The 55,381-nt window shown below is 64.6% G+C and carries 55 protein-coding genes, 1 tRNA gene and 1 pseudogene (1 of these 57 only partly in view); 21 read left to right on the plus strand and 36 right to left on the minus strand.

The genetic code is table 11. From position 1 onward, the window contains the following. The first annotated feature begins 32 nt into the window (after positions 1-32). Both C1I89_RS14220 and C1I89_RS14225 read left to right on the plus strand, forming a co-directional pair. Positions 33-467, plus strand: a complete 435-nt coding sequence (locus C1I89_RS14220) for a cupin domain-containing protein (protein ID WP_102773410.1) — start codon at positions 33-35, stop codon at positions 465-467. Between the two features lie 142 nt (positions 468-609). Beyond that, a complete protein-coding gene (locus C1I89_RS14225) occupies positions 610-1,614 on the plus strand; it encodes a LysR family transcriptional regulator (RefSeq protein WP_102773411.1) in 1,005 nt (334 codons plus the stop codon). A 3-nt stretch (positions 1,615-1,617) separates the two neighbouring features. Here the strand turns inward: C1I89_RS14225 and C1I89_RS14230 are convergent, their stop codons facing one another. The 4 genes from C1I89_RS14230 to C1I89_RS14245 form a co-directional block, all read right to left on the minus strand. Continuing rightward, complete coding sequence (locus tag C1I89_RS14230; RefSeq protein WP_102773412.1) at positions 1,618-2,112, minus strand: Ohr family peroxiredoxin; 495 nt, start codon at positions 2,110-2,112, stop codon at positions 1,618-1,620. 20 nt (positions 2,113-2,132) lie between these two features. Further along, positions 2,133-2,888 carry an SDR family oxidoreductase gene (locus C1I89_RS14235; protein ID WP_102773413.1) on the minus strand — a complete coding sequence of 252 codons (756 nt, stop codon included), beginning with the start codon at positions 2,886-2,888 and terminating at the stop codon, positions 2,133-2,135. Positions 2,889-2,897: 9 nt separating this feature from the next. After that, positions 2,898-3,377 (minus strand): carboxymuconolactone decarboxylase family protein, encoded by a 480-nt coding sequence (locus C1I89_RS14240; protein ID WP_102773414.1) that lies wholly within the window; start codon positions 3,375-3,377, stop codon positions 2,898-2,900. Between the two features lie 197 nt (positions 3,378-3,574). Further along, positions 3,575-4,021, minus strand: coding sequence for a DoxX family protein (locus C1I89_RS14245; RefSeq protein WP_102773415.1), 447 nt, complete (start codon positions 4,019-4,021; stop codon positions 3,575-3,577). Between the two features lie 85 nt (positions 4,022-4,106). On the opposite strand from C1I89_RS14245, the gene soxR reads away from it, so the two are divergent. Next, a complete protein-coding gene (gene soxR, locus C1I89_RS14250) occupies positions 4,107-4,568 on the plus strand; it encodes a redox-sensitive transcriptional activator SoxR (RefSeq protein WP_102773416.1) in 462 nt (153 codons plus the stop codon). Positions 4,569-4,957: 389 nt separating this feature from the next. Here soxR and C1I89_RS14255 read toward each other — a convergent pair whose 3' ends face one another. The 11 genes from C1I89_RS14255 to C1I89_RS14305 form a co-directional block, all read right to left on the minus strand. Continuing rightward, a complete protein-coding gene (locus tag C1I89_RS14255; RefSeq protein WP_102773540.1) occupies positions 4,958-8,761 on the minus strand; it encodes an SIR2 family protein in 3,804 nt (1,267 codons plus the stop codon). 247 nt (positions 8,762-9,008) lie between these two features. Further along, positions 9,009-9,242, minus strand: a complete 234-nt coding sequence (locus C1I89_RS14260) for an antitoxin VbhA family protein (RefSeq protein WP_050807714.1) — start codon at positions 9,240-9,242, stop codon at positions 9,009-9,011. Between the two features lie 651 nt (positions 9,243-9,893). Then, positions 9,894-10,946, minus strand: coding sequence for a type IV secretion system protein (locus tag C1I89_RS14265; protein WP_006385710.1), 1,053 nt, complete (start codon positions 10,944-10,946; stop codon positions 9,894-9,896). Between the two features lies 1 nt (position 10,947). Beyond that, positions 10,948-11,208 (minus strand): EexN family lipoprotein, encoded by a 261-nt coding sequence (locus tag C1I89_RS14270; protein ID WP_006385711.1) that lies wholly within the window; start codon positions 11,206-11,208, stop codon positions 10,948-10,950. Beyond that, entirely contained in the window at positions 11,205-11,651 is a 447-nt protein-coding gene (locus C1I89_RS14275; protein WP_006385712.1) for a hypothetical protein, read from the minus strand. The genes C1I89_RS14270 and C1I89_RS14275 overlap by 4 nt, the downstream gene beginning before the upstream one ends. Positions 11,652-11,661: 10 nt before the next feature. Further along, positions 11,662-12,387 carry a P-type DNA transfer protein VirB5 gene (virB5, locus tag C1I89_RS14280; RefSeq protein WP_006385713.1) on the minus strand — a complete coding sequence of 242 codons (726 nt, stop codon included), beginning with the start codon at positions 12,385-12,387 and terminating at the stop codon, positions 11,662-11,664. A gap of 256 nt (positions 12,388-12,643) precedes the next feature. Next, complete coding sequence (locus C1I89_RS14285; protein WP_231838575.1) at positions 12,644-12,901, minus strand: hypothetical protein; 258 nt, start codon at positions 12,899-12,901, stop codon at positions 12,644-12,646. A 25-nt stretch (positions 12,902-12,926) separates the two neighbouring features. Further along, complete coding sequence (locus tag C1I89_RS14290) at positions 12,927-13,922, minus strand: relaxase/mobilization nuclease domain-containing protein (protein ID WP_006385715.1); 996 nt, start codon at positions 13,920-13,922, stop codon at positions 12,927-12,929. Next, the gene (locus tag C1I89_RS14295; protein ID WP_033457332.1) at positions 13,919-14,458 is read right to left on the minus strand and encodes a plasmid mobilization relaxosome protein MobC; all 540 of its coding nucleotides are present in this window, start codon (positions 14,456-14,458) and stop codon (positions 13,919-13,921) included. The genes C1I89_RS14290 and C1I89_RS14295 overlap by 4 nt, the downstream gene beginning before the upstream one ends. Beyond that, positions 14,455-15,465: a hypothetical protein gene (locus C1I89_RS14300; RefSeq protein WP_102773417.1), complete on the minus strand. Its 1,011-nt coding sequence runs from the start codon at positions 15,463-15,465 to the stop codon at positions 14,455-14,457. Before C1I89_RS14300 ends, C1I89_RS14295 begins: the two co-directional genes overlap by 4 nt. Further along, a complete protein-coding gene (locus tag C1I89_RS14305; protein WP_006385718.1) occupies positions 15,462-15,689 on the minus strand; it encodes a hypothetical protein in 228 nt (75 codons plus the stop codon). Before C1I89_RS14305 ends, C1I89_RS14300 begins: the two co-directional genes overlap by 4 nt. A gap of 465 nt (positions 15,690-16,154) precedes the next feature. Here C1I89_RS14305 and C1I89_RS14310 point away from each other — a divergent pair, with 465 nt between their 5' ends. The 3 genes from C1I89_RS14310 to C1I89_RS34090 all read left to right on the plus strand — a co-directional run bounded on the left by C1I89_RS14310 (position 16,155) and on the right by C1I89_RS34090 (position 18,534). Further along, positions 16,155-16,859 carry a metallophosphoesterase gene (locus tag C1I89_RS14310; protein ID WP_035182024.1) on the plus strand — a complete coding sequence of 235 codons (705 nt, stop codon included), beginning with the start codon at positions 16,155-16,157 and terminating at the stop codon, positions 16,857-16,859. Between the two features lie 411 nt (positions 16,860-17,270). After that, positions 17,271-17,570, plus strand: coding sequence for a hypothetical protein (locus tag C1I89_RS14315; RefSeq protein ID WP_080564224.1), 300 nt, complete (start codon positions 17,271-17,273; stop codon positions 17,568-17,570). A gap of 97 nt (positions 17,571-17,667) precedes the next feature. Further along, complete coding sequence (locus tag C1I89_RS34090) at positions 17,668-18,534, plus strand: hypothetical protein (RefSeq protein WP_130357495.1); 867 nt, start codon at positions 17,668-17,670, stop codon at positions 18,532-18,534. 195 nt (positions 18,535-18,729) lie between these two features. Here the strand turns inward: C1I89_RS34090 and C1I89_RS34495 are convergent, their stop codons facing one another. The 4 genes from C1I89_RS34495 to C1I89_RS14335 all read right to left on the minus strand — a co-directional run bounded on the left by C1I89_RS34495 (position 18,730) and on the right by C1I89_RS14335 (position 22,277). Then, on the minus strand, positions 18,730-19,356 hold the full coding sequence (locus C1I89_RS34495; protein WP_173000023.1) for a hypothetical protein: 627 nt from the start codon (positions 19,354-19,356) through the stop codon (positions 18,730-18,732). 61 nt (positions 19,357-19,417) lie between these two features. Continuing rightward, on the minus strand, positions 19,418-20,545 hold the full coding sequence (locus tag C1I89_RS14325) for a site-specific integrase (protein WP_102773418.1): 1,128 nt from the start codon (positions 20,543-20,545) through the stop codon (positions 19,418-19,420). A 134-nt stretch (positions 20,546-20,679) separates the two neighbouring features. Continuing rightward, positions 20,680-20,764 (minus strand) — tRNA-Leu (locus C1I89_RS14330). A 115-nt stretch (positions 20,765-20,879) separates the two neighbouring features. Then, the gene (locus tag C1I89_RS14335) at positions 20,880-22,277 is read right to left on the minus strand and encodes a uracil-xanthine permease family protein (protein WP_102773419.1); all 1,398 of its coding nucleotides are present in this window, start codon (positions 22,275-22,277) and stop codon (positions 20,880-20,882) included. Positions 22,278-22,482: 205 nt separating this feature from the next. On the opposite strand from C1I89_RS14335, the gene htpG reads away from it, so the two are divergent. The 3 genes from htpG (at position 22,483) to C1I89_RS14350 (ending at position 26,119) form a co-directional block, all read left to right on the plus strand. Next, positions 22,483-24,381, plus strand: a complete 1,899-nt coding sequence (htpG, locus tag C1I89_RS14340; RefSeq protein ID WP_102773420.1) for a molecular chaperone HtpG — start codon at positions 22,483-22,485, stop codon at positions 24,379-24,381. Positions 24,382-24,581: 200 nt separating this feature from the next. Beyond that, positions 24,582-24,851 (plus strand): helix-turn-helix domain-containing protein, encoded by a 270-nt coding sequence (locus C1I89_RS14345; RefSeq protein WP_102773421.1) that lies wholly within the window; start codon positions 24,582-24,584, stop codon positions 24,849-24,851. Further along, entirely contained in the window at positions 24,848-26,119 is a 1,272-nt protein-coding gene (locus C1I89_RS14350) for a type II toxin-antitoxin system HipA family toxin (RefSeq protein ID WP_102773422.1), read from the plus strand. Before C1I89_RS14345 ends, C1I89_RS14350 begins: the two co-directional genes overlap by 4 nt. Positions 26,120-26,125: 6 nt before the next feature. On the opposite strand, the gene C1I89_RS14355 is transcribed toward C1I89_RS14350, so the two are convergent. The 5 genes from C1I89_RS14355 to C1I89_RS14375 form a co-directional block, all read right to left on the minus strand. Then, complete coding sequence (locus C1I89_RS14355; protein ID WP_102773423.1) at positions 26,126-28,237, minus strand: acetate--CoA ligase family protein; 2,112 nt, start codon at positions 28,235-28,237, stop codon at positions 26,126-26,128. Positions 28,238-28,253: 16 nt separating this feature from the next. After that, positions 28,254-29,249, minus strand: coding sequence for an acrylyl-CoA reductase family protein (locus C1I89_RS14360; protein WP_102773424.1), 996 nt, complete (start codon positions 29,247-29,249; stop codon positions 28,254-28,256). A gap of 21 nt (positions 29,250-29,270) precedes the next feature. Further along, positions 29,271-30,440 carry an acyl-CoA dehydrogenase family protein gene (locus tag C1I89_RS14365; RefSeq protein ID WP_102773425.1) on the minus strand — a complete coding sequence of 390 codons (1,170 nt, stop codon included), beginning with the start codon at positions 30,438-30,440 and terminating at the stop codon, positions 29,271-29,273. 18 nt (positions 30,441-30,458) lie between these two features. Further along, the gene (locus C1I89_RS14370) at positions 30,459-31,442 is read right to left on the minus strand and encodes a Bug family tripartite tricarboxylate transporter substrate binding protein (protein WP_102773426.1); all 984 of its coding nucleotides are present in this window, start codon (positions 31,440-31,442) and stop codon (positions 30,459-30,461) included. A gap of 64 nt (positions 31,443-31,506) precedes the next feature. Further along, on the minus strand, positions 31,507-32,673 hold the full coding sequence (locus C1I89_RS14375) for an acyl-CoA dehydrogenase family protein (protein ID WP_102773427.1): 1,167 nt from the start codon (positions 32,671-32,673) through the stop codon (positions 31,507-31,509). 169 nt (positions 32,674-32,842) lie between these two features. On the opposite strand from C1I89_RS14375, the gene C1I89_RS14380 reads away from it, so the two are divergent. The 3 genes from C1I89_RS14380 (at position 32,843) to C1I89_RS14390 (ending at position 35,762) form a co-directional block, all read left to right on the plus strand. Continuing rightward, positions 32,843-33,640, plus strand: coding sequence for an IclR family transcriptional regulator (locus C1I89_RS14380; RefSeq protein WP_102773428.1), 798 nt, complete (start codon positions 32,843-32,845; stop codon positions 33,638-33,640). Beyond that, a complete protein-coding gene (locus tag C1I89_RS14385) occupies positions 33,630-34,403 on the plus strand; it encodes an IclR family transcriptional regulator (protein WP_102773429.1) in 774 nt (257 codons plus the stop codon). Before C1I89_RS14380 ends, C1I89_RS14385 begins: the two co-directional genes overlap by 11 nt. A 162-nt stretch (positions 34,404-34,565) precedes the next feature. Further along, on the plus strand, positions 34,566-35,762 hold the full coding sequence (locus tag C1I89_RS14390; protein WP_102773430.1) for an MFS transporter: 1,197 nt from the start codon (positions 34,566-34,568) through the stop codon (positions 35,760-35,762). Positions 35,763-35,766: 4 nt separating this feature from the next. Here the strand turns inward: C1I89_RS14390 and C1I89_RS14395 are convergent, their stop codons facing one another. Genes C1I89_RS14395 through C1I89_RS14410 form a run of 4 tightly spaced genes read right to left on the minus strand, consistent with a single transcriptional unit; the run spans position 35,767 to position 39,908 of the window. Then, positions 35,767-37,068: an MFS transporter gene (locus C1I89_RS14395; protein WP_102773431.1), complete on the minus strand. Its 1,302-nt coding sequence runs from the start codon at positions 37,066-37,068 to the stop codon at positions 35,767-35,769. A 27-nt stretch (positions 37,069-37,095) separates the two neighbouring features. Further along, positions 37,096-38,244 (minus strand): galactonate dehydratase, encoded by a 1,149-nt coding sequence (gene dgoD / locus C1I89_RS14400; RefSeq protein WP_102773432.1) that lies wholly within the window; start codon positions 38,242-38,244, stop codon positions 37,096-37,098. After that, complete coding sequence (locus C1I89_RS14405) at positions 38,241-38,894, minus strand: 2-dehydro-3-deoxy-6-phosphogalactonate aldolase (protein ID WP_102773433.1); 654 nt, start codon at positions 38,892-38,894, stop codon at positions 38,241-38,243. The genes dgoD and C1I89_RS14405 overlap by 4 nt, the downstream gene beginning before the upstream one ends. A gap of 9 nt (positions 38,895-38,903) precedes the next feature. Next, a complete protein-coding gene (locus tag C1I89_RS14410; RefSeq protein WP_102773434.1) occupies positions 38,904-39,908 on the minus strand; it encodes a 2-dehydro-3-deoxygalactonokinase in 1,005 nt (334 codons plus the stop codon). Between the two features lie 257 nt (positions 39,909-40,165). Between C1I89_RS14410 and C1I89_RS14415 the strand changes: the two genes are divergently transcribed. Next, positions 40,166-40,984, plus strand: coding sequence for an IclR family transcriptional regulator (locus C1I89_RS14415; RefSeq protein WP_102773435.1), 819 nt, complete (start codon positions 40,166-40,168; stop codon positions 40,982-40,984). Between the two features lie 12 nt (positions 40,985-40,996). On the opposite strand, the gene C1I89_RS14420 is transcribed toward C1I89_RS14415, so the two are convergent. Continuing rightward, positions 40,997-41,935 carry a LysR family transcriptional regulator gene (locus C1I89_RS14420; RefSeq protein WP_102773436.1) on the minus strand — a complete coding sequence of 313 codons (939 nt, stop codon included), beginning with the start codon at positions 41,933-41,935 and terminating at the stop codon, positions 40,997-40,999. 92 nt (positions 41,936-42,027) lie between these two features. Between C1I89_RS14420 and C1I89_RS14425 the strand changes: the two genes are divergently transcribed. The 7 genes and pseudogenes from C1I89_RS14425 (at position 42,028) to C1I89_RS14460 (ending at position 49,806) form a co-directional block, all read left to right on the plus strand. Next, positions 42,028-43,503, plus strand: a complete 1,476-nt coding sequence (locus C1I89_RS14425) for an aldehyde dehydrogenase (RefSeq protein ID WP_102773437.1) — start codon at positions 42,028-42,030, stop codon at positions 43,501-43,503. A gap of 5 nt (positions 43,504-43,508) precedes the next feature. Next, the gene (locus tag C1I89_RS14430; protein ID WP_102773438.1) at positions 43,509-44,549 is read left to right on the plus strand and encodes an NAD-dependent epimerase/dehydratase family protein; all 1,041 of its coding nucleotides are present in this window, start codon (positions 43,509-43,511) and stop codon (positions 44,547-44,549) included. A gap of 83 nt (positions 44,550-44,632) precedes the next feature. Continuing rightward, the gene (locus C1I89_RS14435) at positions 44,633-45,607 is read left to right on the plus strand and encodes a tripartite tricarboxylate transporter substrate binding protein (RefSeq protein ID WP_102773439.1); all 975 of its coding nucleotides are present in this window, start codon (positions 44,633-44,635) and stop codon (positions 45,605-45,607) included. Between the two features lie 28 nt (positions 45,608-45,635). Then, positions 45,636-46,313: an RraA family protein gene (locus C1I89_RS14440; protein ID WP_102773440.1), complete on the plus strand. Its 678-nt coding sequence runs from the start codon at positions 45,636-45,638 to the stop codon at positions 46,311-46,313. Beyond that, a complete protein-coding gene (locus C1I89_RS14445; RefSeq protein ID WP_102773441.1) occupies positions 46,310-47,275 on the plus strand; it encodes a 2-hydroxyacid dehydrogenase in 966 nt (321 codons plus the stop codon). Before C1I89_RS14440 ends, C1I89_RS14445 begins: the two co-directional genes overlap by 4 nt. After that, positions 47,272-48,814, plus strand: a pseudogene (locus C1I89_RS35220) (FAD-binding oxidoreductase). Before C1I89_RS14445 ends, C1I89_RS35220 begins: the two are co-directional and overlap by 4 nt. A gap of 32 nt (positions 48,815-48,846) precedes the next feature. Continuing rightward, positions 48,847-49,806, plus strand: a complete 960-nt coding sequence (locus C1I89_RS14460) for a tripartite tricarboxylate transporter substrate binding protein (RefSeq protein ID WP_102773442.1) — start codon at positions 48,847-48,849, stop codon at positions 49,804-49,806. Between the two features lie 22 nt (positions 49,807-49,828). Here C1I89_RS14460 and C1I89_RS14465 read toward each other — a convergent pair whose 3' ends face one another. Genes C1I89_RS14465 through C1I89_RS14475 form a run of 4 tightly spaced genes read right to left on the minus strand, consistent with a single transcriptional unit; the run spans position 49,829 to position 52,191 of the window. Next, a complete protein-coding gene (locus tag C1I89_RS14465; protein ID WP_102773443.1) occupies positions 49,829-50,449 on the minus strand; it encodes a glutathione S-transferase family protein in 621 nt (206 codons plus the stop codon). A gap of 17 nt (positions 50,450-50,466) precedes the next feature. After that, positions 50,467-51,045: a 1,6-anhydro-N-acetylmuramyl-L-alanine amidase AmpD gene (gene ampD, locus C1I89_RS14470; protein ID WP_102773444.1), complete on the minus strand. Its 579-nt coding sequence runs from the start codon at positions 51,043-51,045 to the stop codon at positions 50,467-50,469. Positions 51,046-51,089: 44 nt separating this feature from the next. Further along, positions 51,090-51,347: a PP0621 family protein gene (locus tag C1I89_RS34500; protein ID WP_111825931.1), complete on the minus strand. Its 258-nt coding sequence runs from the start codon at positions 51,345-51,347 to the stop codon at positions 51,090-51,092. Between the two features lies 1 nt (position 51,348). Then, positions 51,349-52,191: a cytochrome C assembly family protein gene (locus C1I89_RS14475; RefSeq protein ID WP_102773445.1), complete on the minus strand. Its 843-nt coding sequence runs from the start codon at positions 52,189-52,191 to the stop codon at positions 51,349-51,351. Positions 52,192-52,322: 131 nt separating this feature from the next. Here C1I89_RS14475 and ffh point away from each other — a divergent pair, with 131 nt between their 5' ends. After that, the gene (gene ffh / locus C1I89_RS14480) at positions 52,323-53,729 is read left to right on the plus strand and encodes a signal recognition particle protein (RefSeq protein WP_102773446.1); all 1,407 of its coding nucleotides are present in this window, start codon (positions 52,323-52,325) and stop codon (positions 53,727-53,729) included. A gap of 362 nt (positions 53,730-54,091) precedes the next feature. On the opposite strand, the gene lysM is transcribed toward ffh, so the two are convergent. From lysM to pip, 3 genes are all read right to left on the minus strand, one after another. Then, on the minus strand, positions 54,092-54,538 hold the full coding sequence (gene lysM, locus C1I89_RS14485; protein WP_102773447.1) for a peptidoglycan-binding protein LysM: 447 nt from the start codon (positions 54,536-54,538) through the stop codon (positions 54,092-54,094). A gap of 260 nt (positions 54,539-54,798) precedes the next feature. Then, entirely contained in the window at positions 54,799-54,999 is a 201-nt protein-coding gene (thiS, locus tag C1I89_RS14490) for a sulfur carrier protein ThiS (protein ID WP_102773448.1), read from the minus strand. 19 nt (positions 55,000-55,018) lie between these two features. After that, positions 55,019-55,381, minus strand: the final stretch of a protein-coding gene (gene pip, locus C1I89_RS14495) for a prolyl aminopeptidase (RefSeq protein ID WP_102773449.1). It continues 576 nt past the right edge of the window; 363 of the gene's 939 nt are visible here — the last part of the coding sequence; its start codon lies off the right edge, out of view — the gene reads right to left on this strand; the stop codon is at positions 55,019-55,021.

The raw sequence follows: 55,381 nt of genomic DNA on the forward strand, positions 1-55,381 counted from the left end.
TGGGCCAGTCTCCATTCCGACCAGGACAGGCCATGTCGACACTCACCAAACTCGCTTTGCCCTTGATCGCCGCCGGCGCGCTGCTGGGCCGGCCCGCCTATGCGGCTTCGCACCATGCCACGCCCGCCGGCAAGCCGGCCGACCCCGTCGTCACCGAACTGATGAGCAAGGACCTGCCGGACATTCCCGGCAAGAATGCCCTGATGCTTCTCGTCGACTACCCGCCTGGCGCGGCCGACCCCTTGCATCGCCACGACGCCTCGGCCTTCGTGTACGTGCTCGAAGGCAGCGTCGTCATGCAGGTCAAGGGCGGCAAGGAAGTGACCCTGACCCCGGGGCAGACCTTCTACGAAGGGCCTGACGACATCCACACCGTGGGCCGCAACGCCAGCCAGACCGAGCCCGCCAGGTTCGTGGTCGTGCTGATCAAGAACAAGGGCGCGCCTGCCCTGATCCCCATCGAATAAGGGACGGCGATAACCCCCATCCCGGCCAGTCCCCGGCGTCATGTGCCGGGGGCTGGCCGGTTTTTTTTTCGGGTTCGCGTCACAAAATCCGGGAGTCCAACGTCTTAGGAGCTAGGAACAACCCACTCGCGGCGCCGCCACCATGCCTACTCCCATTCCCGCTCCCCCGGTTTCCCCTCGCGCAAACGGTCCCGATTCCCTGGCCGATAGTTTCGCGACCAGCTACGCAGGCGTCGTGGCCTTCATGGCCGTCGCCGCCGAAGGCAATTTCGCCAAGGCCGGCGACAGGCTCGGCATCGGCCGCTCGGCGGTCAGCCGCAGCGTGCAGAAGCTCGAAGACCAGCTCGGCACCCGGCTCTTCGTGCGCACCACGCGCAGCACTTCGCTGACCGTGGAAGGCAAGCGCTTCTATGACCAGTGCCATCCCGGCGTCGCACGCATCATCCAGGCCCTGGACGACATGCGCGACCTGCGTGTAGGCCCGCCCACCGGCCAGTTGCGCGTCTGCTCCACCGTGGGCTTCGGCCGCAAGGTCGTCGCCCCGCTGCTGAGAGACTTCCGCCAGGCCAACCCCAACATATCCGTGGAGCTGCTGCTGGATGACGGCCCGACCGACTTCACCACGGACCGTGTCGATGTGTCGTTCCGCAACGGCCGCATGGAAGACAGCCAGGTGATCGCCAAGAAAGTGATTCCGATGCAGATGATGCTGTGCGCCTCGCCCGCCTATGCCGCCAGATACGGGCTGCCGGACAGCGTGGAAGCGCTCCCGGACCACGGCTGCGTCAATTTCCTGCTGGCGTCGGGCCGCGTATACGAATGGGAATTCAAGGTCGGCGGCCAGCTGCGCAAGTTCGCGCCGCCCGCCATGCTCACCTTCAACGATGCCGATCTCGTCCTGCAGGCAGTGCTCGACGGCCACGGCCTGGCCCAGATGGCCGGCTACCAGGTATGCGAACATCTGCGCGCCGGCACCCTGGTCCAGTGCCTGCCGCAATACGCGCCCGACGACCGGGGGCACTACCTGTGCTTTCTCAGCCGCCAGCATCTGCCGGCGCGCATGCGGGTGTTCATCGACTTCATGACCGAACGCATACGCGCGCTCGACCTGCAAACCATCGACAGCCTGCTGTTGAAACAGGCCTGACCGCTATTGGCTCAGCGCCACGACGCTGGCGATTCCGCCCTGCGCCATCTTGGCATAAGGACACAGGCGCTCCGTATTGCGCACCAGCTCCTGCGCAACCGGCGTAGGCACGCCCGGCAGGTGGATGTTGATATCCGCGGACAGCGCGAACAAGCCGTCCACCGGGTCGCGCCCGAACGAGACCGTGGCCGTCACCGACGCGTCCGGGATGGCTACGCCGGCGCGCTCCGCCAGCATGCTGAGCGCGCCGTGGAAGCACGCGGCATAGCCGGCGGCGAACAACTGCTCCGGATTCGTGCCCCCGCCCGTGCCGCCCAGCTCCACCGGCAGGCGCAGCTCCACGATCAGCTCGCCGTCGTCCGAAATCGCCATGCCCGAGGCCCGGCCGTGCGCCGCCTCCCCGCCGCGCACCGTCACGCTGGTCGTGTACAGAGGCTGGAAATCCGCGCCCCGGTACTTCACGAGGAGACTTGGGGGAGGCGGCCGCAGCTTGCCCATAAAGGTCCTTGCGCCCGCCGCTACCTGCCTGCGCCCGCACGGCTGAACCAGGTTTCGAAATCGATCCTGCCCAGCCGCGGTCCGGGTCCCGGCACCAGCGTATCGTCATCCAGCAGCGCGCCAAAATACCGCGCGTCGGCGTCCGCCTGCACGCTGCGCGTGTCGCCCGTTCTGGCCATGTAGCGCTGCGCCAGCTCGGCCAGGCGCACCCGCTCCGGTCCGGCGATCTCCACGATGCCGTTCACCGGCGGCGCCAGCGTGGCGTCGGCCATGGCCAGCGCCACGTCATCGGACGCGATGGGTTGCACGAAGGCCGGCGACAGCCGCACCGTCGAGCCCTCCGTGCCCGACTGCACAATACCGCCCAGGAACTCGAAGAACTGGGTGCTGTGCACGATGGTGTAGGGAATACCGGCCGCCGCGATCAGCGCTTCCTGCGCGATCTTGCCGCGGAAATAACCGCTTTCCGCCAGGCGCTGCGTGCCCACCACCGACAGCGCGACGTGGTGCCGCACGCCGGCCCGGGCCTCCGCCGCCATCAGGTTGCGCCCCGAGGCCTGGAAAAACTCCAGCACGGCGCGGTCTTCGAACGACGGCGAATTCGCAACGTCGACCACCGTATCCACGTCCGCCAGCGCCGCGTCCAGGCCTTCGCCCGTAACCGTGTTGACGCCGGTCGCGGGCGACGCGGCAATCGCCTCGTGCCCGCGCTCGTCGAGCAGTTTCACGAGCTTGGAACCGATCAGGCCCGTCCCGCCAATAACCAGGATCTTCATGATGACTCCTCAGTTGAACCTGGCCTTGTCCAGGCCGTATGCCTTGTCCGCCGAACCGGGCACCGTCCGGAAACCCACATTCAGGCGGTTCCAGCCGTTGATCGCCATGACCGCGAAGCTCAGGTCGGAGATCTCCTTTTCAGACAACTGCGTGCGTACGCGCTCGTACACCTCGTCGGGCACTCCATGGGCGCCCAGCATCGTCAGCGCCTCGGTCCAGGCCAGGCAGGCACGCTCGCGCGGCGAAAACTCGGTGGATTCCCGCCAGATCGCCACATGGTGCAGCCGCAACTCGCGCTCGCCGCGAATCTTGGCCTCTTTCACGTGCATATCCAGGCAGAACGCGCAGCCGTTGATCTGCGAGGCGCGGATCTCCACCAGGGACAGGATCGATTGCTCGATCGCGCCGGATTTCAAGAGCAGGCCGAACTCGACGAACTTCTTGAACAACTCGGGCGATTGCGCATAGGCATTCAGACGTTGACTCATGGTGATTCCCTCGATTGGTTGACTACGGACGCATCGTAGGGCGGGGAGGGAGGGGGCAGAAGGCCTGGGTGGGGGATCATCGTGTTGCCTTGATGGCAACAATCCTGGCGGGGGCGGACATGCCCCGCGCCCAGCCGACCGTGGCGGCCAATGCTGTAGTTGCAACCAGAATCGCCCGCCTTCTGGCTGCCTCTGCTTCAACGCGACGTCGCACCGTAATAGAGTTCCAGCGCCGTATGCAGGCGCCTGCGGGAGCGGCTGGCGATCGCAGCCGCCAGCAACCCTCCGGCAAGCGATATGTGCTCAAAGGCCCAGTACATGGCTTGCGTCGCCGCGGGCTCCTCGAGGGCCCAAAAGCGATGTACGACCAGAATGGTGAGCAGGAGAAACACGATCAGCGCCCCGGCTCCCAGCCATAGCGCACGGTCGATCAACAGTAGTACCGAGCCGCCCAGCAACACCGAGATGGTCGCTATGTTGAACAGCCAATCCGGCTGCAACCCGGCCGCGCGCATCTCAGCTTGCCCCCCTTGGAAATCAAGCAACTTGCTTAACCCGGATGAAATGAATACTGCCGCCAGCAGAATGCGCGCGAAGATCCACAGCCAGCGGCTGTCCAATATTTTGAAAATAAAGAGTTGCATGCGTGTTCACTGCAGAAGAATCGGATGAGCTTGCCAGGATGGGCGACGCGGACTATAAAACCTCAAGCAAACTTGAGGTCAAGCCGTGAACGTAAAGAAACCGATCGATTTTTCTCGCTTACTCACGGTCGGGGAGGTGGCCCATCGTGCCGGCGTGCCGGTTTCCACGATTCATTTCTATGAGACGAAAGGGCTGATCATAAGCACGCGCAACGCCGGCAACCAGCGTCGCTTCGCTTCAGTCGTATTGCGCCATATCGCAGTGATCAAGGTGGCTCAACGCACGGGCATTCCACTGGAGGAAATCAAGGAGGCCCTTGGTCGCTTCCCGGCGGGAAGCAAGCTCACTGCTGAGCAATGGCGGGAGTTGTCCTCGCACTGGCACGCGAGTCTGGACGAACGCATCAAGAAGCTGACGCGGCTTCGTGACGAACTGGATAGCTGTATCGGCTGCGGTTGCCTGTCGCTGGAAGAATGTCCCTTGCGTAATCCTCAGGATGCACTGGGGGCGGAAGGTCCGGGACCTCGCATTCTGGAACGGCCGTGACCGTCTTGCCTCTCATTGGTCGTCGATGAATCGGCGAGGCATGTTGTCAGGGCTTTCACCGTTTGGCATTGCGCCAGGGACGAAAAAAAACCGCAGAGTGTTGACTTCTGCGGGGATTGGAGCCTAACTCGGACTACTTCAGACTGTATTTTGGTGGTGGGGGCGGAATGGGACCGGCACGCCTTGCGGCGGGGGATTTTGAGTCGGTGATTTACAGTGTCTCTACAGGGAAATGGGGCGAATTCTAGCGTAGATTGAAATAGGTAAAACCAGTTTCAAATCAGTAGGTTAGCGTATTTTAGCTGGATTGGTGAAAACTGGTCACTGTACCTTTAGTGTACCGAATGAAGTGCGATCAAGGGGGGATAACAGCCAAAAAGCGTCGTTGGCTAGCTCCGCTCAATCAGGTCAATGAGCCGCAGATACCTACGATCACTCCTAAGTTTGGGGTCCACTTCTGCAATCAGGGAGACTACCTTTGGGAGTTCGTAGGGCAAACGAGTTAATGTACGCGGCGTCACTGTATCTATGAGATCAAGAGTGTCCTCAGGAAATTTTGCCGTTATCGGCGTTTCGCCATTTAATTCACGAGCAAAACGATAGAGTGGATTACTGCTGCTCTCAATGGGTACAAGGAATTGTTTTACAGCATAATAAACGACCGGAAAGTAATCACCGGTATCATCCAAAAGCCCGATCCAAGCGTTTACTGAGGAAGACGTACGATAGACTCGCTCTCGTGGCCAGACACTCTGTAAAAAAGGCACCACTAATTTCTTCCACCCATTCTCATTTTTCTGACCGACTTTACCCAGCCAAAAAATAAGGCTATTGCGCACCTCATCCGGCATGAGACGCAATGCTGCACGCATTTCACGGTTGGTAAGCCCTTCGGGCGTGCCTTGTCTGAATATGCACGTCCATCCTAGCCACTGCGCCGCGGTTCGTGCATAGTCTGTATCCCAAGCCTGTTGGTTAATCCAGGGAAATAGTTCGAGCAGCAACGGTTTTATAATCCGTACCAATGGCCTCGATGGTACATTTTGCGCACTTAGAAATCCGTTCCAAGCAGGCTCTGCCATATGATGATCGAACGCTAGCATTGGTACAAACTGCTTCTCAGTCCAGTTCGGGTCTACATACATTAGCCAGTTGAGCTTGCTCGTTGTAATAGATACGGCGTGGTCAGTACCCTCTCCTGGTGCAGACAATAAGCGTCCTATACGTTCCTTAATATGCTCAGGTATCAGTGATCCCGCTTCCTGCGTCTCGCCAGGAACCGCCTGAAAAAGTGCTTCCGTACACATCCCAATTGGGCCATTGATAGCGTAGTCATAGGTGCGTCGAGACCGTTCGACAACTTGTCCACCTTGATGTATTTGACCTAGACCACTCTCCGTACTTTTTTCTCCACCATCTAGCAATCCATCCATAACGTGGTCAAAGACCGCCCAGCCAAGCTCGTGATCAAAATCAAGAAGGTCGGTTAGTTTTTTTTCTATCCATCGGGCAAGTGTGTGTCTTAACTCGTGGACTACAGGCCGAGGCAATTTCGTAAGCCGCTTTAAGAACACTCTTTTGAGTCGAGGTGAAATCTGATCCGGCATTTCATTAATGATTGCAGACCAGAACGGCTCTGGATAGTCGCCTTTTTTTCCTGCTGAGGTCAGGCCCGCCAGTGCTTTACGAGGATTGGTTTTGACCAAGCCAGTAAACGGGCGTTTTTCTGTAAAACTGCGAAACTCACGTTCCAAATCATTTCTAGCCCTGGGAACAATTTCATTGGCTGGCAGACTTAATAGAGCATCGGGCGCCTCATCAGTGCCTACCCACCCCGTATAAGAGCCATGTAACTTAACGATTGAAGCAGCCCAGCCATCGTTCCAATTCTCAATGCCGGAGATTATTTGGGATAATCTCCGACTTTGTTCCGGACAGAGTTCGCAACCCTGAAGTTCTAGGTAGCGTCCATATGTCGATGCGTACCTTGCGCGAATAGCCTCATACTCGTCCTCAGACCAATGAGTGAGTTGGTCGGGACCATTTAGTATTCTCTCCAATAAAAGCTGTCTGTTGCCCGTCGTGAATTCTGTCCAACGGTCGCTCATTAAGAACAACAGCTCGCGAACGTTGTTGCTATCCCAAAATGCTTCTTGATCGAAGTTTAAAATGTGGCAGGCAGCTTCATTAGCGTCAAACAACGAAATTTTGGCTAAAGCGTATATTTTAAATTTTCGAAAGAAGAATCGATCGTCGACGGGCCACGTTAAAGCATGGCCACGGGCGATAGAGGGAGATTGATCCGCTAATCTATCAAATAGATGCAGAAAGAGTTCCGCCGTGCTTGTGGCGTCCGAATGATAGTTTTCTCCGTCAACTTCGCGATTGGGATAGCAGGTAGGGCACTTAAAATACTTGTTCTCTATATCACCAAGCAATCCCGATGCGACTACGAATTGGTCCTGTAAAATGCCAAAGACTTGTGGTAATACCTCGTCCGGTACTTCCAGGTTTTCGTTATGTCGTTCTAGAAACTTGATTTCGAATTTTCCCAGGTGGCCTAAGCTGAGCGAGTCCCAGTCTTTTTCTGGTGGTCGTACGGACGCGATTCCGTATGGGGATGTAACCCTCAATCTTGGATTGCAAATGCGACGAAAGTCACGAAGGACGCTGCTGGTCCATCCCTCTCTCGCGATACGTTTCTTTATGGCGAACCAACGCCCATCCCAGGCCTGATTTCGATGGTCTCTATGGTGTTCGAGTATTAATCCCCAGGAATGCCTAGCCCGTTTATGAAGATCGGTCCTCTGCTCGATCTGCCACTCAATTTGTTGTAAAAGGCTGGGATGAAGGCCATTCTGCCGTGCTGCCCACCATGCCAATGTTGGACTCTCAATTGACTTGCCGATCCAAGCTGATAAATATAAAAGCCTCGGCGGTACAAATTCATACCCTCCGGTTTGGCGTTCTGTAAGACGATGAGATGTCGGAGGGTTGTCGTCACCGTAGCGCCACATTAGAAGGTTTTCATTGCTGACACCACGTCTGTAGTCGTCGTCAGTAATGTGCCGCAGATCGTCGTCCAATCCATAGGCAAGCATAGGATAAAAGGTTTCAGCATTTTCACCATACCCTTTACTCTCCTTAGCTGAACGAACGTTCGCATCCATGACACATATCCATTCTGGGTGTGCAGGAGGAGCCATTTCGGAGAATAGCTTGGCGCCTTGCACAGATCGCAATACATGGGCGACCTGCCCCCGCTCGTGGCTTAGAAGGCTTTTGGGATCTCGTCTCGCCGTCTGAATGACGGAGGCTCGCCAATTTCTAGGGTTGTCAGCACGTTCCGCCCAGGCTGCCATTGTTTGCCAAAAATGGTCATGATCGGCATAAGCGATGGCCGAAACACCACGGTCACGCCACTTCGCCTCGACGTCCTCCGGTCGACCTATATCAAAAGCAAATAACCGCGATCGGTCATACTGGCCGTCATGGTTCAAGCCTTGTAGGAGGTACTTAATCGGTGGATCCTCGGCCTGATAGCCGACTAAAACTACTGTGTATCGATCTAAGAGGTTTCTGATGAAGTTTGTGGCCCAAGCTTCGGACAGATATGCTCGTCCAAAATCGGCACTGCTTAGAACATAAGGATGTTGTTGCTCATCGGCGCCGGCCAGCCGTCCATGTAAGTACGTAATCCCTTCGATAGATGCTCCGAACGCTAAATCGGGAAACGCAGGCGGGATGTGAACAGTCAGTTCGTCGTTTAGCTCGAACAGCGTGTCAAAATTGGTGGTAACGACCTGTGGAATGCCATTGAGGCTAGATGATATACGCTTAATAAGACTGTGGTGGTATCCAATGCCGGTAGTAGTGGCAGACGGTGCGGTAAGTCGTTGCATGACCAGCGCGTTAACTTCAGTCTTCCCATATTCCTGATGAAGCAAATTAAAAACTTGGTCCAAAGGGATGGTTGGTCCGCTAGGGTCATCGAGCCATGGTTGAAAAGCTCGCATGACTCCCGAGTCTTTTGGTGGATCAAAAAACTCAATTATGTGTTGTGTGAGACCTATAAAGCTCGGCATTCCTGATGGAATAGATACCCCGGCGCCACAGAGAAAAACAACTCGGCCTTCATCACGACGATCAAGAAGACCATCGGGGATCGGGGGGCCGTCAGCATGAAACCTCATGTCCTCATATCCTTCTAAAGCGCTCTGTGTGTATCTACCGCTTAATTGCCATATCTTCCGCTTTCCGCTTGCAACCTCTTTTGATGAAGCGACTAGCTTCGGACTGGTTATCTCGAAATGCTTCCGACCGGTTCTGCAACTGCTTATCCCGGATAAATTGAACATTCGAGTGGGCCTAGACGCACCTGTGCGACAAAAACCGGCGACAGCCTATCCTGCACTAGTCCCCAAATCCTAAATTTCTTCGTCATGACGAAGACTTTGGGAGTGCTAATGCGTCAGCGCGCGGCTGCACAAACTCTTGCAGGCTCATCTGACCATCGACGAAACGCTGAGCGTGGGCCTCATCTGCTTCACTGAGCGAGAAACCTTCTAGACCGACGGAGGCCCGCGCATAGTTAACTGCCGATTGCCGGCGGCTGCGTTCGGTATCCGATATGGTTTTGTGGGGCTGTTGCCTGCATTTACCCTTGCCAGCCATGGTGTCTCCTTGCCGTAGGTAACTCGATCTTACAAGAAGTATGGGTAATTTGGTTTAGGTACACGTAGCCACAGAGGTGGTGCGCTGAAATTGTCTTGTTTTACCTGCTATGGACGCCAGTATCGGCTGCGTACTAGCCGTAGTTTCCAAAGAGGCTTTTGCCTCTCTGGACTCTCCACCCTCGCCGGCGGGAGCCTCGGGAGCAGGGGTTGCGGGCCCTTGGCCCGGAACTCCTGCCCCCGGGCATAGCGTGGGGCGCTTCCGCCGCGTCAAGGGGCCGTGTCCTCGCCCTGTGGGCTGCGGGCCGCACCAACCCCTTGACCCGTCATCCGCTTGACAGCACCGCTACTGACGCCGTTTGGCCGGAAGAGGCGTCAAGGGCGGGACCGGAAGCCGCAGCCCGAAGCGCAGCGCAGGGAACGGGTGAGGATCCCGGGCGAAGCCTTCACCCTTGATGCCTCTGGAAGCCATGCAGCCTGTCGGCGGGGGAGGAACAAGGCGAAGCCGCTGGGCCTGCCCCCGCGGCCAGTCCGGCAAGAACGGACGCGGGATGCAACCGAAGGGGTTGCCCAAGCGTAGCGCGGAGATATGTGCGCCCATGAATCAAAAGGCCTCGCTGATGACGAGGCCTATGCGGACCCAACATGCACATCACTTACCGTTGACGGAGCCGCCCGTTGCCGATCCCCAGTTCTTGCCCATGTTCTGCAAGACGTGTTGCCGATAGGCTGGATTCCACATGGTGTTGCCTGCGATCATGTGGTTGGTTCGGCCAGCAGTAACCATCATGCCCGACTGCATATCGCGGCGAGTCGTCTTAGGATTCACCACGTTGCCAATACCCTGCGCCATGCTCCTGAATGTCACAGCGTCAAAGGCGATGCCGCCAGCCAGTCTCGCCCCTAGGCCACTCGTTTTTCTTTGCGCGAAGAAGATGATCAAGGCAAGAACGATGATCTGCACAAACGAATTGATGGGATTGTCCGTGGTCGTACTTATTACCCTGTCGAACAGCGCCTTGAATAGCGCCACACCGACAGACACGACAACCATTGTGATGGCAATTTCAAGGATGTAGGCCAGCGCCTGCTCAAACCATTTGTCGAACCATTTCGCGGTGACTGGAAACATTAGCGCCGCGATAAATAGTGGTCCGAGACCAAGCATTATTCCGAGACCGAGCTTTGCCATGATGATGGTCGCGGCCGCAGGCAAATGAATAAGAAACACGGCAATGGCCATCATGAGTGCATTCAGGGCATCCCAGAACATATGACCTAGTTCGTAGAACTCGCGCTTTGCGACTTTGCCTAGCATGTCGTAAGCCACGTTAAGCCCTTTGTCCGCCGAGTTATCCAGCACCTGATAGATGCTTGTCGCTTGAGCGTTAGACGTGGACATGATGTCGGCGAGACCTGTCTCCAGGCCTTGAATGGCCGACACAACAGTGGCGGTGTAAGAATCAGCTGTCATGCAGAATGCCGTGATGATGAGGATCTTCATGCACTGCTTGATGAAGGTCTGAAAGGGAGCTTCAACCGCGCCCGCGCTGATGGCGTAGCCAGTCAAGGTGATGTACAGCGTGACGCCGGTCAGCATCAGCATTTGAAAGCCGAGGATGACGTTCGAAGCGGTTTCCGATACGAAGGTGTTCAGCATCGCATCGACGCTGCTGCCTATCCACTGGAATAAGGCGAATCCCATGTTATTGACCTCCCTTGAGCGGATTGATCGGTGTCAGGTCGACATAGCCTCGCTTGTCGACGGCCAGATGGTTTGCCGCTGTTTTGGCGTTGATGCAGTTGGCGGACGCGGCGAGCTCGCCAGGACTGGCTTCGCATTTCGCGATCATCGCGTTGCGTTCGGGGGCATGCGCCTTGTACCAATCGACGGTTTGAACGGCGGTGTTGTCGCCGCAAGCTGCGAGCGTGAGTGTGATGAAGAAAGGGAAGAGGATGCTTTTCATTTGTGTGCCTCGCGTGCGTTGATGATGTCGAGTGCGTGGGCCACTTCGGTGGCCTCAATGATCCGTAACGCTGCGAGGGTTCGCACGACACTTTCGCGCATGCCGCCCCATGTCGGCTGTGTGAAGCGATTCGGCGCATTTGTCCAAACGATGCCGATGCACGCAATGGATGTGACGGCAGACAGGATGATGTTCATCCAAGGCGGCAACGGTTCTTCATCAATGAACGGCAGTGTGAATCCAAACCAGCCCATAGCAGCGTAGTAGGCCGTGAAAGCAGCCATACCGATAGCCACGACATCCAGGCTTCTCATCAGCGGCGCACGCCGCAAAAGCTCTCGGTAATACTCGGGACTCAGGCGGCGAGCGCAAGCCCAGAAGCGATAGATGGCAAGGCATAGCGTTACCACTGGAACCAGTGTGATTGCGTAGAACGGAGCCATGATGTTCTCCTTAGCGTGCAAGCGGGTTGAAGACTTGAAGAGTGGGGTAGCCCCGTTGATCAACAATCTTTGCGTTGATCTCCTTCCGCCGTTGCTGCTGTAGGCGGTCTTCGGCTGCCGCGACCATCTGGTACATCTGTAGCTTGGTCTGCTCGTTCTGAATCATGGCCTGCTCGGCTGCGATGCGGCCTTGAAGTTCAGCAATGGCTTTCGGGTCCTGCGTTTGGTTGATCTGCTGCATCAACTGGTCGATTTGACTGAGGCGGTTTTTCGCCGCGTCGTAGGCATCGAGCGCAAAGGCTTTGTCTTGCGCGCCTTTGACGGCTTGCGCTTCGCAGTTGGTGCGCTGCTCTGTCGAGGCAAAGCCGGTGCATGCGTCATAAACCTTGTTGTTGTCGTAGATGGCTTCAGCGCGCCCGCTCAGGCCGGCATAGCCGCCTGATTTCACGCTGTCATAGACGTCTTGCCAGTCTTGCGGCAGGTAGTCACGCAGCTGCGGGTTGTTGAACAGTTCGCCCATGCCGCGCGCGCCAGTGACCGCAGCGTATTGCTGCTTCATCTGGTCGATCTGGCTGACCATCTGGTCGTACTGCATCTTCCACTTCGCCATCGTTTCGATCTGGTTTTCCGCGCTCTTGGCGATGGAAGCGCCATCTGTCACGGGGATTTGTGCGAAGGCGGCCGACGACGCGGCAATGCCGACGGCCAGAATGCAAGAGGCTGATAGTTTCTTCATGTTCGCCACTCCTGAGAGGTTGAGGGCGAACGTAGGACCGTGCTGTCCGGTCTGTCGGTCTGTTCAGGGACCGCGCCCAGTACGACAAAGCGTTCTTGGGGCGACTAAGCGGCCGATCTGCTCTCGGCGGTCGGAACCCTTCTTTTCGGGTCGGCACCCGGTACGCTAGGCGTCCTTGGGGCGGTGCAACGTTCGTTGTGGTTAAAGGTACAACCGAAGTTGATTGTACTTAGGGTAAATGCAAAGTAGTTTCCGACTACGGCGACCACGCGCGACGGTCAATGATGATGCGGTCCGATAGATACGAGATGTTCGCCAGTTCCGCCAAGGCCATTTCTACGGTTCGGAACCGGTACGGTCGACCCTTGTCGTCCATGACGCGGTGCTCTGTAGTGCCGTCCTGCACGGCCAAGGCAAAGCCCTTCCAGTAGTGCGCATACAGAATGACCTGTACATCACCGGTGCGCGCTGGATCATCACAGTAGTCTTGCAGCGCGTCGTAGCGTAAAGCCATCTTATGGTCCTTCTTGCGCAATCAATCAACGGCTCAGGTCGCCTTTGCCTGGATGGTTGGTCTTGTCCTGTTGCTGGACATCCTTGATCACTTCTGTGCTGCGCTGGCTACGCTGTGGGACCTGTAGCGTCCTGTCCTGCGAGGGATCAAGGAACCGAACAATTTCCAGGGCAAGCGATTTGTCCTCCATGCCACCAGCGGCCAAGGCTTTCGCAATGTGCCCGTAGCCATTCCTGATGGTACGTGAAACGCCGGAAAGCTTGCGTTGTTCCCGCTCGGCCGCCTTAGTGCTCTTGCCGCGCTTGGCGGCATGTCGCGTCGCCTGCTTGACCGTAGTGTGCGTGTTAGACCGTGCCCTACGCGGTGTGGCATTGGCCTCGATGCCTTGTTCACGCAGCGCCTCGGCGAAGCGTTCCCTCCATCGTTGCAGGTCCGCCTTTCGTGGGTTGAGCCGGCTACCGTCGAGACCGAGCGCCTTAACGCAAAGGTGGCCGTGGGGATGGGCTTCGTCGTCATGGATGGCGAAGACATACGCGTGGTTGGCGCCGAACTCCGTTTTCGCGAATGCACGGATAGCGTCATTCACTGCGCGTCGATCGGTGCCGGGTGGCATGGACAGCACGATATTGAACGTTTCACGGCGCGAGCCGTTATCAGGCAACCCGTACTGGCCGCTTTTCCATTCGTCGCGCACGTCCTGCACGGCCTCACGGCCAAGGATGACTTCACCGTCTTCATTCTCCAACGCTACCAGGCCGTTGCGCGATATGTAGTCGAGGTGCGCTTTCACCTGCGCGATGCCTTTGCCACCGCCGGAGATTTTCACCATGACTTCGGGCGCTTTGCGAGTGGTCAGCATCAACTTGTCGCGTACCCGGGCGCTGCCGGTCAATAGCAGAGGCGTAGAGGGCGGCGAAGTACGTGATCGCGTCACCGTGCGCTTAATGCCTTGGCTGGTCACGGGCTTGGTATAGATGCGTTCGCCCCAGTCCTTCAAAATTCCATCGATGACCAGACTCATTCCAGCCTCCAGCGGTCAATGTTGGCGCGCATGATGTCTGCCACCCGCGCGGTGTGGGTTTTGATATGACGGGTCAGTGTGTCGATACGCTCAGCGGTTACCACCGTCTCCAGCGCGCGTCCTGCGTTCATATGCCGGGCGATCTGGTTCAGGTTGCGACCGATTGCCAGCAGCCGTGAATTCGATTCGCCCAGCGTCCGTAGCTCTGTCATGCCGAACTGCGGTTCGCCGCTGAGATTGGCCCGTATCAGGTGGATGACCCAGCGATTGGCTGACATGCCCTGCTGCAAGGCTAGTGCTTCGATACGGGCATATTCCGTCTCGGTCAGGCGGAGTTCCAAGCGGCGACGCGAAGTATCGGGCTGCTCGTGTTTTGATGGAGTGGGCGAAGCGTCCGTTGCCGAACCGTTGAGAAGGCGGACAATGATCTGCCGCAGGCCGTCGCTGGGCGTGCTGCCTTGTCGAAGACAAAGTGCCTGCCAACGCTGCTTCAGATCACCATCCAGGCGGATGCTGAGTGTGGTCTTGCGCGTCATTTCGGCATCCTCGTATGCAGCTCCAGTTGGGCTTTGATTTCTTGAAGCCGGGCTTGGGATTCAGCTTTGCTGAGTGATGCTGATTCCGAAGCGCGCGACATATCTTGGGTCGCTGCCAGGCGTTCTCTTCTGGTCGCTATCGGGATGCCAGCAGACGGCACGAATCCCCCTGTGCGGTGGCGTTCAAGGATTCCTTTGAAATAGGCGACCTTCGTCTTTCTGATGGTTCCGGGTGTCTTGATGGCCCCGTCCAGTTCGTCAAGCAATGCTTGCGCATCAGCTGATTGGACGTCGGTAAGCAAGTTTTGGATCGACAGTTTCTCAGCGGGGACCAGCGCGGTAGGGTACTGAAGATCGTCGTCGGTTCTCGTTGTAGTAGTAGGGTTATAGATAGGGTTAGTGTTAGTAGTAGTGTTACCCGGCCCCCTGCCCATACCCTGGTGATAGGCTGTCGCTGGGGTATGCCCGTTGCTAATCGATTGATTTCTATGGATGTCTTTTGCTTCGGCCGGAATGGACGTCCGGCCGTCGTCTGGGCCCGCATAGGGTGTCGATAGCCTATATGGACCGTATCCAAGGGCTTTGGCTACCGTATTGCGCAGCGGATCCTCGGTAGGCAGTCGATCGATAAAGTCATTCACGTAAGCGTCACGCCAGCCTTGGGGTAGTGCCGCTATTTGCTCGAGTGTCTTTTTCCTAAGGGTTGTTGCCACTGCCATCTTGGCGGAATTGTGGTCCCACCAATCTTTGATCCAAATGTAATTCGCCTGCGGGTCAAAATCCAAGATGCCAGCATCGATGAGACGACGCATCACTGGCATTAGTTGTGAATCGGGGTCCCAGCCCATTTCTGAGGCTGCAACGCGAATGACGATTTCGTAGGCGCCGATGACATTGCTGAATGGCGATGTCAGGAAATAGAACAGCGCATAGCGGTCTTCGACCGTGCAGCCTGACAGGCGATTTGAGCGCCATATCTGGTCGTTGATGGTTCTTTGCCGACTCATGCGCGCGGCCCCCGCGTAGCGACCTCTGCGGGCGTGATTTCATCGTCTGCCGGCTGTTCCAGATTCAGGGCTTCTGTGACCTGCATCGTCCGAAAATAAACGCGGCGGCCGACCCGCAGCATGGCCGGTTTCAGCTTGCGTGAAAAGTCGGTATCGGTATAAAGCGCCATGCGGACGCCATCCGGAGATCGGCCTAGCAAGGTGGCAACGTCAACGATGCTCATCAACGGCCCAAACCGTCCCAACAAATATTCTCCAGTAGTCATTCCTATGCCTCACAAGTTCACCGTAGGTAATGCCAGTCTTTACCGTGAAGGCATGGTTGTCAAACTTAAGTCATTGATTTTAAAGACCAAAATAGGGTGTCTATGAAAACCAAGATTAGGCATCGCCAAATGCCAAGATATGGCACATTGGTTTTTTTGCGATGAAGCGATCAAGCAAAATAAATCTAGAAATCATGGGCTTAGGCGCGGTCAGAGATGTGCTCTGATTTCCGCGTCTGAAGCGTCGGTGGACAGGGAAAAATTTTGTGGAAAATTACCAACGATGTGAGCATGCTCACGCTGTTGGCTCGCATTCGAAGTGATGGCACTAGGATCAGCGGATTACGTGTCACGCGGTCGTGAAGAGCCAAGTATCATGGGACATGCATGACAAGTCGTTAGGGAGCTATATGGAACCTTGGAATGACGTCCGGTAATGTCCGAGTCCGGCGCTTTCAATTGAATGCCAGCGGCCGTGATTTTGCGGTGGGTGACATCCACGGTCATTTTGGTCGCCTTGAGGTCGCGCTGGCTGCCGTAAGGTTCTCGCCAGAAAAGGACCGATTGTTTTCCGTGGGGGACCTTGTGGACCGAGGTCCTGAGTCAGCCGATGTTCTGAAATGGTTGGAGCGCCCGTGGTTTCACGCGATCTGTGGGAATCACGACCTGATGACGTGGCGACGGGCGATGGGCAATCCGATTCCGGACGTCGATCATCGCGTGCACGGCGGCGGATGGTTGGATGCCTGTGCCGGCGATGTTCGTGAACGCATTGCGGCCTGCTTGAGTGCCTTGCCGCTGGCTATCGAGGTGGAAACGCCGAGTGGTGTAGTGGGTATGGTTCACGCCGACTTCCCCTATGACGATTGGCAGGCCATTCATGGCGCTACTTTCAGCCCGGAGGATGAGGATGCCTGCCTATGGTCCGTAGACCGCTATCGAATGCAGTATTCCCAGCCTGTCCGCAATGTACGTGCGGTAGTCCATGGACATATGACGCTACGCAAGCCTGCACAGCTTGGCAACGTTTACTACATCGATACAGGTGGATGGCAGGATGCGGGGCGGTTCACGTTGCTGGATTTGCACACGCTTAAGTGGTGGCCACGCCACTCGGTCGCCGCGTAGGTGGGGCTGATTCGCTCAGGAAGACATAAGACCGAGTTCGGCCAAGAGCGGACAGTCCTGGCATCCGTAGATCTTGAGGTTTTAAGAGACAGTGGAAGATTTTTCGCGGAGGCTGTGACAGTAGAGTCGTCCGGCTCATAACCGCATATCCTGGTGCAAGTCCGGGCACGCTCCGCACCTTCTCAACCCTTAGCTTTTTCGGTCTGTTTCATTCGCTTCGCGCAAAGGTTTTGGCTTGAAGCGTCGCGGCTTTCTCAAGCATAGCGCCTACAGCTATCATTCAGTTTCGTTCCGCCGGGTTGAAGGTCTCAACACCTAACCCGGCGGTCAAGCGGACTTGCTACGCAAGCCGCATACCTTGTGCGTTAGGTTTACCCCAGTGCAAGTGGGTTTCAATAAAAGGAAAAATCAATGGCTTACGGAGTCGTTTGCACTTTTGACCTGAAAAATGCATCCAGCACGGACTATCAAAATGCATATTCTGATCTTGAGGCGCTCGGCCTCAAGCGCGCACAGGCAAATAGCAGTGGAGGTGAAACTGTTATTCCTACAACAACGGTTCTTGGCTCATACAACGGCGAGAGCGCAGCATCTGTTCGAGACCATGTTCGCACAAAGGTGCAGGCCGCTTTCAAGGCTCGCGGCTTGCGCTCTGAGATTTTCGTTGTTGTGGGAGGGCAAGACTGGACTTGGGGATCCACAACATCCTGAAGACTAGAAAATGCACGTTCACCGCATTTACCTCACCATTAGCTCAAGCCGAGCGCCTTCGGCGGCGGCTTGGCTTGTTCGTCAGGTTGCATAGAAAGTGATCGAAATCCTCAAAAGTTTGGATTCACGGGAACTCGCAACAGCGATTTGGCTCGGTATTTTTATTGTTTGGTGCCTGACAAAGCCAGGCGTACGCAAGAGCTTCGGAAGCGTACTTTCGGCGGCGACTGCTCGCCCAATCGTAATAGCTTTCTTTCTCGCAATAGCATATCTGGTGGCCGTGACGGTAATATTGCGTCACTTTGATTTGTGGACGCTCAAGCAATTCAAGATCACGGCACTATGGCTCGTTGTCGCCGGTATTCCGGCTCTCGCGGACACCCCTGAAATCAGCAGAAATCCAAGTTTGCTTAAAACCGCTGTTGCGAAGAACTTCAAGTTGTCTCTGCTTCTAGATTTCTTTATCAATCTTTTCAAGCTTCCACTGCTTGGCGAGCTCATCTTTGTTCCATTTACAGCGCTGCTTGGCGGCTTGCTGGCCGTAGCACAAAGCGATGATAAATATGCCCCCGCCCACAAATTTCTCAACGGAGTTTTGATTGTCATGGGCCTAGGATTTCTGGTATTTGAAAGCTATAAGGTTCTAACAAGTTTTGACACAATCGCCCATCTAGATACGTTGCGTGATTTCATACTACCGGTCATCTACAACATTGCATTCATTCCTCTTCTCTGGGCAATGAGTATCTACGTAGCATATGAGTCTGTGTTCGTTCGGCTGAGATTCGTCATCAAAGATCAAACGCTGCATTCCTACGCAAGGCGCAAGCTAATCACTGGCTTCCGCACCGACATTGGTGCATTAAACGCATGGTTCAAGGAAGCCTGGTCGGGCGCATTTACTTCCCGCAGCGACGTAGCTCAATCAATCGCAGCTATCGAAAGGTCACGAGATGCAGCCTAACAATTTATTCAAGCCGAACCCGCTTCGCGGGTCGGCTTAATTAAGGTGTTATGTGCTTATTTCCATATAAATCATTCGCTGACCAGTTTGGGTGGTTCCGCGCCCCCCAACCGCCTCGCAGATTGGCGTAGCCCCAAAGAGAAGGCCCTTCACTCAAGGTGAAAGGCCTTTCGTTTTACAGCTGGCTCAGGGTTATTATCCGCGCTTGAACAGGCGCTCGTGCATCCATCCATCGTTGGTCAGGATGACAGCCGCTTTACCCTGTATATCTCCCTGGGTCTGTTCCGCAAAATTCTTGTAATTGGCACGCATGCCTTCCGATTTGGCCCAGTCATCTGCACCTTCTACCTTGTAGCGGTAGTTCACCTGCGACAGCTTTACGCCCATCATGTCGCTGGGTTCAGTGAAGTTGCTCACTTCCACAACGGTGTACTTTCCGGTGCAGAAGGCATCTTGTCCAGCCATCGTGTTGGCACCATTGGCGACGAGGAACTTCTTGCCGGTGTCGGTGACTTGGTATTCGGTGGCCGGCTCCATCTTGTTGCCGAATATGGCTTTGACTTCGGTGTCTCGCTTCGTCAGCAGCCCGGCATCGACTAGCGCGTCGGCGCGCTTCTTGCTCTGACCGCCCAGCATGTCTTGATTCGCCAGGGTGAACGGCAAGCCCTTTGCGGGAATCGCAGCGCACAGGCCCTTCTGAGTATCCAGGTATGCCTGTATGGCCTTGCTGAAGTTGCTCTTGTTGGCGTCCTTGGCGCTGCCGCACGCGGCAAGGGTAAGGGCAAGGCTGCTGATGGCGACGATCTTGATAGCGGTATGCAAAACTAGCTTCCTCCGTAGGTTAAGACAATCGGTTATTCATTATGGCAACGCGATGGGGCGATTATGCGTTGTTCTCTGTTTGGGAGTCGGCCTCACTCCGTTGTTTAGAAGTGGACGGCGCGCGACGCGCGAGGCGGTCCAGCTTCTGCACCAGATCTTCGGCCCGCAGGTGCGTATAGCGCTTGAGCATCTGCATCGACTTGTGGCCGCTGATGGCCGACACCTCCTGATCGCTCAAGCCGGCTTCCACGAACCGGCTGACAGCCTCGTGTCGCAGGTCGTGAAAGCGGAAGTCTTCAAGGCCCGCTGCTCGCTTGGCATCGGTCCATGCTTTGTCGAACAGGTAGGGGCGTCGTATGCCATCCCGGCCAGGTTCGCCGAAGAACACCAGTTCGGTTTCGGCTGGGCGCACGGGGTTGGCAAGGGCCTCGGTGAACACGCGCGTTGCCTCGGCAGTCAGAGGAACGGTGCGGGGAGAAGAGTTCTTGGTGTGCTCCAGCCGCACGACGCGCCGCTCGATGTCCACTTGCCGAATACGCAGCGTCGCAATCTCGGACAGCCGCATGCCGGTTTGAACGGCAATGCGGACGATCCATCCGAACATCGGGTTCGAGTGCTTATCGACTGCTTGTAGCAGGCGGGTCTGTTCTTCGGGAGTCAATCGCCGGTTGCGGCCCGAGCCTGGGGCAGGGCGGCGAATGTTGGACACGGGATTGAAGGGCAGACCGATGCCCCACTCCTTGATCGCGACGGTGAACAGGTGGCCCAGCAGTGCCAGTTCCAAGCGTACCGTGTTGTTACTGCGAGGTCGTAGTTTGCCCTTCTCGTCCGGGTCGCCGGCCAGTCGCATGTCACGGAACTGCGCCACGATCTCGGCGTTCAGGGCGGCCAGCGAGTACTTGCCAAGATGCCGGATGATGACCTGTGCTTTCTTGTGTTCGCCGGCTTGGGTCGAGGCTCGCTTGGTGGGCGTGACTTCCTTGAGGTAGCGGGTCAGCGCCGCTTCGACGGTCATGCGCTCGGCCGGTGCTCGCTGGATGTATACGCCGCGCACCATTTCGTCTTCGGTACGGCGCGCCCAGTCTTCGGCGTCGCGCTTGGTACGGAACGTCTTGGCCGTGGCCGGCCAGCCGGTCTTACGAATGAGGGCTTTCCAAGTGCCCGAGGAAGTCTTAACAATCGTAGCCATGAGTACTCCGTATGGGGCTAGCGCCGCATCACTGTACCGAAACTGTACCTGACCACAATTTTAGGAAAATCCCCCGGTGCGGGGCTTGTACTGCGAAATCTTCTAATGGCTTGAATTAGCAGAAGATTTGGGGATGGTGCCCGGGGCCGGAATCGAACCGGCACGCCTTGCGGCGGGGGATTTTGAGTCCCCTGCGTCTACCAATTTCACCACCCGGGCTAGGAGGTCGCGCACGCGTACTGATGACGGTCGCGGGAGATGCGAAGACGGCGATTATATGCGGTCTGGGGGAAATTGTCAGGCAAGGGGCCGAGCCCCTTGCCTGGCGGGGCGCTTACGCCGGCTTCTTTTCGGGCAGGAACCAGTTCATGACCAGGGCGCAGATGCCGCCGGTGGCGACGCCGGATTCGAGGATGTTTTTCACGGCGTGGGGCAGGTGCGAGAGGATCTCGGGCACTTGCGAGACGCCCAGGCCCAGCGCCAGGGAGACGGCGATGATGAGCAGGGCGCGGCGGTCGAGCTGGATGCCGGCCAGGATGTTGATGCCGGAGGCGGCGACGGCGCCGAACATGACCATGGCGGCACCGCCCAGCACGGGTTCGGGCACGGCTTGCAGGATGCCGGCGACGGCGGGGAAGAGGCCCAGCAGGATCAGCATGCCGGCGATCCAGACGCCGACGTGGCGGCTGGCGATGCCGGTGAGCTGGATGACGCCGTTGTTCTGCGCGAAGACGGAGCTGGGGAAGGTGTTGAATATGCCGGCCAGCAGGGAGTTGGCGCCGTTGACCAGCACGCCGCCCTTGATGCGCTGCATCCACAGCGGGCCTTCGACGGGCTGCTTGGAGACCTTGCTGGTGGCGGTGACGTCGCCGATGGCTTCCAGCGAGGTGACCAGGTAGATGATGAGCATGGGCACGAACAGCGGCCACGAGAAGCCCAGGCCGAAGTGCAGCGGGGTGGGGATCTGGAACAGGGCGGCTTCGCGCGCGCCGGTGAAGTCCAGGCGGCCCATGTAGGCGGCGGCGAGGTAGCCGACGGCCAGGGCCAGCACCAGGGCGGTGCTGCGGACCCAGACGACGGGCACGCGGTTGAGCAGGACGATGGTGCCCAGGACCAGGCCGGACAGGGTGAGGTTTTCGGCGCTGGCGAAGGTGCCGTTGGACATGGCGCTGTAGCCGCCGCCCATGCTGATGAGGCCGACCTTGATGAGGGTCAGGCCGATGAGCAGCACGACGATGCCGGTGACCAGCGGGGTGATGAGACGCTTGACGAAGGGCAGGATGCGGCTGATGCCCATTTCGACGAAGGAGCCGGCGATGACGACGCCGAAGATGGCGGCCATGACGGCTTCGACCGGGGTGCCTTGCTTGACCATGACCGAGCCGCCGGCGATCAGCGGGCCGACGAAGTTGAAGCTGGTGCCCTGCACGATGAGCAGGCCGGCGCCCAGCGGGCCGAACCGGCGGCACTGGACGTAGGTGGCGATGCCGGAGATCACCAGCGACATGGACACGATCAGGGTGGTGTCGCGGCTGGGGACGTCCAGGGCCTGGCAGATCAGCAGGCCGGGGGTGACGATGGGGACCAGGATGGCGAGCAGGTGCTGCAGGGCCGCGAGAAAGGCGATGGGCGGCGCGGGGCGGTCGTCGGGGCCGTAGACCAGGTCGTGGCTGGGTTCGTCGGCGTCGGAGGCGCCGTGGGATACGGGCTGGGCAAGGGAGGCGGATTGCATGGCGGAGGGCCGGCCGGGGCGGGATGCGGGAAGAAAGTGCGGGATTTTAGCGGGTAAGGACCCGCGGCGCCCCTGGGGCGGGCGCCCGGGTCTTGAAAAAGCGACATAGACCTTCATATAGGCAGGGTTTCCCGGCGACCGCGCGGGCGCGAGCCCCGGTGACGGGATTATTTGTCCCTAATATTTTTGACCTTTACGTAAAACCATGAGCCAAACCGCCACGTCTTCCGCGTCCGAAACCCTGGGGTTCCAGGCCGAGGTGAAGCAGCTGCTGCACCTGATGATCCATTCGCTGTACAGCAACAAGGAAATTTTCCTGCGCGAGCTGGTGTCGAACGCATCGGACGCCTGCGACAAGCTGCGCTTCGAGGCCATCGACCGTCCCGAGCTGCTCGAAGGAGACGGCGAGCTGGCGATCACGGTGGCCTACGACAAGGCGGCCCGCACGATCACGATTTCGGACAACGGCATCGGCCTGTCGCGTGAAGAGGCGGTGGCCAATCTGGGCACGATCGCGCGCTCGGGCACGCGCGAGTTCTTCTCGCAGCTGACGGGCGACAAGCAGAAGGATGCGCAGCTGATCGGCCAGTTCGGCGTGGGCTTTTATTCTTCGTTCATCGTGGCCGACAAGGTGACGGTGCTGAGCCGCCGCGCCGGCGGCACGGAAGCGATCCAGTGGGAATCGGACGGCCAGGGCGAGTTCACGATCGCCGCGGCCGAGAAGGCCACGCGCGGCACCGACGTGACGCTGCACCTGCGCGCCGACGAGGACGAGCTGCTCAACGGCTGGAAGCTGCGCGAGATCCTGCGCCGCTATTCCGATCACATCTCGCTGCCCATCCGCATGGCCAAGGAAGAGTGGGACCAGGAGAAGGGCGAGCAGGTCAAGACGGAAGCGCTGGAGACGGTGAACCAGGCCAATGCGCTGTGGGCCCGCAGCAAGTCCGAGGTGACGGACGAGCAGTACCGCGAGTTCTACAAGACAGTGTCGCACGACTACGACGATCCGCTGGCCTGGACGCACAACCGCGTGGAAGGCCGCAGCGAATACACGCAGTTGCTGTACGTGCCCAAGCACGCGCCGATGGACCTGTGGGACCGCGACGGCCGCCGCGGCGTGAAGCTGTACGTCAAGCGCGTGTTCATCATGGACGACGCCGACCAGCTGCTGCCGTCCTATCTGCGCTTCGTGCGCGGGGTGATCGATTCGGCGGACCTGCCGCTGAACGTGTCGCGCGAGATCCTGCAGGAAAGCCGCGACGTGCGCGCGATCCGCGAGGGCTCGGCCAAGCGCGTGCTGTCTCTGCTGGAGGATATGGCCGAGAACAAGAAGGAAGACTACGCGACGTTCTGGTCTGAGTTCGGCCAGGTGCTGAAGGAAGGCGCGGGCGAGGACCACGCCAACCTGGAGCGCATCGCCAAGCTGATGCGCTTCGCGTCCACGCATACCGGCGACCAGGCGCAGACCGTGTCCTTCGCCGACTACGTGTCGCGCATGAAGGAAGGCCAGGACAAGATCTACTACGTGACGGCCGATACGTTCGCCGCCGCCAGCAACAGCCCGCACCTGGAGATCTTCCGCAAGAAGGGCATCGAGGTGCTGCTGCTGTCGGATCGCGTGGACGAGTGGATGCTGTCCTACCTGCGCGAGTTCGACGGCAAGTCGCTGGTGTCGGTGGCCAAGGGCGGCCTGGACCTGGCCGAGCTGGCCGACGAGGAAGAAAAGAAGCACCAGGCCGAAGTGGCCGAGGACTTCAAGCCGCTGGTCGAGCGCCTGCAGAAGACGCTGGAAGACCAGGTCAAGGAAGTGCGCGTGACGCTGCGCCTGGTGGATTCGCCGGCTTGCGTGGTGGTGGGCCAGAACGAACTGAGCCCGCACCTGCTGCGCATGCTGAAGGCGGCCGGCCAGGAAGCGCCCAACGTCAAGCCGGTGCTGGAGATCAACCCCGAGCATCCGCTGCTGGCGCGCATCCGCGCGGCCGAAGATGGCGAGTTCGACCAGTGGGCCCGGCTGCTGCTGGACCAGGCCCTGCTGGCCGAAGGCGCGCAGATCGCCGACCCGGCGGCTTTCGTGAAGCGTTTGAACGCGCTGCTGCTGAAGTAAGCGGCTGGCGGGTTTGATGGAAGAGGGCGTCCTTGGGACGCCCTTTTTTCATACGCCTTTCCTATGGAAACGAATTACCGCTCGGTAATTTTGCCGATCCAATAGGCAATAGTCCTGGATTTATTCCCGATCGGTAATTTTATGGCCCTGGCTGCGCCCGGTTTTCCTTAGAATTACCGTACGGTAATTCGGAGGCGTTCATGAATACAGAGACTATTCCCCCGCCCCTGGCCGGCGAGGCCGGGGTGCCGATACGCACGTCGGCCGAACTGGGCGAACTGGTCAAGGTCGTCAGGCGTTCGCAGGGTTTGCTCCAGGCGGACCTGGCGGGCTTGTCCGGCACAGGCAACCGCTATGTCGTGGACCTGGAGCGCGGCAAGCCGACGCTGCAATTGCAGAAGGTGCTGGACGTGTTGGATCTGCTGGGCCTGGAGGTCCGGCTGTCGGCCAAGCGCCCGAACGTGCCATGAACGCCGCCGACGCCTTGGATGTCTATCGGGCCGATCAATTGGTTGGCCGGTTGTTCGATGAGCGGCCGTTGCGCTTCGTCTACGACGAGGCCTGGCTGGGCCGGCCGGACGCGTGCGCGATTTCGCCGACGTTGCCGTTGACCGCACAGGGGCAGGCAGGCGAGGCCGTGCATGCCTTTTTCGAGAACCTGCTGCCCGAGGGGCAGGTGCGTGAGTTTCTGCAAGTCAGCCGTCATTCCACAACGGTGTTCGGTCTGCTGCGCAGTGTCGGCGGCGATACCGCCAGCGGTTTGACCTTGCTGCCGCGCGGCGAGCGGCCGGCGCCGGCGCGATACCGCAGCGTCACGTGGCGGGAGCTCGGCGCCCGTTTGCAGGACATGGCGCTGCCCGCGCTGATTGCCGAGAACGAAGGCGGTGCGCGGATTTCGCTCGCCGGTGCGCAGGACAAGCTGCTGGTGCACATCCAGCCGGACGGCTCGCTCGGAATTCCCGAGGGCGCGGCGCCGTCTTCGCACATTCTCAAGCCGGATATCCGCGGCTTTGGCAAGGTATGGGGATCGGCGTTGAATGAAACCCTGGTGATGCAATTGGCTCATCGGTTGGGCCTGGGCGCAGCGCCGGCCACCTATCAACCCGACACGCGCGCTTGCCTGGTCGCCCGCTATGACCGCGAGCCGGATGGCAAGGGCGGCCTGCGCCGTCTGCATCAATTGGATCTTTGCCAGCTTGCCGGCACGCCGTCGGACGTGAAGTACGAGTCCGACGGCGGACCCACGCTGGCGCAGTGCCGGGCGCTGCTCGGGGCGATGGGGGTGGGCGCGGCAGACCTGAAGCGCTTGCTGCAATGGGTGTTCTTCAATCTGTACGTCGGCAACAACGATAGCCACGCCAAGAACCTGTCGGTGCTGCAGACGCCCATGGGCGGCTACCGGCTGGCGCCGTTCTACGACCTGATGTGCACCGCCATCTATCCCGGGTTGTCGCGTCGTTTCGCGTTTGCGATCGGCGGCGAGAGAAGGCCGGGCGCTATTGCCGCCGGCCATTTGCAGGGCATGGCGCGAGAGCTGGGCTTCGCGCCGCGCTATGTCATGGCGGTCGGGCAGGCGCTGGTCGGCGAACTGCCCGGCGCGCTGCAACAGGTGCAGGCCGGGTTGCTCGCGCAGACCACGGCCGCAGCAGAGCGCACGCTGCTCGAGCGTCTTGGGCGCTGGATCAGGTCCAACGCTCGCCGGCACGCGCATCGCTGGGGCATGGCCGTGCAGGGCTGAGCGGTTTCAGCGGTTCAATCCTGCCCGCATCACCACCGCATCCAACGCCAGCGCGCCCTGGCCCGCCGGCAGCGCAAGCAGCGGATTGATCTCCACCGAACTGAAGTCGTCCCGCCGCGCGTGGGCGAAGCGCGACAGGGCCGCCAGTGCGTCGGCCAGCGCGTCGACGTCGCAGGGCGGGGTGCCGCGCGCGCCTTGCAGCAGGGCGTAGCCCTTGATTTCGCGGATCATGGCCAGGGCTTCGTCGCGGCCGAAGGGGGCCAGGCGGAAGCTGACGTCCTTGAGGACTTCGACGAAGACGCCGCCCAGGCCGAACATGACCACCGGGCCGAACACCGGATCGCAGTGCACGCCGGCGATGCATTCCACGCCCTTGGGCGCCATGGGCGCGACCAGCACGCCGTCGATGCGCGCCTCGGGCGCGTGGCGGCGCACCGCGTCCAGGATGTCGGCGTGGGCGCGGCGCAGGGCGTCTTCGCCAGCGACGTTGAGCTTTACGCCGCCCACGTCGCTTTTGTGCACGATGTCGGGCGATACGATTTTCAGGGCCACGGGGCCGTCCAGTTCGGCCGCGGCGCGCACGGCCGCGTCGGCGTCGGTGGCCAGGATGCAGGGCGTGGCGGGCAGGCCGGCCCGGCGTAGCAGGTCCATGGCCTGGACTTCGTTGTAGGCGTCGAGCAGCGGGGGCGGGTCGTCCGAGGATGCGGCGGGTTCGGCGGCCGCGTCGGCGTGATCGGCCAGTTGGGCCACCGTGCCCAGGGTGCGGATGGCGGCGCTGGGGTCGGGGAACACCAGGCAGCCCAGGCGTTCGAGCTGGCGGCGGCGCTCGGGCGTGAAGAGCGCGCTGATGGCCAGCGGCACGCCGGGATGGCGGGCCTGCATTTCGCGGGCGAAATTTTCGAAGGTGGGCCAGAGAGCTTCGGAGGAGCCGGCGGCGGCCAGGAATACGGCCAGCGCGTCGTAGCGGCCGTCGGCCAGGATGTCGTCGGCGGTGGCCAGCAGCAGGCCCGGTTCGGAGATCGCCTGGCCGGTGACGTCGACGGGGTTGCGGGCGCTGGCGAAGGGCACTTGCGCGAGCAGCCGGGCCTGGGCCGCGGCGGCGGGCTCGGGCAGCGCGAGGCCGGCGTCCTGGGCTTCGTCGGCCATCAGCGCGCCCACGCCGCCGGAGATGGTGAAGATGCCCAGGCGCCTGCCGGCGGGCGGACGCGGCCAGGTGTCGAGGGCGTAGCCCAGGTTGAAGAATTCTTCGATGGTGCGCGCGCGCAGGGCGCCGTATTGGCGGAACAGCGCGTCGTAGACGGCGTCGTCGCCGGCCAGCGCGGCGGTGTGCGAGGCGGCGGCCTGCGCGCCGGCCTGGGTGCGGCCGATCTTGGTGACCACCACGGGCTTGCCGGCCGCGCGCGCCGCGGCCAGGGCGCGGCGCAGCTTGGCGCCGTCGCGGCAGCCTTCCATGTAGGCCATGATGACGCGGGTGTCGGCGTCGTGGGCCAGCCATTCGATGCAGTCGGCGACGTCGATGTCGGCTTCGTTGCCGGTGCTGATCCAGTGCGACAGGCCCAGGCCGCGTTCGCGCGCCATGCTGTAGGCATAGGCGCCGAAGGCGCCGCTCTGCGACACCATGGCGATGCCGCCGGCGGGCACCGCGCCGTTGGCGGGCGCGGGCGAGAAGGTGGCGTAGACCTTGCGCCGCACGTTCATGAAGCCCAGGCAGTTGGGGCCCAGCAGCCGGATGCCGCGTTCGCGCGCGATGCCGCAAAGGCGTTGCTGCTGTTCGGCTCCGGCCGCGCCGGTTTCGGCGTAGCCGGAGGTGAAGATCACGGCGGCGCCGAGCTGGCCGGGGCGGGCGCTTTGCAGCGCCTGCGCCGCGTGGGCCGCGGGCACGGCCAGGATGGCCAGGTCGACGTCCTGGTCCAGCGCGTTCAGCGAGGGCGCCGCGGCCAGGCCCTGGATGGTGTCGGCGCGCGGGTTGACGGGGATGATGCGGCCTTCGTAGCCGTGCTGGCGCAGCAGCGTGACCGGCATGGCGCCGATCTTGCCCGGCGTGGCCGAGGCGCCCACGATGGCGATGCTGCGCGGGTCGAAGAGGCGGGACAGGGTGGGGTCGGGAAGCTGGATCATGATGCGGGCAGTGGGTTCAGGAAAAGCGCGCCACGCTGCGGCCGATGCTGCCGCGTTCGAGCATGGCGGCTAGCGCCTGCGGCAGTTCGCGCGGTTCGATGACGCGGGCGATCAGGTCCAGGCGCGCCGGGCGGTACTCGGTGGCGAGCTTGTTCCAGACCTGGCTGCGCAGCGGCATGGGGCTGTTGGCGTTGATGCCCAGCAGCTTGACACCGCGCAGGATGAAGGGGATGACGGAGGTCGGCAGCTCCGCGCCGCCGGCGTTGCCGAAGGCGGCGGCCACGCCGTCCGGCCGGGTGCTGGCCAGCGCGTGGGCCAGCACGCTGCCGCCGACGGAATCGACGACGCCGGCCCAGCGCGCGCTCATCAGGGGCTTGATGGCGGCCGCCGGGTCGGGCGGCGCGATCACTTCCTGCGCGCCGAGCGAGCGCAGGTAGGCGGCGGCGTCGGGCTTGCCGGACATGGCGCACACGCGGTAGCCGCGCTGGCTGAGGATGTCGATGGCCACGCCGGCGACGCCGCCGGTGGCGCCGGTCACCAGCACTTCGCCCTGGTCGGGCGTCAGCCCGCAATGTTCCATCCAGTGCAGCGAGAGCGCGGCGGTATAGCCGGCCGCGCCCAGCACCGCCGCGTCGCGCAGGCTGATGCCGGCGGGCAGGGGCAGCACCCACTCGTGGGGCACGCGCGCGTATTCGGCGTAGCCGCCGTCGCAGTCCACGCCGATGCCGAAGCCGTGCACCACGACTTCCTGGCCGGGCGCCAGCGCCGGGGCGGCCGAATGCACCACGATGCCCGAGAGGTCGATGCCGCCGATGCGCGGATACTGGCGGATGATGTTGCCGCGCCCGGCCTGGGCCAGCGCGTCCTTGTAGTTCAGGCCCGCGTAGGCCACTTTGATGAGCGTGTCGCCGGCGGAAAGCGCGTCCGCCGACAGCGTCTCGAAGCGGCCCTCGGGCGGCGCGCCGTCCGTGCCGGCATGCAGTCGGTAGGCCTGGAAACTCGGGTTATCCATCGTGCTCTCCTTGGTTCGGGTTCAGGCGCGCGCCAGCAGCCGGCGCGCCAGGGTGGCGCGGTGCAGCTCGTTGGCGCCGTCGTAGATGCGGAAAGGGCGCATTTCCTGCCAGACCATGGCCACCGGCGTGTCCTCGGACAGCCCCGAGGCCCCCATCATCTGCACGGCGCGGTCGGCCACGCGGTTGACGGCCTCGGATACGAAGACCTTGGTCATGGCGCTATGCTGCTTGACCGACAGGCCGGCGTCCATGCGGGCGGCGCAATCCCCGGTCATGAGGCGGCTGGCGTGCAGGTCGATGTGCGAATCGGCGACCATGGCCTGGATCTGCTGCAGGTCGGCCAGGCGCGAGCCGAAGGAGTCGCGCCGCGCCACGTACGCCTGCGCGGTTTCCAGCGCGCGCCGGGCGCGGCCGATGTAGCGCATGCAGTGCGACAGCCGGGCGGGTTCGAGGCGCAGCTGCGCGTATTCCAGGCCGCGGCCGGGTTCGCCCAGCACCGCGTCGTCGCCGACTTCGCAGCCGGTCAGCGCGATCTCGGCGTGGCCGCCGATCTGGTAGCCGGTGACCATGCCGATGTCGCGCACGACGCGGTAGCCCGGCGTGTCCGCCGACACCAGGAACAGGGTCGCGCCTTCTTCGGCGCGCGCCAGCACCAGCGCGAAGTCCGCGCCCACGCCGCCGCTGATGAATTGCTTGTGGCCGTTCAGTACCCAGCGGCCGGCGCGCCGCTCGGCGCGCGTCTGCAGCATGGAAGGGTCGGAGCCGGCGCCGGGCGCGGGCTCGGTCATGGCGAAGCAGGCGCGCTGTTCGCCGCGCACCAGCGGCGCCAGGAAGCGTTCCTGCTGGGTCGGGTCGCCCAGGCGCAGCAGCGTCAGCATGTTGGGCTGGTCGGGCGCGGCGCAGTTCAGCGCGGCCGGTCCCAGGAAGCTGCGTCCGGCCTCCTCCAGCAGGCGGGCCAGGGCGCGCCAGCCCAGGCCCAGCCCGCCCCATTCGGCGGGCAGCTGCGGCGCATAGAGGCCGGCCTCGCGGGCGCGGACGCGCAGTTCCGCGACGCGGCGGTCCAGCGCCGTCACGTCGCGCGCGATGGCGGGCGATTCGGCGGGTATCGCGATGTCGTCCACGAAGCGGCGCATGCGGTCGCAGAGGTCCTGCACGGCCTGTTCGTCATGGTTCTCCTGCTGGGCATGCATGGCGGTCTTCCTTGCGGCTTACTGGATGCGGGTGCCGGTGGACTGCACCAGCTTGCCCCACCAGGCGGTTTCATCGGCGATCTGCTTGGCGAACTCGGCGGGGGTGCTGCCCAGCGGTTCGGCGCCCAGTTCCTGGAAGCGCGCGCGCAGCGTGGGATCCTGCAGCGCCTTGACGACGGCGGCGTGCAGGCGTTCGATCACGGCCGGGTCGGTGCCGGCCGGCGCCATCAGGCCCTTCCAGGCCATCACCACGAAACCCTTCTGGCCGGCTTCGTCGAAGGTGGGGATGTCGGGCGCGGCGGTGGCGCGCTGGTCGCTAGGCACGGCCAGCGCGCGCAGGCTGCCGGCCTTGACCTGCGGCAGCAGCGCCGGCATGTTGTCGATCATGAAGTCGATGTGTCCGGCCACCAGGTCGGTGATGGCGGGGCCGGTGCCCTTGTAGGGCACGTGCACCGCCTGCAGGCCGGCCTGCTGCTTGAGCAGTTCGCCGGCAAGCTGCGCCGGCGAGCCGTTGCCGGGCGAGCCGAAGGACAGCTTGCCGGGGTTGCTGCGCGCGTACTGCAGGAACTCCTGCAGGTTCTTGGCCGGCAGCGATTTGTTCACCACCATCAGGTTGTGTTCGCGCTCCAGGCAGCTGATGGGCGCCAGGTCCTTGGCCGGGTTGAACGGCATGTTGGCGTACAGGCTGGGGTTGATGACGGTGGGGCCGGCGGCGGCCAGCAGCAGCGTGTAGCCGTCGGGGGCGGCCCGGGCGACGTAGTCGCCGCCGATGTTGCCGCCGGCGCCCGGCTTGTTCTCGACGATGACGGGCTGGCCCAGGATGGGGTGCAGCGTCTCGGCCAGCAGGCGGCCGAGGATGTCGGTCGAGCCGCCGGGGGCGAACGGGACGATCAGCCTGACGGGCTTGTCGGGATAGGCGGCGGCCGCCTGGGGCGGCAGCGCCGCGCAGGCGAACGTGGCGGCCGCGGCCGCGATCCACTTGGGCAGGTGCTTGTGCAGCATGGAAGTCTCCTTCGGTTGGGGCGGGCCGGCGGCTTCTTGCGGCCGCGGTCCCTTGGGGGCTGCGTTAGCGGCCCGGCGTGTAACCCGCCTGGTTCAGGGTGTGGCGGGCGATGGTCAACTGGTGGATCTGGCTGGTGCCTTCGTACAGGCGGAACAGGCGCACGTCGCGGTAGAAGCGTTCGATGCCGTGGTCGGCGATATAGCCGTAGCCGCCGTGCATCTGCACGCAGCGGTCGGCCACCCGGCCGCACATTTCCGATGAGAAGTATTTGCAGATCGAGGCGTTCAGCGTGACGTCGCGGCCTTCGTCGCGTTCGCGCGCGGTCTGCAGCACCAGCGCGCGGGCCGCCTGGATCTCGGTCTGGCAGTCGGCGATCATGGCCTGGATCAGCTGGAAGTCCATCAGCGGCTTGCCGAACTGCTGGCGCTCGGCCACGAAGCGCAGCGTGTCGTCCAGCATGCGGATGGCCGGCCCGATGCACAGCGCGGCCAGGTGGATGCGCTGCTTGTTCAGCACCTTCATGGCGGTCTTGAAGCCCATGCCGAGCCGGCCGCCGATGAGGTTGGCGGCCGGCACGCGGCAATCCTGGAAGTGCACGCCGGAGACGGGCGAACCGGCCTGGCCCATCTTGTCGTAGGGCTGCCCGGTGGACAGGCCCGGCGTGCCGCGCTCGACGATGAAGGCGCTGATTCCCCTGGCGCCCGGTTCGTCGGGGTCGGTGCGCGCCATAACGGTGAACAGGCCCGCCAGCGGCGCGTTGGTGATGAAGCACTTTTCGCCGTTGAGCACGTAGTGGTCGCCGTCGCGCACGGCGGTGGTGGTCAGCGCGGTGGCGTCGGAGCCGGCCTGCGGCTCGGTCAGCGCAAAGCAGCCGGTCAGTTCGCCCGAGGCCAGGCGCGGCAGGTAGCGGGCCTTCTGTTCATCGGTGCCGTCGGCCACCAGCGCCTCGGAGCCGATGCCGGTATTGGTGCCCACCCGGGCGCGGAACGCCACCGAGCACTGCGACAGTTCCATGGCGGCCAGGACCAGTTCTTCGGTGGTCATGCCCGCGCCGCCGTACTGCGTGGGAATCGAGTAGCCGAACAGGCCCTGGGCGGCCATGTCGGCGACCAGGTCGGGCGGGACTTCGTCCAGGCGGGCGACTTCGGCCTCGCGCGGCGCCAGCCGTTCGCGCACGTAGCGGCGTAGCGATTCGAGGAACTGGGGGAAGCCGTCGCGGTCCCGGATCATGGTGAGTCTCCGTCTGGTCTGGTGGTTCGATTCAGGCTAGCAAAAGGCCGCCGGATTTGAGACAAGTGTTTCGATATCTTGAGCGCAACTTGCGTGGGCGCCGGCCCGCCTGCTCTATCATCGGCAGGACGGGCCGCGCCTGCCGCCCGCGTTTTCAGGAACCCCGACCATGCCCAGCAGCCCCGGCCAGCGCCACGCCGATCCGGCCTTCGCCACCACGCTGGCGCACGGGCTGTCGGTGCTGCAGGCCTTCCGCCACGGGGAGCCGGCGCTGAGCAACCGGGAGCTGGCCGACCGCACCGGCCTGTCCAAGGCCACTATTTCGCGGCTGACCACCACGCTGATGCAGCGCGGCCTGCTGCGCTACGACGGCGGCCTGCGGCGCTACCGGCTGGGGCCGGCGGTGCTGTCGCTGAGCTATCCGCTGCTGGCCAGCATCAAGGTCCGCCAGCTGGCGCGGCCGCTGATGAAGCGCCTGGCCGACACGGCCGGCGGCTCGGCTTCGCTGGGCATGCACCACGGCCTGAACATGGTGTATCTGGAGACCTGCCGCGGCCACGACGCGGTGTCGTTCAGGCCCGATATCGGCGCCTTGCTGCCGCTGTTGCCGTCGGCCATGGGCCGCGCCTGGCTGGCCCAGGGCGCCGGCGGCGAGGCCCAGGCCGTGCTGGAGGCGCTGCGGCGCCAGGACCCGGCGGCCTGGCGCCGCTACGCGCCGGACTGGGAGCAGGCGCAGCGCGATTACGCCGAGCATGGATACTGCGTGGGGCAGGGCGACTGGCATTCGGACGTGCATGCCGTGGCGGTGCCGATGCGCACGCGGGTCGACGGCCAGGCGCTGGTGTTCAACTGCGGCGTGCCGGTGGCGCGGCTGCGTCCCGGCGACCTGCGCGCACGCATCGCGCCGCGCCTGCTGGCGCTGGCCGAACGCGTGGAGAAAATCCTGGAGCGTGAACATGGCGCATGAGCCGGACCGCGAATTCACCACCACGCTGGCGCGCGGCATCGACATCCTGGCGTGTTTCCGCGCTGACCGCCCGGTGCTGGCCAACAAGGATTTCGCGGCGCAGACGGGCCTGTCGCGCAGCGCCGTCGCGCGCCTGACGCATACGCTGGTCGAACTGGGCTTTCTGCAGCGCGAGGGCGAGCCGCCGCGCTACCGCCTGGGCGCGTCGGTGCTGGCGCTGAGTTATCCGCTGCTGGCCAGCATGCAGATCCGCCAGCTGGCGCGCCCGCTCATGAAGCAGCTCGCCGACCATGCGCGCGGGGCGGTGTCGCTGGTGGTGCGCGACCGCCTGCAGATGGTGTATGTGGAGACGGCCCGCTCCAACGAAGCGTTGCAGACCCGCCCCGACATCGGCGCATCGCTGCCGCTGCTGTCCAGCGCCGCCGGCCGCGCCTGGCTGGCGCGCGTGTCCGACGAGGAGCGCGCGGCGGTGCTGAACCAGCTGCGCGTGGCCGACCCGGCGCACTACGAGGCGCATTTCCCCACGCTGGCCGCGGCCCGCCGCGACCTGGAGCGCAAGGGCTATTGCGGCAACAACCTGCAGTGGCGTCCCGACGCCTATGGTTTCGCCGCGCCGCTGAGCCGGCCGCACCAGTCGCTGCTGTACGTGTTCAATTGCGGCGTGCCGGCAGGCGACGGTCCTTACCGCGAACGCGCGGCCGACATCGGCCCGCGCCTGGTCGCGCTGGCGCGCGAGACGGAGCGCCTGCTCGGCTATTCGTGACTTCCAGTCAAAAGTGTTTCGCCTGTCCCCCACTGTTTCCGCAAGGATGCAGCCGGCATACTGGGCGCCTGTCTTTCGACCGGGCCCAGGCGACGCGCCAGCCGGCCTGTCCGCCAGGCGGCTCCCAGCCCCGGTCGACGCTATCGAACCGAGGAAATCCGCATGAACTCAACAGACACCCGGCCGGTCAAGCCCGGCCTGCCGCTGCTCGCGCTTGCCGTGGGCGCTTTCGGGATCGGCGTGACCGAGTTTTCGCCCATGGGCCTGCTGCCCGTCATCGCCGAAGGCGTGGACGTATCCATCCCCAGCGCGGGGATGCTGATCAGCGCCTACGCCATCGGCGTGATGGTCGGCGCGCCCCTGATGACCCTGGCTTTTTCGCGCTGGTCCCGGCGCCGCGCGCTGATCCTGCTGATGGCGATCTTCACCATCGGCAATCTGTTGTCGGCGCTGTCGCCCAATTACACGACGCTGCTGCTGGCGCGCCTGGTCACCAGCCTGAACCACGGCGCCTTCTTCGGGCTGGGATCGCTGGTGGCGGCCAGCGTGGTGCCGCGCCACAAGCAGGCCAGCGCCGTGGCCACCATGTTCATGGGCCTGACCATCGCCAATGTGGGCGGGGTGCCGGCGGCCACCTGGCTGGGCCAGGCCATCGGCTGGCGCATGTCGTTCGCGGCCACCGCCGTGCTGGGCCTGCTGGCCATGCTGGCGCTGTGGCGCGCGCTGCCGGCGGGCGCGTCCGGCAGCCGCCCCGACGTGCGGCATGAACTGGCCGTGCTCAAGCGTCCGGTGGTGCTGATGGCCTTGCTGACCACGGTGCTGGGCGCGGGTGCGATGTTCACGCTGTACACCTACATCGCGCCGACACTGGCCGAGATCACGGGCGCGTCGCCGGCCTTCATCACCGGCATGCTGGTGCTGGTGGGCCTGGGCTTCACGCTGGGCAACGGCCTGGGCGGGCGCATGGCCGACCGGTCGCTGGACGGCACGCTGATCACCTTCCTGGTGCTGGTCATCGCGGACCTGCTGGCCTTTCCGTGGGTCGCGTCCACGCCGGTGGGCGCGGCGGTGTCGCTGCTGATCTTCGGCGTGGCGACGTTCGCGGTGGTGCCGCCCTTGCAGATGGGCGTGATGCGCGCCGCCACCGAAGCGCCGGGACTGGCGTCGTCGGTGAACGTGGGGGCGTTCAACCTGGGCAACGCGGTGGGCGCGGCCGCGGGCGGCGCGGTGATTTCGGCGGGGCTGGGCTATGCCGCCGTGCCGGTGGCCGGCGCCGTCATCGCGGCGGCCGGCCTGGCCCTGGTGCTGCTGCAGCGCGCCGGCAATGCGCGCCGCAGGCCGGCGATGCAGGGCTGCTGAGGACTCAGGCCTCGATCCGCTCGACCTTGCCCACCAGCAGGATGTAGGACAGCGCGCCCAGCAGCGCCAGCGACGACACGTAGACGATGGCGGGCGCGAAGCTGTCCTTGGACACCAGCAGGCCGATCACGATGGGCGTGCAGATGGACGACAGATTGCCGACGAAGTTGAACACGCCGCTGGTCAGGCCCAGCAGCCGCACCGGCGCCAGGGTCGAGACCAGCGACCAGGTGATCGAGGCCAGCCCGTTGCCGAAGAAGGCCACGGCCAGGAAGAAGATCACCCAGGGCGTGGAGTCGGTGAAGTTGGCGCCGATCATGGCGGTGGAGATCAGCAGGCCCAGGATGATGGGCAGCTTGCGCGCCAGCCCCACGCTGGCGCCGCGGCGCACCAGGAAATCGGACAGCACGCCGGAACACAGGACGCCGACGAAGGCCGCCAGAAATGGCACTGAGGCCAGAAAGCCCGATTTGATGAAGTCCATGCCGCGGTACTTCACCAGATAGGTGGGGAACCAGGTCAGGAAGAACCAAAGCGTGGAGGTCAGACAGAACTGGCCCAGGTACACGCCCCACAGCTTGCGCTTGCTCATCACCAGGCCCAGGTCGTTCCAGCGGAACGGGGCCTTTTTTTCGGTGACGCGTTTTTCCAGGTCGACCACGCCGCCGCCTTGCTGGATGAGTTCGATCTCGGCCGCGTTGGCGCCCTTGAACTGGCGCGGTTCGCGGTAGACCAGGAACCACAGCACGCCCCAGACGATGCCCACCAGGCCGGTGCTGACGAACACCATGTGCCAGCCGAAGTGATGCTGCAGCCAGGCCAGCACCGGCGTCAGGAACGCCAGGCCGACAAACTGGCCGGAGGTGTAGAAGGCGATGGCGGTGGCGCGTTCCTTTTCCGGGAACCAGGTGGTGACGACGCGGTTGTTGATGGGATAGGCGGGCGCCTCCAGCGCGCCCACGGCCAGGCGCAGCACGAACAGGATCACGAAGCTGCCGGCGAAGCCCATGAAGAAGGTGGCCGCCGACCACAGGATCAGCGCAGCCGCGTACAGCACCCGCGGCGACACGCGGTCGACCAGCCAGCCGCCGGGGATCTGCATGGCGGCGTAGGTCCAGCCGAAGGCCGACAGGATCAGGCCTTCGTGCACGGTGTCCAGGCCGAACTCGTCCTTGAGGGCGGGCGCGGCGATGGACAGGTTGCTGCGGTCCAGGTAATTGATGACGACGGTGATGAACAGCATCACCATGATGAGGTAGCGGCTGCGCGTGGGGCGCAGGCCCGCTTGGATGGCGGCGGCGGACAAGGGAGTCTCCTCGTTTTCGTTATCGGCTTACCATTCGGCGAAGCTGCCGTCGGCGTGGCGCCAGATGGGGTTGCGCCAGCGGTGGCCGACGGCGGCGCGTTCTTTGACGTATTCCTCGTTGACCTCGATGCCCAGGCCCGGACCCTGCGGAATCGAGACCATGCCGTCCTGGTAGGCGAACGCTTCGCGGTTGCTGACGTAGTCCAGCAGGTCGTTGGCGGCGTTGTAGTGGATGCCCAGGCTTTGTTCCTGGATGAAGGCGTTGTAGCAGCCGGCGTCGATCTGCAGGCAGGTCGCCAGCGCGATGGGCCCGAGCGGGCAGTGCAGCGCCAGCGCCACGTCGTAGGCCTCGGCCATGGCGGCGATCTTGCGCGTTTCGGTGATGCCGCCGGCATGGGAGGGATCGGGCTGGATGATGTCCACGTAGCCCTCGGCCAGAATCCGCTTGAAGTCCCAGCGCGAGAACAGCCGCTCGCCCAGCGCGATCGGGGTGGAGCTGAGCGGAGCCAGTTCCTTGAGCGCTTCGTAGTGTTCGCTCAGCACCGGCTCTTCGATGAACATGAGCTTGAACGGTTCGAGTTCCTTCATCAGCACTTTGGCCATGGGCTTGTGCACGCGGCCGTGGAAGTCCACGCCGATGCCGACGTTGGGGCCGACCGCGTCGCGCACGGCGGCCACGTTCTCCAGGCACTTCTCGACCTTGTCGAAGGAATCGATGTACTGCAGTTCTTCGGTGCCGTTCATCTTGACGGCGGTGAAGCCGCGCTCGACCGCGCCCTTGGCGGCGGCCGCGGTGTCGGCCGGGCGGTCGCCGCCGATCCACGAATACACGCGGATGCGGTCGCGCACGTTGCCGCCCAGCAGCTGCGACACCGGCACGCCCAGATGCTTGCCCTTGATGTCCCACAGCGCCTGGTCGATGCCGGCCAGCGCGCTCATGTGGATGGCGCCGCCGCGGTAGAAGCCGCCGCGGTATAGCACGGTCCAGTGGTCTTCGATGTTGCAGGGGTCCTTGCCGATCAGGTAGTCGGACAGTTCCTCGACGGCCGCGGCCACCGACTGCGCGCGGCCCTCGACCACGGGTTCGCCCCAGCCGACGATGCCGGCGTCGGTTTCGATTTTCAGGAAGCACCACCGCGGCGGCACGATGTAGGTGGTGAGCTTGGTGATCTTCATGCTTGAGTCTCCTTGGCGGATTGGGCGCGCTGCCAGGCGGCGATGAAAGCGCGCGCGTTGTGTTCGACTGCGGCGGCCGACAGGCCGGGTTTGTACAGGGCCGAGCCCAGGCCGAAACCGCTGGCGCCGGCCTGGACGTAGGGGGCGAGGTTGTCCGGCGTGATGCCGCCCACCGGCAACAGGGCCAGAGGCTGGCGCAGCACGGCGCGCCAGGCCTTGAGCACGGCCGGGCCGAGCTGTTCGGCGGGGAACAGTTTCAGCACGTCGGCGCCGGCGGCCAGCGCGGCGTAGGCCTCGGTGGGCGTGGCCACGCCGGGGCAGGCCGCCATGCCCAGTTGTCTGGCGGCGCGGATCACGGCGCCGTCGCTGTGCGGCATGACGATGAGTTCGCCGCCGGCCTGCTGCACGCGGGCGCAGTCCTCGGGAGCGATCACCGTGCCGGCGCCGATCAGGCAGTCGGTGGGCAGCGCCGCGCGCATGGCGCGGATGCTGTCCAGCGGGTCGGGGGAGTTCAGCGGCACTTCGATCAGGCGAAAGCCGGCGGCGTAGAGCGCCTGTCCGACGGGTTCGGCCTCGCCGGGCGTGATGCCGCGCAGGATGGCGATCAGGCCGCATTCGGCCATGGCGGTTTGCAGTCCGGGATGGTGCATGTTCGTTTCCTAGGAATGGGCCGTTGCACAGGAGTCGATCAGGCCGGCGCTGACGGCCAGGTGCCACAGGCCGCGTTCGGTGGCGTCCTGCGCCACCTCGGGCGTGCCCAGGCCGTAGTGCTGCAGGGCCTGTATGTAGCGGCCGCAAAGCGCCGGCTCGCCGCAAAGCACGATGCGGGGCAGTTCGCCCTGCTGGCGCAGCAGCTGCGCCAGCGCGGCGACTTCGTGGCCGATGAGCAGGCCCGACAGGTAATCGGCCTGCGAGGTCGGCGCCAGCTGGCCGGTCAGGCCCAGCGCGCGAGTGCTGAACACGCTGGACAGCACGCCGGCGCGGCCGGCGGGCGAGCCGGCGACCTGCAGGCCGCGTTCGAACGCGGCCATGTCGGCGCCGGCGGAGTCGGCCATGGTGCGGCCCAGGATGGTGTGGCCGCGCAGCGCGGCGTAGATTTCGCCGGTCATGAAGGTGTGGAAGTGCGTGACGCGGCCGCGCTGCGCGCCGACCCACTTGGAATGGGTGCCGGGCAGGCCGATCAGCATGTTGTCGTGGGCGCGCGCCGGCTCGAACAGCACGCCGAACACCTGGGTCTCTTCGCCGCGCATCACGTTGGGCAGGCCCTGGCGCTGGATCAGGCCCGGCACGATGTGCACGGGCGTGGCGCCGCCGCGTTCGACCACGGTGAGCTGTGTGCCGATGCGCGCGAGGTCGAGCGGCACGTCCAGGTAGGCGGCTTCGCGCCAGCCCTGGGCGCTGCCGACCATGCCGCAGGCGATCACCGGCAGCGCGGGCTCGGCCCGCAGCCAGTCGCCGCAGGCCTGTTCGAAGGCCAGCTCGAAACCGGAAAGCGTGGCGGTGGCCGCGCCGTCCTGCAGCGGCTGCGGCAGGCGCATGATGCCCCAGGGCAGGTGGCGGGTATCGAGCGTGCGGCCGGCGGCGTCCAGCCGGTAGGCGCGCAGCGAGGAGGTGCCCCAGTCCAGCGCGATGAGCGCCGCGCGGGCGGGCAATCCGGTAGTCATCAGAAATCGGTCTCGGCTCTGGCCGCGGCCCTGGCCGTCGTGGCGGCAAGCGTGCGCGGACCTGGTTGTGCGGGCCCGCCGCAGGCGCGCGGGCGATGGGAAAAATTCTAGATCAGTGCTTGAAAAATCTCAAAATATAGAATGAAATCCCATATATAGGGAATTTGAGGCTATTCCCCGCTTCCCGGCATGGATGCGCCGGGTATGCTTGTCACCGTGTTTTCCGGCTCTTTCCGGCCGCCCTGTTCCGAGTTGTCATGACCGCCACGTTCTCGCCCGACCCCGCTCCCGCCCTGGACCCCGACGCCGTCGCGCCCGCCGGCACGCAGACACTGATGCGCGGCCTGGCCGTGGTGCAGGCGGTGGCGGCCGGCGCGCGCGATCTGAAAGACATCTGCGCCCGCATCGGGGTGGCGCGCAGCACCACGCACCGGCTGGCCAGCTGCCTGGTGCAGGAACGCTATCTGCGGTCCCTGCCCGGCGTGGGCTACGTGCTGGGCCCGAAGCTGATCGAGCTGGGCTTCCAGGCGCGCGAGGCCTTTCCGATGGCGACGCTGGCGCGGCCCTACCTGGACGAGTTGGCGGCCCTGACGGGCGACACCATCCACCTGGCCGTGCGCGACAACGACGAGGTGCTGTACCTGGAGAAGATCCCCGGCAAGAAGGGGCTGGAAATGCGTTCGCGCGTGGGGCATCGCATGCCGCTGGCGGCCACCGGCGTGGGCAAGGCGCTGCTGCTGGACGCGGAGGAGCCGCAATGGAAGGCGCTGTACCGGGTGGGCGCGCCGGTGTCCTCGCGCGCGCCCGGCGGGCGCCAGACCTGGGAGGCTTTCCGCGACCGCATGCGCGAGTACGCGGCCCACGGCTACGCGTTCGACCTCGAGGACAACGAGCCGTCGATCCGCTGCGTGGCCGCGCCGGTGCGTGACGCGTCCAGCGGCATCGTGGCCGCCATCAGCGTGTCCAGCACGGTGCCGTACATGTCGCTGGAACGCATGCGGGAAATGGTCGCCGTGGTGCAGGGCGCGGCGGCGGAGATTTCCGCCGAACTGGGGTGGAAGGTAGAGCGCGCCTGATCCCCGGCGGCTTCAGGCGGCGGGCACGGAAAGCAGCCGCGGCTGAATCTCGGCCATGGCTTTCTTCAGCTGGGCGGCCAGGGCCTGCGCGGCCGGCGACAGCGTGCGGTCGCGCCGGTGCAGCAGTCCGATGTCGCGCCGCGCCGACGCGTCGCCCAGCGGCGTGCAGCCCAGGCCGGCCAGGTTCAGTTCCGGCAGCGCCAGGCGCGGCAGCACGCTCACGCCCAGGCCCTGGCGCACCATGCCGGCGGCGGTGCCCATATGGGTGACGTCGTAGCGCAGCGCGGTGGCGGGCGCGCCGGTTTCGTCGCGCACCGCGCGGTCGAACTGCTGGCGCGCATGCGAACCCTGCGACAGCAGGATCAGGTCATAGCGCAGCACGTCGCGCCAGTGCAGCACTTTCCTGTCCGCGCCCAGCGGATGCCCGGCGGGATAGACCGCGCAGAAGCAATCCTGCCCCAGCGGCGTGAAGGCCAGGTCCGGCGCCGATTCGGTCTGCGCGGCCACCGCGAATTCGATCTGGTTGGTGCGCAGCATGGCGAGCAGCTCGTCGTTGTGCGCCTCCACCACCCGTACCTTCAGCGCGGGATGCGCGCGCCGCAGCTCGCCCACGGCCGCCGGCAGCAGGCTCAGCGCCGCCGACGGCAGGGCGCCCAGGGCCACGTTGCCGCGGCGCACCGCGGCCAGGTCGGCAAGACTGCGGTAGGCCTCTTCCAGGTCGGCGATGGGACGCTGCACCCGCGAATGGAAATCCCGCCCGGCCGAGGTCAGGCTGATGGCGCGCGTGGTGCGCTCGAACAGCCGCAGCCCCAGCACGTCTTCCAGGTCCTGGATCAGGGCCGTGAACGACGGCTGGGTGACGCCCAGCTGGTTGGCTGCATGGGTGAACGAACCGCTGTCGACGGCCAGCAGAAAGGCCTTTAGCGGCCGGTACTTGATATTGATAGCCATGAGCTAAGAATATTAGATAAATATCTATTTGTGTCTAATAATCTTGCGGCCGATCATGACGTCTACCGCAGTCATCCCGACCCAGAGACGTTATGGACGCATCGAGCCACAAGCCATTCCGGCTGGGCGCCAACTGGCGCCACAGCCAAGACGGCGACGCCGTCATCACCTCCATCAACCCGGCCGACGGCAGCATCGCCGGCACGGTCGCCCGCGCCTTGCCGCAGGACGTGGACGCCGCCGTGGCGATCGCGTGGGAGGCCTTTCACCGCCAGCCGTGGCGCAAGCTGCGCCCGGACCAGCGCGCCGCCACGCTGTACGAGATCGGACGCCGTCTCGCGGCCGAGCGCGAGCCGCTGGCGCGGCTGCAGATGCAGGACAGCGGCAAGCCGTGGAAGGAATGCCTGAACATGGTCGACAGCGCGGCCGGGCATTTCCGCTATTACGCGGCGGTGTGCGAGACCTGGCAGAACGAAATGACCTCGCCGCGCGGCGAATACTTTTCGATGGCGCTGGCCGAGCCGTTCGGCGTGATCGCGGCCATCACGCCGTGGAACTCGCCCATCATGAACGAGGCCCAGAAAGCCGCGCCGGCGCTGGCCGCCGGCAACGCCGTCTTGCTCAAGCCCTCCGAGGAAACGCCGCAGCTGGCGCTGGAACTGGCCCGGATCTGCGGCGAGGCCGGCCTGCCCGAAGGCCTGCTCACGGTGCTGCCCGGCCATGGCGAGGACGTGGGCGCGGCGCTGGTCAGGCACCCGGGCGTGCGCATGGTGTCCTTCACCGGCGGCACCGAGACCGGACGTGCCATCGGCGGCATCGCCGGGCAGCGCCTGATTCCGGTGGGGCTGGAGCTGGGCGGCAAGTCCCCGCATATCGTGTTCGAGGACGCCGACCTGGACCGCGCCGTGGCCGGCGTGATCTCCGGCATCTTCGGCTCGGCCGGCCAGAGCTGCGTGGCGGGTTCGCGCCTGTTCGTGCAGAAGTCCATCTACAAGCGCTTCATGGACGCGCTGGTGGAGCGCGCCGCGCAGGTGCGCGTGGGCCTGCCCGACGACCCCGCCACGCAGATGGGACCGCTGGTGTCGCGCGCCCATCGCGACAAGGTCGCCTCGTATGTGGACATCGGCCGCGCCGAGGGCGGCCGCGTGCTGGTCGGCGGCGCCGCGCCCACGCAGCCCGAGCTGGCCAAGGGCTGGTTCTACCTGCCCACCGTGATCGACGGCCTGGGCAACCAGGCCCGCGTGTGCCAGGAAGAGATCTTCGGCCCGGTGCTGGTGGCGCTTGCCTTCGACGACGAGGAAGACGTGATCCGCCAGGCCAACGACACCGCCTTCGGCCTGGCCGCCGGCATGTGGACCGGCGACTACGCCCGCGCATGGCGCGTGGCGCGCGAGATCGAGGCCGGCTCCATCTGGATCAACACCTACAAGCAATCGCATATCGCCACGCCGTTCGGCGGCTTCAAGGCCAGCGGCATCGGACGCGAGAAAGGCCTGCACGGCCTGCGGCTCTACAGCCAGGTCAAGAGCCTGTATTGGGGCATGCACGAAAAACCCTTGGGACTGTGAACAATATGACGACTGAAAAGAAAAGCGCGGTGCTGTCGCTGGCCGACTCCCGCATCCTGATCGCCGGCGCCGCCAGCCTGGTGGGCTCGCACACCGCCGATGCGCTGCTGGCCGCCGGCGTGCGCGAAGTGATCCTGCTGGACAACTTCGCCTTCGGCACGCCCGAGGCCATCGCCCATCTGCGGGACGACCCGCGCGTGAAAGTGGTGCGCGGCGACCTGATGCGACTGCCCGACCTGCTGGCGGCGACCGAGGGCGTGGACGGCGTGCTGCACCTGGCGGCCTACATGACGCTGGGCTTCGCGCAGACGCCGTGGCAGGCGGTGGACGTGAACGTGCGCGGCGCGCAGAACATGCTGGAAGCCTGCCGGGTCAACAAGGTGAAGAAGATCGTGTTCGCCTCGTCCAACGCCGTCTACGGCTACGGCAGCGGCATCGCCGGCGCGCTGGCGGAGAACGGGCCGTTCCATTCGGTGGGCGCGCCGCCGGCGGCGATCCTGTACGGCGCCTCCAAGATCATGGGCGAGCAGCTGTGCCGCCAGTACTACCAGAAGTCCGGCCTGGACTATGTGGTGCTGCGCTACTCCACCGTGTACGGCGAGCGCCAGCACTATCGCGCGGCCAATTCGCTGTACATCATGGAAACCTATGACCGGGTGCGCAAGGGCGAGCGCCCGGTGCTGCCGGGCGACGGCACCGAGACCAAGCACTTCGTGCACGTGTCGGACGTGGCGCGCGCCAACGTCGCGGCGTTTTGCAGCGAGGCGACCGACGTGGCGGTGAACGTGTCCGGCCCCGCGCCCATCACGACCGGCGAACTGGTGCGGCTGGTGCTCGACTACTGCAAGAGCGACCTGCAGCCCGAAATCAAGCCGGACCCGCCGGGCACCGTGCGCCTGACATCGGGCGGCGCGTTCCACATTCCCCACGATCTCGCGGGCCGGCACATCGGCTGGCAGCCCGAGGTCGGCATGGCCGAAGGCGTGGCGCGGCTGCTGGCCTGGCGCGAAGCGCAGGAGGCAGGCCAGGCGCGCAGCACAGACTGAAGCAGGCCGCCGACGGCGCCGCAGAGCGCCGGGGCGGCTGGTTGCAGAGCAGGCAGTAAGACCCGACCCACAGGAGACAAGACATGAGCAAGCGCAACTGCATCGCCAGGGCATTTCTTGCCCTCGGCATGGTCCTGGCCGCGAGCGCGGCGCAGGCGGCCGGCTATCCCGACAAGCCGGTGACACTGGTCGTGCCGTATCCGCCGGGGGGCGCGACCGACGTCATCGCGCGTCTGATCGCGGAAAAACTGCCTGCCGCCTGGGGCCAGCAGGTCATCGTCAACAACCGTCCCGGCGCGGGCACGACCGTGGCGGCCGAGGCCGTGGCGCGTTCGCCCGGCGACGGCTACACCCTGTACATGACCACGGCCGCGCACACCATCAGCGCCAGCCTGTACAAGAAGCTCAACTACGACCCGCTGAAGGACTTCGCGCCGCTGACGCTCACCTCCACCATACCGCTGGTGCTGGTGACCACGCCGTCCTTGCCCGTCAATAGCCTGGCCGAACTTATCGCCTACGCCAAAGCCTCGCCGCAGGGCCTGAGCATGGCCTCCACCGGCAACGGCACGCCGCAGCACCTGACCGGCGAACTGTTCAAGGCCAAGGCCGGCCTGAAGCTGGTCCACGTGCCGTACCGCGGCGACGCGCCCATGCTGACCGACCTGATCGGCGGCCAGGTGCAGATGGCGTTCGTCACCCTGTCGGCCGCCTTGCCGCACATCCAGTCGGGCAAGCTCAAGGCGATCGCGCTGGCCCATCCGCGCCGGGTCGAGGCCATCGGACAGGTGCCCACCATGGCCGAGGCCGGCATGAAGAACTTCGAGGCCGCGACGTGGTTCGGGCTGTTCGCGCCGTCCAGCATGCCCGCCGACCTGCGCGAGAAAATCTACCAGGACGTCTCCAGGATCGTGGCCACGCCCGAAATGACCCGCAAGCTGCAGGACATGGGCGGCGACGTCAACAACAGTTCTCCGCAGCAGTTCCAGGCCTTCATCAACGACGAGGCGCAGCGCTGGGCCGAAGGCGTGAAGCTCTCGGGCGCGCGCATCGACTGACCGGCCACACCGACGGAGAACGCAGAACATGAGCAATCAAGAGCAAGCATGGCTGGCGCGCTGCGCCGCCATCGCAACCAGCACCTGGTCCGACGCCATGGACACCCTGGGCATCGCCGGCGTGGTGCAGGGCATCCCGCGCCGCGGCGGACAGGGCCGCATGGCCGGCTTTGCCGTCACCGCGCGCCACGTCTGGGGCGGGCTGGGCGATTTCGACCGCGCGGACTTCGCGGTGGGGCGCCTGGTCGCCGCCACCGGCCCGGGACGGGTATTGATGGTGGATGCGGGCGGAACCTGCATTTCCACCTTCGGCGGCATTGCCTCGATGGCGGCGTCGCGGCGCGCGGCCACGGCCGTCGTCATCGACGGGGCCTGCCGCGATGTCGATGAAATCGCCGCCACCGGCCTGTGGCTGGCCAGCCGCCACGTCACGCCGCTGACCGGCAAGACGCGGCTGAAGCTGCAGGCCATGGGCGAGCCGGTGACCATAGGCGGCGTGCCCGTGGCCGAGGGCGATCTGGTGGTGGGCGACGACACCGGCCTGGTGGTGGTGCCGCGCGCGCGCATGCAGGAGGTGCTGGCCGCGGCCGAAGAGGCGCTGGCCGTCGACGGGCGCGTGGAGCAGGGCATACGCGACGGCCTGTCGTTCGCCGAGGCCGCCGCGGCCGCCAACTACATTCCGGCCAGCGCGGGAGGCCCGGCGTGACTGCCCGCTACGACGTGGTGCAGGTGGCCTCGCTGGGCGAGGATTTCGACCGGCGGCTGGCGGCCCGCCACCGGGTCCTGCCGGCCTGGCGCGAGCCGCGGGGCCTGGCCGCGTTCGGCGCCGAACTGCAGGACCTGCCGGTGGCGGTGACCTCGGTGCGCCACGGTTTCACCCAGGCCATGTTCGACGCCTTGCCCGCGCTGCGGGCCGTGTGCAGCTGGGGCGTGGGCCACGATACGCTGGACCTGCGCGCCGCCGCCGCGCGCGGCATCGGCGTGAGCGTCACGCCCGACGTGCTGGACGACTGCGTGGCGGACCTGGCGTGGGCGCTGCTGCTGTCGGCGGCGCGCCGCACGGCCGCGGGCGATCGCTACGTCAAGAGCGGCCAGTGGCGGGCGCTGGGCCGGTTTCCGGAAACCACCAGGGTCTCGGGCAAGCGCCTGGGCATCCTGGGGCTGGGCCGCATCGGCTTGGCCGTCGCCCGGCGCGCGGCGGGATTCGACATGGAGGTGCGCTACCACAACCGCAGCCCGCGGCCGCAGGCGCCGTACGGCTATGAGCCGTCGCTGGCGGAACTGGCGGCGTGGGCCGATTTCCTGGTGGTGGCTTGCGTGGGCGGCGCGCACACGCGGCACCTGGTCGACGCCAAGGTCATCCGCGCGCTGGGGCCGCAGGGCATCCTGGTCAACATCGCGCGCGGCAGCGTCGTGGACCAGGCCGCGCTGCTGGCCGCGCTGCGCGCGGGCGAACTGGGCGGGGCCGGCCTGGACGTGCTGGAACAGGAGCCCACCCCGGCGGCCGAGTTCGCCGGCATGGACCAGGTTGCGCTGATGCCGCACGTCGGCAGCGCGACGCGCGAGACCCGCGCCGCCATGGCCCAGCTGGTGCTGGACAACGTCACGGCCTTTATCGAGACCGGCAAGCTGCTCACGCCGGTGGCCGCCGCGGAGTTGCGGGCATGACGCCGTCCGCGCTGCTGGCGGCGCTGGCCGCCTGCCTGGGCGAGGCCCACGTGCTGACGGGCGCCGATGCCGGGCCCTATTTGACCGACTGGCGCAGGAACGTCACCGGCCGCGCCCTGGCCGTGCTGCGCCCGGCCAGCCGGGATGAAGTGGCGCAGTGCGTGCGTCTGTGCGCCGCCGCCGGCGTGGCGCTGGTGCCGCAAGGCGGCAACACCGGGCAGGTGGCGGCCGCCACGCCGGATGCGAGCGGAACGGCCGTGGTCCTGTCGCTGCTGCGCATGAACCGCGTGCGCGCGCTGGACCTGGACAACGACACCATCACCGTCGAAGCGGGCTGCGTGCTGCAGGCGGTGCAGGAGGCGGCCCGCCGCGCCGGCCGGCTGTTCCCGCTGTCGCTGGGGGCGCAAGGCAGCTGTACCATCGGCGGCAACCTCGCCACCAACGCCGGCGGCACGCAGGTGCTGCGCTACGGCAACGCGCGCGAGCTCGCGCTGGGCCTGGAGGTCGTGACGCCGCAAGGCGAGATCTGGGACGGCCTGCGCAGCCTGCGCAAGGACAACACCGGCTACGACCTGCGGGATCTCTACATCGGCAGCGAAGGCACGCTGGGCGTCATCACCGCCGCGGTGCTCAAGCTCTATCCGCTGCCGCGCGCGCAGGGCACGGCGCTGGTCGCGCTGGACGGCCTGCCCCAGGCGCTGCAGCTGCTGCANGGATCTCTACATCGGCAGCGAAGGCACGCTGGGCGTCATCACCGCCGCGGTGCTCAAGCTCTATCCGCTGCCGCGCGCGCAGGGCACGGCGCTGGTCGCGCTGGACGGCCTGCCCCAGGCGCTGCAGCTGCTGCAACGTGCGCGCGCCAGCCTGGGCGCGGGGCTGACCGCCTTCGAGGTGATGTCGGCCGCCTGCCTGCGCGACGTGACGCGCGCCTTTCCGCAACAGCGCATGCCGTTCGCGGACCTGGCCGACGGCCGCTGGTGCGCGCTGCTGGAGCTTTCCGACAACCTGGAGCCGGCGCAGGCGCAGGAGCGGCTGGAAGCCGTGCTGTCGGCCGCGCTGGAGGCCGGCGAGGCCGTGGACGCGGCGGTCGCGGTGTCCGGCGCGCAAAGCGCCGCCTTCTGGCATCTGCGCGAAAGCATCACGCTGGCGCTGGCCCGGGCCGACGCCTGCGTAAAACACGATATTTCGCTGCCGGCCTCGCGCATTCCGGCCTTCGTGCAGTCCACCGACCGGGCCCTGGCCCAGGCGTTTCCCGGCGTGGCCATGCGCGTATTCGGCCATCTGGGCGACGGCAATCTTCACTACAACCTGCTGCCGCCCGCGGGCGCGCGGCACGCGGACATCCAGGCGCTGGTGCACGACCGGGTGCACGCGGCGGGCGGCTCCATCAGCGCCGAACAGGGCATAGGCCAGCTGCGCGTGCACGACCTGCAACGCTACAAGAGCGAGGTCGAGCTGGCCCTGATGCGCCGGATCAAGTCCGCGCTGGACCCGCAGGGGCTGATGAACCCGGGAAAGATCCTGGCCGCCCGGCCCTGACCACCGACTACCGATAACAACCAGGAGACAGCATGTTCTTTTCACGCAAGATCGTCGCGCGCGCAGCGCTTTCCATCGCCGGCCTGTGCGCCGCCGTGCCCGCCTGGGCCTGGCCCGACCGGCCGATCGAACTCGTCGTCGGGTTCGCGCCCGGCGGCGGCACGGACCTGACGGCCCGCGCGCTGGCCGTCTTCCTCGAAAAGGAGCTGGGCGCCACCGTGGTGGTGCAGAACAAGCCGGGCGCCTCCAGCGCCATCGCGCTGGCCTACGTGGCGCGGGCCAAGCCCGACGGGTACACGCTGGCCATGACCAACATGCCCGGGCTGGTGTCGCTGCCGATCGAGCGCAAGCCGGGCTTTGGCGGCGACGACTTCACCTATCTGGCCAATCTGGTGCGCGACCCCAGCGCCTTCAGCGTGGCCAGCGACAGCCCGTACCAGACGCTGGACGCGCTGATCGCGGCGGCCCGGGAAAAGCCGGGCTCCATCAGCTATGGCTCCACCGGCGTGGGCACGGACGACCATCTGGCCCTGGTGCTGTTCCAGGCGGCCACGGGAACCCGGCTGAACCACGTGCCCTACAACGGCGCCGGACCGCTGCGCAGCGCCGTGCTGGGCGGCCATACCGTCATCGGCGGACTGAACCTGGGCGAAGTCATGCCCTACCACGGCAAGAACATGCGGGTGCTGGCGCAGGCCAGCGAAAAGCGCTCGGCGCTGGGGCCGGACGTGCCCACCTTCAAGGAGCAGGGCGTGGATCTGGTGTTCGCCTCGGAGCGCGGCATCGTCGCGCCCAAGGGGCTGCCGGCAGAGGTGTCCGAAAAACTGCGCAAGGCGCTGGGCAAGGTCGCCGCCGATCCGGCGTTCCAGGCCCAGATGAAGCAGCAGTTCACCGAAATGGACTACCTGGACGGGCCGCAATGGCAGGAGCGGCTCAAGGGCGACGACGCGCGCCTGCGGCAGATCTGGGCGCAGACGCCCTGGGTCGAATAGCGGGCGCCTGGCCTGTTGCGGCCTATTCCAGCGGCAGCGTCAGCACGCCCTGGGGGGCCGGGCGCATCATGACGCGGCGGTACCAGGCCGACAGCGCCGGCGTGTCCGGGCGCTCGGCCGGCAGCGCCAGCCAGCGGTGCGCCGAGCACACCAGCGCGACGTCGCCCATCGTCAGGTGGCGGCCGACGATGAATTCGCGGCCGCGCAGCGCGCGGTCCAGGATCAGCGCGCGCTCGTTCGAGCGCTGCATCGATTTGTCGATGGCGGCGCGGTCGCGCTGCGCCTCGGGCGTGCGGATCAGGCCCAGGAAGGCCGGGCCCATAGCGGCCTGCCATTCGGTGGTCTGCCAGTCCATCCAGCGGTCGGCGTCGGCGCGCAGGCACGCGTCTTCCGGCCACAGCGAGCCCACGCCGTAGCGCGAAGCCAGATAGCGCACGATGGCGTTGGACTCCCACAGCACGAAGCCGCCGTCGTCGATCACCGGCACGGTGCGGTTGGGATTGAGCTCGGCGAATTCCGGCGTGCCGACCACGCCGAACTTGCCGCCGGCCTGCGTGAACGTATGCGGCAGCGCCAGCTCGCGCACCGCCAGCATGACTTTCTGAACGTTGACGGAACTCAGGCGTCCCCAGATCTTCAACATAACCAGTCCTTTGGGTGTCAGGCGGGCGGCAACTGCCGCCGCGCAAAACCGCTGTCGCGCCCGAAGCGCGTCCAGTTGAAAGCAGGCCCCGGGTCCGTCTTGCGCCCGGGGGCGATGTGTTCGTGGCCCCGCACCGCGGCCAGCGGATGGCGCGCGCGCAGCGCGGGCATGAGCTTGCGCAGGGCCAGGTACTGCTCGTCGGCATAGGGCAGGGTGTCGGTGCCTTCCAGCTCGATGCCGATGGAAAAATCGTTGCAGCGCTCGCGTCCGGCGTGGCGCGACACGCCGGCGTGCCAGGCGCGTTCGTCGGTGGAGACGAACTGCACGATGCGGCCGTCGCGGCGGATGAAGAAGTGCGCCGACACGCGCAGCCCGCGCAGGCGTTCCAGCCAGGGATGCGAACCGTAGTCCAGCGTATTCAGGAACAGCCCCGCGACTTCAGGTCCGCCGAAGCGCCCGGGAGGCAGGCTGATGTTGTGCAGCACCAGCAGCGAAACCTGGACGCCCGCCGGCCGCGCGTCGCGGTTGGGCGAGGGCGAAAGCGAAACACCGGGGGCCGGCGCCAGCCAGCCATGACGATCCAGAAGCAAGGCCATGGGAACAAAGCATGTCGAGGGAATCAACATGCATTATGCCTTCCTCAATGCCGGCGCGCGCCCAGCCTCGCGTGTTCGGCGTTGCACCAGGTCTGCCCGTTCTGCAGCAGGGCCTCGGAACGCGGCAGATGGATGCCGCAATGGGCGCAGCGCACCATGGACTCCACAGACTTGGGTTGCGGCCTTGCGCCGGCTGCGCGGCCCTGCGCGCCTGACTGCCTGGCCGCCGCCATGCGGCCGGCGATGCGGGCGACGAACAGCACCACGATGACCAGAAAAATCCAGAACAGCAGCTTGCCCACGTCAACCTCGGTGCAAAATCATTTCCAGCACGAACCGGCTGCCGGTGTAGGCCAGAATCAGGAAACCAAAACCCGTCAGCGTCCAGCGCAGCGCGACGCGGCCGCGCCAGCCCCAGACGTGGCGGCCCGCCAGCAGCACGCCGAAGGTCACCCACGATAGCAGCGTGAAGACGGTCTTGTGGTCGAACGGCAGGATCTGTCCGGTCAGCTTCATGGAGGCCACCGAACCCGTGCCCACGGCCAGGGTCAGCACCACGAAACCGATCCAGATGATGCGGAAAAGAAGCTGCTCCTGCACCAGCAGCGGCGGCTGGGAGTCCAACACCCGGCCCACGATGCTGCGCTCGGCCGGCGCGTCCAGCGGACGGTGCAGGTGGCGATCCAGCAGCGCCATCATCATGGCGTGCAGGGCGGCGATGGTGATCAGGCCATAGGCCGCCAGCGCAATCAGCAGATGCACGCGCAGCCACGCGTCGTCGGCATGGGGCACGAACTGCCCCTGGGGGAAGGCGGCGGCCAGGCCGCTGGCCAGCGTCGCGGCCGGCAGCAGCAGCAATTGCAGCCCGTCTATGCGCACCAGCAGGCTTTCCAGCCAGAACACCACCATGCCCAGCCAGATGGCGGCCGACAGCGCCAGCGCCCAGCCGATGAACAGGTGCTGGGCGCCCAGCATCGATTGTTGCAGCCCGATTCCGTGGAGGACCAGGGCTCCCAGCAGGCACAGACGGGCGACCTTGCCCGTCTGCTCGACGCCGCCGGCGCCGGCCAGGCGGGCCCAGAGCGACACCCCGAGCACCGCGTACGCCAGGGCAGCCGCCGTGTGAAATACAATGCCTAGTGACATAGAAACCGTTGTCTGGATGGGGCTACGGAATTCGGGAGCCTAAGCATGCTACCTTGCATGCCGCCCGAAGGCGCGCAATTGGCGCCCGCAAGCCACCGTTCAATCGACTAGTTTAAGCGGAAACGCCTCTCATGCTCGATAACCTAACTCAACGCCTGTCGCGCGTCGTCAAGACGCTGCGCGGCGAAGCCCGCCTGACAGAGGCCAACACCCAGGAAATGCTGCGCGAAGTGCGCATGGCGCTGCTGGAGGCCGACGTGGCGCTGCCCGTCGTGCGCGAGTTCGTCGCGCGGGTCAAGGAAAAGGCGCTGGGCGAAGAAGTCGCCGGCAGCCTCAGCCCCGGCCAGGCCCTGGTGGGCGTGGTCCACAAGGAGCTGACCGCCCTGATGGGCGGCGACCTGGGCGCGGACTCCGGCGAGCTGTCCCTGGCGGTCCAGCCGCCCGCGGTCATCCTGATGGCCGGCCTGCAGGGCGCGGGCAAGACCACCACCACCGGCAAGCTGGCGCGCTGGCTCACCGAAGGCCAGCACACCCAGCATGGCCGCAAGACCGGCAAGAAGAAAGTGCTGGTGGTGTCCGCCGACGTCTACCGTCCGGCGGCTATCGACCAGTTGAAGAGCGTGGCGGCGCAGGTGGGCGTGGACTTCCTGCCGTCCGATCCCAGCCAGAAGCCCGAGGACATCGCCCGCAACGCGGTCGACCACGCGCGCCGTCACCACTACGACGTGCTGATCCTGGACACGGCCGGCCGCCTGGGCATCGACGAGGCCATGATGCGCGAAATCCGCGCGCTGCATGACCTGGTCAAGCCGGTGGAAACGCTGTTCGTGGTGGACGCCATGCAGGGCCAGGACGCGGTCAACACCGCGCGCGCCTTCGCCGAGGCGCTGCCGCTGACCGGCGTGGTGCTGACCAAGCTCGACGGCGACGCCCGCGGCGGCGCCGCCCTGTCGGTGCGCCACGTCACGGGCAAGCCGCTGAAGTTCGTCGGCGTCTCGGAAAAGCTGGACGGCCTGGAGCCGTTCCACCCCGAGCGCATGGCGCAGCGCGTGCTGGGCATGGGCGACATCGTGTCGCTGGTCGAGCAGGCCCAGAAGAACATCGACATCGCCGAAGCGCAGAAGCTGGCCGCCAAGATCAAGTCGGGCAACAAGTTCGACCTGAACGACTTCCGCGATCAGCTCGGCCAGGTCAAGAAGCTGGGCGACATGGGTTCGCTTCTGGAAAAGCTGCCGGCGCAGTTCCAGCAGGCCGCCGGCCAGCTGCAGGGCGGCCAGGCTGAAAAGCAGCTGCGCCGCACCGAAGGCATCCTCAACGCCATGACCCCGGCCGAACGCGCCAAGCCCGAGCTCATCAAGGCTTCGCGCAAGCGCCGCATCGCCGCCGGCTCCGGCGTGCCGGTGCAGGAAGTCAACCGCCTGCTGGCGCAGTTCGACCAGATGCAGGGCATGATGAAGCAGATGAAGAAGGGCGGCATGGCCAAGATGATGCGCGCCATGGGCGGCATGAAGGGGCTGGGCCGCTTCGGCATGAAGTAGGATGGGGTGCAGCGCGAGAAATTCTTGGCAAAAAGAACGTTGGCGAACGCGCGTAACCCATCAGGCGGCGCCAGCCGCCGCTTTTCGTCGCATGCTGTTGTTGGCCTCTTGCCAAGAAACCCGGCGGCTGGCGCCGCCTGATGGGTTACGCGCGCTGGATACTTGAGTTCTTGCTCAAGAACTCTCGCGCTGCACCCATCCTACGATCCCCGACTGTTCCAGTAATCCCCGCCAGGCCGCCCAACCAAAAAAATGGCCAGACATTGCATCTGGCCAAGTAATCGCGGCCAGCAGGGGGCGCTGCCGCGATGCAAGCCGGAAAGCGCATGGGTGCCTTCCGGCTTGTTCCTTTTCCGTTTACCTCAAGCCAGCGGCGGGATGCGCAGCACCTGGCCCGGATAGATCTTGTCGGGGCTGGTCAGCATCGGCTTGTTGGCCTCGAAGATCAGCGTGTTCTTGGCGCCCTGGCCCTTGCCGTATTGCGCTTCCGCGATCTTCCACAGGTTGTCGCCCTTCTGCACCGTGTACATCTTGGCTTCGGGCGTGGCCTGCTGCACCTTCAACTGGTTGTCCACCTGCGCGACGCCTACGGTGTTGCCCAGGGCCAGCGCGATTTTCTCGGCCTCTTCCGTGCTCAGGGCCTCGCCCGCCACGGTGACCTTGTCGCCGTCGACCGAGATCTGCAGGCCATCGGCGTTCAGCCCGTGTTTATCGAGCTCTTTCTTCAATTCGTCCGCCGTTGCGGCCTTGGCCTCGCTGGCGCCGAAAAGCTTTTCCCCGACGTCCTTGATGAAATTGAGCAGACCCATAGTGTTTCCTTTATGTGTGTTGCGTTGAGAAAACAAAATGCCAGGGACGATTATCACTCGCAGATCCGGGATGGGAGAGGGGTTAACGTGTAACAGGTTGCTAGCCTCTTGCCAGACTACGCAAGAATGCCCGCCACTTTGCACGGAATGCGTCGGCGCGGACCGAAACCGGGTCCGGCGGCAGGCGTAGACATGACAAGGGCCGCAGTTGCGCGGCCCTTGTCATTGCCTTGTCACAGGCGGGAGGGGACGGCGGCGCTTCAGCCGCCGCCCACGGCCACCACGATCTCGATCTGGTCGCCGTCGGACAGCGCGGTCTGCGCGTGCTGGCTCTTGGGCACGATCTCGCCGTTGCGCTCCACCGCCACGCGCTTGCCGGCGTAGCCCAGGGTCTCGAGCAATTCGATCACGGTGGTGTCCAGCGGGAATTCGCGGGCGTCTCCGTTCAGGGTGATGTGCATGCAGGTCTCCTTCAGTTGGCTATCGCGCGTAGGCGTCGGTGGCGGCGAGCAGGCGCGCCAGCGTGCCGGGTTCATCGAAGGCGTGGCCCGCGTCCGGGACCAGGTGGAATTCCGCCTCGGGCCAGGCGCGGTGCAGGTCCCAGGCGGTGCGGGCGGGCGTGCAGACGTCGTAGCGGCCCTGGACGATGGTGCCGGGAATGCCGCGCAGCTTGTGGGCGTCGCGGATCAGCTGGCCTTCTTCCATGAAGCCGCCGTTCACGAAATAGTGGTTCTCGATGCGCGCGAAGGCCAGCGCAGCGCGGTCGGCGGCATGGCTTTGCTGGTGGCGCGGGCTGGGCAGCAGCGTGATGGTGCTGTCCTCCCACTTGCTCCAGGCCTTCGC

The organism is Achromobacter pulmonis (genome assembly GCF_002885955.2).
Taxonomy (GTDB): domain Bacteria; phylum Pseudomonadota; class Gammaproteobacteria; order Burkholderiales; family Burkholderiaceae_B; genus Achromobacter; species Achromobacter pulmonis_A.

Coding starts and splice junctions, on each gene's coding strand:
- C1I89_RS14220 (WP_102773410.1), top strand. CDS start 33: ATGTCGACACTCACCAAACTCGCTTTGCCCTTGATCGCCGCCGGCGCG.
- C1I89_RS14225 (WP_102773411.1), top strand. CDS start 610: ATGCCTACTCCCATTCCCGCTCCCCCGGTTTCCCCTCGCGCAAACGGT.
- C1I89_RS14230 (WP_102773412.1), bottom strand. CDS start 2,112: ATGGGCAAGCTGCGGCCGCCTCCCCCAAGTCTCCTCGTGAAGTACCGG.
- C1I89_RS14235 (WP_102773413.1), bottom strand. CDS start 2,888: ATGAAGATCCTGGTTATTGGCGGGACGGGCCTGATCGGTTCCAAGCTC.
- C1I89_RS14240 (WP_102773414.1), bottom strand. CDS start 3,377: ATGAGTCAACGTCTGAATGCCTATGCGCAATCGCCCGAGTTGTTCAAG.
- C1I89_RS14245 (WP_102773415.1), bottom strand. CDS start 4,021: ATGCAACTCTTTATTTTCAAAATATTGGACAGCCGCTGGCTGTGGATC.
- C1I89_RS14255 (WP_102773540.1), bottom strand. CDS start 8,761: ATGAGGTTTCATGCTGACGGCCCCCCGATCCCCGATGGTCTTCTTGAT.
- C1I89_RS14260 (WP_050807714.1), bottom strand. CDS start 9,242: ATGGCTGGCAAGGGTAAATGCAGGCAACAGCCCCACAAAACCATATCG.
- C1I89_RS14265 (WP_006385710.1), bottom strand. CDS start 10,946: ATGGGATTCGCCTTATTCCAGTGGATAGGCAGCAGCGTCGATGCGATG.
- C1I89_RS14270 (WP_006385711.1), bottom strand. CDS start 11,208: ATGAAAAGCATCCTCTTCCCTTTCTTCATCACACTCACGCTCGCAGCT.
- C1I89_RS14275 (WP_006385712.1), bottom strand. CDS start 11,651: ATGGCTCCGTTCTACGCAATCACACTGGTTCCAGTGGTAACGCTATGC.
- virB5 (WP_006385713.1), bottom strand. CDS start 12,387: ATGAAGAAACTATCAGCCTCTTGCATTCTGGCCGTCGGCATTGCCGCG.
- C1I89_RS14285 (WP_231838575.1), bottom strand. CDS start 12,901: ATGGCTTTACGCTACGACGCGCTGCAAGACTACTGTGATGATCCAGCG.
- C1I89_RS14290 (WP_006385715.1), bottom strand. CDS start 13,922: ATGAGTCTGGTCATCGATGGAATTTTGAAGGACTGGGGCGAACGCATC.
- C1I89_RS14295 (WP_033457332.1), bottom strand. CDS start 14,458: ATGACGCGCAAGACCACACTCAGCATCCGCCTGGATGGTGATCTGAAG.
- C1I89_RS14300 (WP_102773417.1), bottom strand. CDS start 15,465: ATGAGTCGGCAAAGAACCATCAACGACCAGATATGGCGCTCAAATCGC.
- C1I89_RS14305 (WP_006385718.1), bottom strand. CDS start 15,689: ATGAGCATCGTTGACGTTGCCACCTTGCTAGGCCGATCTCCGGATGGC.
- C1I89_RS14310 (WP_035182024.1), top strand. CDS start 16,155: ATGACGTCCGGTAATGTCCGAGTCCGGCGCTTTCAATTGAATGCCAGC.
- C1I89_RS14315 (WP_080564224.1), top strand. CDS start 17,271: ATGGCTTACGGAGTCGTTTGCACTTTTGACCTGAAAAATGCATCCAGC.
- C1I89_RS14325 (WP_102773418.1), bottom strand. CDS start 20,545: ATGGCTACGATTGTTAAGACTTCCTCGGGCACTTGGAAAGCCCTCATT.
- C1I89_RS14335 (WP_102773419.1), bottom strand. CDS start 22,277: ATGCAATCCGCCTCCCTTGCCCAGCCCGTATCCCACGGCGCCTCCGAC.
- htpG (WP_102773420.1), top strand. CDS start 22,483: ATGAGCCAAACCGCCACGTCTTCCGCGTCCGAAACCCTGGGGTTCCAG.
- C1I89_RS14345 (WP_102773421.1), top strand. CDS start 24,582: ATGAATACAGAGACTATTCCCCCGCCCCTGGCCGGCGAGGCCGGGGTG.
- C1I89_RS14350 (WP_102773422.1), top strand. CDS start 24,848: ATGAACGCCGCCGACGCCTTGGATGTCTATCGGGCCGATCAATTGGTT.
- C1I89_RS14355 (WP_102773423.1), bottom strand. CDS start 28,237: ATGATCCAGCTTCCCGACCCCACCCTGTCCCGCCTCTTCGACCCGCGC.
- C1I89_RS14360 (WP_102773424.1), bottom strand. CDS start 29,249: ATGGATAACCCGAGTTTCCAGGCCTACCGACTGCATGCCGGCACGGAC.
- C1I89_RS14365 (WP_102773425.1), bottom strand. CDS start 30,440: ATGCATGCCCAGCAGGAGAACCATGACGAACAGGCCGTGCAGGACCTC.
- C1I89_RS14370 (WP_102773426.1), bottom strand. CDS start 31,442: ATGCTGCACAAGCACCTGCCCAAGTGGATCGCGGCCGCGGCCGCCACG.
- C1I89_RS14375 (WP_102773427.1), bottom strand. CDS start 32,673: ATGATCCGGGACCGCGACGGCTTCCCCCAGTTCCTCGAATCGCTACGC.
- C1I89_RS14380 (WP_102773428.1), top strand. CDS start 32,843: ATGCCCAGCAGCCCCGGCCAGCGCCACGCCGATCCGGCCTTCGCCACC.
- C1I89_RS14385 (WP_102773429.1), top strand. CDS start 33,630: ATGGCGCATGAGCCGGACCGCGAATTCACCACCACGCTGGCGCGCGGC.
- C1I89_RS14390 (WP_102773430.1), top strand. CDS start 34,566: ATGAACTCAACAGACACCCGGCCGGTCAAGCCCGGCCTGCCGCTGCTC.
- dgoD (WP_102773432.1), bottom strand. CDS start 38,244: ATGAAGATCACCAAGCTCACCACCTACATCGTGCCGCCGCGGTGGTGC.
- C1I89_RS14405 (WP_102773433.1), bottom strand. CDS start 38,894: ATGCACCATCCCGGACTGCAAACCGCCATGGCCGAATGCGGCCTGATC.
- C1I89_RS14410 (WP_102773434.1), bottom strand. CDS start 39,908: ATGACTACCGGATTGCCCGCCCGCGCGGCGCTCATCGCGCTGGACTGG.
- C1I89_RS14415 (WP_102773435.1), top strand. CDS start 40,166: ATGACCGCCACGTTCTCGCCCGACCCCGCTCCCGCCCTGGACCCCGAC.
- C1I89_RS14420 (WP_102773436.1), bottom strand. CDS start 41,935: ATGGCTATCAATATCAAGTACCGGCCGCTAAAGGCCTTTCTGCTGGCC.
- C1I89_RS14425 (WP_102773437.1), top strand. CDS start 42,028: ATGGACGCATCGAGCCACAAGCCATTCCGGCTGGGCGCCAACTGGCGC.
- C1I89_RS14430 (WP_102773438.1), top strand. CDS start 43,509: ATGACGACTGAAAAGAAAAGCGCGGTGCTGTCGCTGGCCGACTCCCGC.
- C1I89_RS14435 (WP_102773439.1), top strand. CDS start 44,633: ATGAGCAAGCGCAACTGCATCGCCAGGGCATTTCTTGCCCTCGGCATG.
- C1I89_RS14440 (WP_102773440.1), top strand. CDS start 45,636: ATGAGCAATCAAGAGCAAGCATGGCTGGCGCGCTGCGCCGCCATCGCA.
- C1I89_RS14460 (WP_102773442.1), top strand. CDS start 48,847: ATGTTCTTTTCACGCAAGATCGTCGCGCGCGCAGCGCTTTCCATCGCC.
- C1I89_RS14465 (WP_102773443.1), bottom strand. CDS start 50,449: ATGTTGAAGATCTGGGGACGCCTGAGTTCCGTCAACGTTCAGAAAGTC.
- ampD (WP_102773444.1), bottom strand. CDS start 51,045: ATGGCCTTGCTTCTGGATCGTCATGGCTGGCTGGCGCCGGCCCCCGGT.
- C1I89_RS14475 (WP_102773445.1), bottom strand. CDS start 52,191: ATGTCACTAGGCATTGTATTTCACACGGCGGCTGCCCTGGCGTACGCG.
- ffh (WP_102773446.1), top strand. CDS start 52,323: ATGCTCGATAACCTAACTCAACGCCTGTCGCGCGTCGTCAAGACGCTG.
- lysM (WP_102773447.1), bottom strand. CDS start 54,538: ATGGGTCTGCTCAATTTCATCAAGGACGTCGGGGAAAAGCTTTTCGGC.
- thiS (WP_102773448.1), bottom strand. CDS start 54,999: ATGCACATCACCCTGAACGGAGACGCCCGCGAATTCCCGCTGGACACC.